Raw genomic sequence first — 57,671 nt, 5'->3', positions numbered from 1 at the left:
GAAGCCGATCGCGGCGGTATCGAAGCCGTCAGCCGCAACGATCAGAAAGCAGAGAACCAGAATCAGCCACTGATAAGGCGAGAAGCGCTGCTCGTCGATAAATTGCTGCACATCGAGCTGGCGCGTAAAACCGGTCATGAATGTCTCCTTGAGTTGCCGTGGGCGCTCGTCGCGCCCTCTTGTCTCGCTGCTCTCTCACCACGCCGATTCGATGCCGGCGCTGACCATCGCACACGGACGGCGGCTTCGTTCGGCACGCCGCCCACGCAAGCGGACTCCAAGAGGCCGTTGCGTTGCGCGCGGCGTCAAGCCGAGGGGCCGACTTAGGCCGACGCGTCCTCTTCACCGAAGATCCGCTGCGCGAGATGAAACGCCGAATTCGCAGCCGGCACGCCGCAATAGATCGCGGTCTGCAACAGCACTTCTTTGATTTCGTCGCGCGTCACGCCGTTGTTCTTCGCCGCACGCAAGTGCAGCGCAAGTTCCTCGCCGCGATTCAGCGCGACCATCATCGCGATCGTCAGCAGGCTGCGCGTGTGACGCGGCAGCCCTTCACGCGTCCAGATCTCGCCCCATGCGTAACGGGTAATCAAATTCTGGAATTCGTCGGTCAGTTCGGTGCGGCTCGCAAGCGAGCGATCGACGTGCGCATCGCCGAGCACGGCGCGGCGCACGGTCATGCCCGCTTCGTAACGTTGATCGTCATTCATGCCGAGGCTCGCTTCAGGCGGTCAAAAAATCGATCAGCGCGCGGCTGAAATCGTCCGCGCATTCGATATTGGAAATATGAGCGCAATCGAACTCGACATGCTTCGAGCCGGCAATCGCCGCAGCAAGCGCGCGCCCCTGGCCGGCCGGTGTCGACTGATCGTGCGCACCCGTTACAACGAGGGTCGGCACGGCGATGCGGGACACTTCATCACGCAAATCGGCTGCGTTCAATGCATCGCAATTCGCCGCGTAGCCGTTCTGATCCGTGTGAACGAACACATCGCGGATCACATCGATCAGACGCGGCTCGCGCGCGAAGAACGCGGGCGTAAACCAGCGTTGCAGCACGGCGTCGGCAAGCGCAGCCATTCCTTCGCCACGCGCCTTCGCCGCACGCGGCGCCCATACTTCAGGAGAACCGATTTTTGCAGCGGTATTGGCCAACACCACGCGCCCGATTCGCGCTGAATGCCGTGCGGCAAGCGCGGCGCCCGTGAGCCCGCCCATCGACACCCCGCAAAAATGCGCGCGTTCGACGCCGATATGATCGAGCAAACCGAGCACGTCACCCGTCAGCTGCTCGAGCGTGTATGAGCCGGCCGGCGCTTCCGAATGGCCGTGGCCGCGCGTATCGTAACGCAGCAGGTTGAAATGCTGCGCGAGCGCGCCTATCTGTGGCGCCCACATCGACAAATCCGCCCCGAGCGAATTCGAAAACACGAGCCACGGCGCGTCGGCGCGCGCGGCGCGGTCGATCCGGTAATGCAGCCGTATTCCATTGACTGACGCGAAAGGCATCGCAACCTCTCCTTAGTGACGGCCCGCGTAAAGCGCGAGCACGGCGTCGACGTAAGTACGCGCTTCGCCGACGTAATGAGCGGAATCGAGCAACCGCCGCAACGCGCTGGGCGCCAGATGCGCGGTAACCTCCGCGTCGGCGGCGAGCACGTCGTATAGCGTATGGCCGCTCTGCACGGCTTCGCGCGACGCACGCTCGACGAGATGATGCGCTTCGAGCCGGCCGATCTTGTCGCCGAGCGCGAGCATCACCGCTTCGCCGAGCACGAGGCCGCGCGTCGCATCGAGATTCGCGGCAAGCCGCGCGGCATCGATCTGCAAGCCGGCGGCGATCTGCGCGATTTGCGCAAGCGCGCCGCCCGCAAGCCGCGCGAGTTCGGGCAGCGCCTCCCACTCGGCCTGCCAGCCGCCAAGCGCGCGTTCGTGCTCTTGCACCATCGCGGCAAATACGGTTGCAACGAGCCCCGGCGCCCGCACGGCCGCCGTCAGCACCGCCGCGCAGCCGACCGGATTGCGCTTGTGCGGCATTGTCGACGAGCCGCCTTTGCCGGCCGCGGCCGGCTCGGCAAGCTCTCCGATTTCGGTCTGCATCGACAGCGAGATATCACGCGCAATCTTGCCGAGCGTACCGATCAGCATCCCGAAATATCCCGCGGCTTCGGCGATCCGGTCGCGTTGCGTATGCCACGGCACCGCCGGCAGCACGAGCCGCAAGTCGTCCGCGAGCGAGCGGGCGACGGCAGGCGACGCATCGCGCAAACTCGCGAGCGTGCCCGCCGCGCCGCCGAATTGCAATACGAGTGCCGTTCGGCGCAGCCCGTCGAGGCGCTCCCGGTGACGCAGCAGCGTATCGAGCCATTGCGCGAACTTCAGCCCGAGCGTGATCGGCAGCGCTTGTTGCAGCCATGTGCGGCCGATCATCGGCGTATCGCGATGCGCGGCGGCAAGCGATGCAAGCGTCGCGCATGCGTCGTCCAACAGCGGCTCGAGGGCATCGAACGAATCGCGTAATTGCAACACTGTCGCGGTATCGATGATGTCCTGGCTAGTCGCGCCCCAATGCACGTACTTTGCCGCTTCGGCATCGTGCGCCTTCACGCGCGCAGTCAGCTGCTTGACGAGCGGAATCGCCAGATTGCCGCCGAGCGCCGCATCGCGTGCGAGCGCCTGCTGGTCGAGCGCGCCGGCAACGCACGCGGCCTCGATCGGTTGCACGGCGCTCACCGGAATCACCTGATGCGCGGCGAGCGCACGAGCAAGCGCCGCCTCGACATCAAGCATCCGCTGCAATGTCGCACGCGGCGACCAGATCGCATTGAACGATTCGATGCCGCAAATCAGGGAACTCAGGCGGGCGCTGTCTTCAAGCATGAGGTCGATTGGAAAATCGGAAAAGCGAAATGCGCTTATTGTCCACCGAAGCGCCGGATGTTGCGCGCTCGTGCGCGCCGGCCGACGCGGGGTCGGCCTGCATGCAACGCCGCGCCCGCCTCTTCTGCCGCAAATAGCTGCAAACGGCGGCAGATGACGCACGCCTTCACGTCACGCAGCAGCGGTTTGCGCCGCTTTCGCGCCGCCCGTCGCATCAATCAGCGGCACGCCGGTCAGCCGCTGCAATTCGTCAAACGAAATATCCGCGAAGATCTCCCGCACCGCGAGCCCATCACGTGTCACATCGAGCACGGCGAGATCGGTATAGATGCGATCGACGCAGCGCACGCCCGTCACCGGATACGAGCATTGCGCGACGATCTTGCTGTCGCCCTGTTTCGTCAGATGCTCCATCATCACGAATACCTGCTTCGCACCGATAGCAAGATCCATCGCGCCGCCGACGGCGGGAATCGCATCCGGCGCTCCCGTATGCCAGTTCGCCAGATCGCCTTGCGCGGAGACCTGGAACGCGCCGAGCACGCAGTAATCGAGATGCCCGCCGCGCATCATCGCGAACGAATCCGCGTGATGGAAGTACGCGCCGCCCGTCAGCAAGGTCACGTGCTGCTTGCCGGCATTGATGAGTTCGTCGTCCTCGTCGCCGGGCGCGGGAGCGGGGCCCATTCCAAGCAGCCCGTTTTCGCTGTGCAGGAAAATTTCCTTGTCCGAATCGAGATGATTCGCGACAAGCGTCGGCACGCCGATTCCGAGATTCACGTAAGCACCTTCAGGAATGTCTTGCGCGACGCGCTTGGCCATTTCGTCGCGAGTCAATCGTTTCATCTTGTTCTCCTCGGGAATTCATGCGGCGTGGCCGGCATGCGCGGCCTGCGGCGCCTCGACGATCCGTTGCACGAAAATGCCAGGCGTCACGATATGCTCGGGATTGAGCGCGCCGAGCGGCACGACGGCAGACACCTGGACGATTGTCGTCTTCGCGGCCATCGCCATCACCGGGCCGAAGTTGCGCGCCGTCTTCCGATAGACGAGGTTGCCCCAGCGATCGCCTTGGAGCGCCTTGATGAGCGCGAAATCGGCATGAATCGGCGCTTCGAGCACGTAATGCTTGCCGTCGATCACGCGCGTCTCCTTGCCTTCGGCGAGCTTCGTGCCGTAACCGGTCGGCGTGAAAAAGCCGCCGATCCCCGCGCCCGCCGCCCGAATCCGCTCGGCGAGATTGCCTTGCGGCACCAGTTCCAGCTCGATCTCGCCCGCACGATACAGCGCGTCGAATACCTGCGAATCGGCTTGGCGCGGAAACGAGCAGATGATCTTGCGCACGCGCTTGGCCTTCAGCAGCGCGGCCAAGCCGGTTTCGCCGTTGCCGGCGTTGTTGTTGACGATCGTCAGGTCGCGCGCGCCCTGGGCGATCAGCGCGTCGATCAGCTCGGCAGGCATGCCGGCCGTGCCGAAGCCGCCGATCATGACCGTCGCGCCATCGTGAATATCGGCCACTGCCGCGTCGAGAGAATCGAAGATCTTGTTGACCATGTCTGTTCCTGATGCGAATCCGTGCGCGGCCCCGCGCGGCGGCGGCACGGCATGCGTTCACGGACGGCCACATACGCCGCCGCTTTTTGTTCGAATTATGAACTTAGATTCGATAAACGAACGATTGGCCAATCATAGGGACGCGTGCGCCAGCTTGTCAAGGCGCGTTGTCCCCAGCGGCACTTACGCCGCCGCATCGATCGAATACGTCTGCGCCTTGTCGTCGAACGGCAAGCCGACGTAGTTTTCCGCCAATGCGTGAGCGCCCGCGCGTGAATGCGTGACGTACTTCAGCTCGGCGCACTTCAAACGGGCTACGAACGGCGAATCGTCGGCGCACGGATGCAGCATGTTCGTCATCCAGTACGAGAAATGCTCGGCGCGCCATACCCGCTCCAGACACGTCGACGAATACGTTTCGAGCAGATCATCACGGCCGTCCCGGTAATGCGCGGCGAGCGCTTGTCCCAATACGCGAACGTCGGCAACCGCGAGATTCATTCCCTTCGCCCCCGTCGGCGGCACGATATGCGCGGCATCACCGGCAAGAAAGAGCCGGCCGTATTGCATCGTCTCGGAGACGAAGCTGCGCATCGGCGCCACGCTCTTCTGGATAATCCGGCCTTCGGTCGGCGTCCAGCCGCTGTCGTTCGCGAAACGCCGGCGCAGTTCGTCCCAAATACGCGCATCCGTCCATTCTTCGACGTTTTCATCGGGCCGGCATTGCAGATACAGCCGCGTCACGCTCGGCGAGCGCATCGAGAACAGCGCGAAGCCGCGCTCGTTATGCGCATAAACAAGTTCGTCGAGCGACGGCGGCGCATCGGCCAGGATGCCGAGCCACGCATACGGATAGACCCGGTCGAACGTGGCCAGCCGTTCGGTGGGAATCGTCTGCCGCGATATTCCATGAAAGCCGTCGCAGCCGGCGATATAGTCGCAATCGATCCGGCCCGCGCGGCCATCCGCGTCCGTGAACGTCACCGACGGGCGCCCGGTTGCGACATCGTGCAACGCGACGTCGTGCACGCCGAAATACAGGCGCTGACCGTGCTCGCATGCGGCCGCGATCAAATCGCGCACGACTTCGTGTTGACTGTAGACGGTGATCGCCCGGCCGGGCGTCAGCTCACCGAAGTCGATTCGGTGACGCACGCCGTCGAACAACAGTTCGATACCGCGATGAACGAGCCCTTCGCGCTGCATCCGCGCACCGAGCCCCGCTTCGTTCAGCGTATCGACTGTTCCCTGCTCAAGCACGCCGGCACGAATCCGGTTCTCGCAGTAATCGCGCGAACGCGTCTCGACCACGACCGATTCGACGCCGCGCAAACGCAGCAGATGGGAAAGCAGCAAACCCGCCGGTCCGGCGCCGACGATTGCGACTTGGGTACGCATATTTGTCTCCTTGCCGATCGGAGCGGGCTTTTAGCGCCTCCTCCGGTCGCATGCCTTGATTGATTGGGATTTGCGCTTGCAGCGCCTTATGCCGATCAGAGGAGTGGCCGCTTCGGCACTGTCCGCGCCGCCATATTTCGCACTCCGTCTCACGCCCAGCCCAACGTGCATTGGGTTAGCAGGGCCATTGTCCGCACTACCCCCACTATTCAGCAAGGCAATTCAACAGATAAGTTGTATACAAAATTCAGATAGTATTCCTCTCGATGCCCGACCTCGACCTGAACCTGATTCCATACTTGGTTGCACTCGACGAGACGCGCAATGCAAGCCGCGCGGGCGAACTGCTCGGCGTCGGGCAACCGCGCGTCAGCGCCGCGCTCGGCCGGCTGCGCGCGCATTTTGGCGATCCGCTGTTCGTGCGCACGGCGCGCGGCATGCAGCCGACACCCCGCGCACTCGCCCTGCTTCCCGCCGCTCGCGCCGCGCTCGAGAACATCGAGCGCGGTCTCGGCGCGCCGGTTCAGTTCGATCCGGCCACGAGTACGCGCACGTTTTCAATCGCGCTGTCGGATGTCGGCGAGATCGTGTTTCTGCCGCGTTTATTGCAGGCGTTTGCTCAGCACGCACCGCACGCGAACCTGCGCTCGGTGTCGCTGCCGCATCTCGAAGTCGGGCGCGCACTCGAAGAAGGTGACGTCGACCTTGCAGTCGGTTATTTTCCCGATCTGAGCGGCGGCAACGTGTTTCAGCAGCGGCTCTTCACGCATCGCTTCATCTGTCTGTTGCGGCGTGGCCACCCGCTCGCCACGCAACCGCTCACGCTCGAACGGTTTCTCGCGTGCGGCCACGCGGTCGTGCGTGCGGAGGGCCGCAGCCAGGAACTGCTCGAGCGGCACCTCGCGAAACATCGGCTGGTGCGGCGCGCGGTGCTCGAAACGCCTCACTTCATGAGCCTGCCGTTCATCCTGAGCCGCACTGATCTGATCGCCACCGTGCCGCATGCGATCGGCTACGCCTATGCGGCCGAACACGCGGCGATCGCGCTCGTCGAACCGCCGCTGCCGCTGCCTCGCTTCGACCTGAAGCAGCATTGGCATCGTAAATTCCACAACGATTCGTGCATTGCGTGGCTGCGCGGCGTCGTCGCCGGCCTCTTCAACGATGCACTGGATGAATGGCCCAAATGAGCGCGGCCGCGCGGCGGCGCACGCGCAAGGCCAAAGCATGAAACAATGGCCGATCTGGCCGAGAGATCGGCGATACATACACAGGGCACGACACATGGCTAAAGGAAAGACCGCGGACAAAGCCGCCACGCCGACTGCTCACCACGCAGCGGGCAACACAGCCGTTAAAACGGCAAGCAAACAGAAAATCCTCGGCGCGGACCACGCGCGCTCGAACGCGTCCCGGCCCAGCCGGGACGAAGCCGAAGCAGCCGTGCGCGTGCTGCTGCGCTGGGCCGGCGACGATCCCGAGCGCGAAGGATTGATCGACACGCCCGCGCGCGTCGTGCGCGCGTATGAGGAGTTCTTCTCCGGCTACGCGCTCGAACCCCGCGACATCCTCGCGCGCACCTTCAGCGAAGTCGACGGCTACGACGAAATGATCGTGCTGAAAGACATTCGCTTCGAAAGCTATTGCGAACATCATATGGTGCCGATCATCGGGCGCGCGCATGTCGCGTATCTGCCGAATCACCGCGTCGTCGGCATCTCGAAGCTCGCACGGCTCGTCGACGCGTTCGCGAAGCGTCTGCAAATTCAGGAAAAGATGACCGTTCAGATCGCCGACACGCTGTTCGACGTGCTGCAACCGAAAGGCGTGGGCGTGATTCTCGAGGCCGCGCATCAGTGCATCTCGACGCGCGGCATCCATAAGCCGGGCGTCGAGATGGTCACGTCGCGGATGCTCGGCACGTTCCGCACCGATCCGGCGACGCGGCGCGAATTCCTGTCGATCGTCTCGAATCCTTCCGCTGTCAATCTGACGAACACCTGAATGCAGTCGATGCAGTCGAATCCCCATCCACGCCCCGCACCCGTCGCGCTCGTGACGGGTGCCGCGCGTCGCGCGGGCCGCACGTTCGCGATGCGCTTCGCGCAGCGCGGCTATCGCGTCGCGGTGCATTACGACCGGTCGGCCGATTGCGCGCACGAAACCGTGCGCGAGATCGGCGCCGCGGACGGCGAAGCTGTCGCACTGCAAGCGGACCTCGCTCAACCGGACGCGATCGTCGCGCTCGTCGATGCCGTCTACAGGCGCTTCGATCGTCTCGACGTGCTCGTCAACAATGCGTCGGTGTTCTGGCAGGACCACTTGCCGAGCTTCGATCTCGCCGCGTTCGATCAGTCATGGGCGGTCAATTGCCGCGCACCGATTCTGCTCACGCGCGCGTATTACGAGCGAGCGAAAGCCGCCGGCGCGCAAGGCGTCGTGATCAACGTCGTCGATCAAAAAATCAAGGAAAATTTTCATCGCGACCACTTCAGCTACACGGTCGCGAAGACGGCGCTCGGCAATCTGACGCAGATGCTTGCGCTGTCGGCGAACCCGGTGCTGCGTGTGAATGCGGTATTTCCGGGGCTGATGCTGCCAAGCGGCGACCAAACGCCGGCCGACTTCGCGCATGCGAGCCGCGCATCGACGCCGCTTGCGCGCATCGCAGGCCCCGACGATGTCGCCGATGCGATCCTGTTGCTGACGGGCGTTGCGTACAACGGCGTCGATTTCGTCGTCGATGCTGGACAGAATCTGATTCGCGTCGATCAGGACGTGCTGTACAAGCACCGCTCGCCCGCCGGCCAGCGCTAGCTGCCTGCCGTTCGCCGTTCGCGGGCAAACAGGGGCCGCGAACGGCAAAGGCTCGCGTCAATCCTTCTCGGCCCGCTCCCCTTCGCGAATCTTCCCTTGCGCGACGCTGCTGCCGGGCGGCACGCTATGCGTCAGCCATACGTTGCCGCCGATCACCGAGCCGCGACCGATCGTCACGCGGCCAAGAATCGTCGCGCCCGCGTAGATCACCACGTCGTCCTCGACGACCGGATGGCGCGCATTGCCCTTGACCAGGGTACCGTCGCCATCGGCGGGAAAGCTTTTCGCGCCGAGCGTGACCGCCTGATAAAGCCGCACGCGCTCGCCGATGATCGCGGTTTCACCGATCACGACGCCCGTGCCGTGATCGATAAAGAAGCTCGAACCGATCTGTGCGCCAGGGTGGATGTCAATACCGGTCGCGGAATGCGCGATCTCGTTGATGAAGCGTGCCAGGAGCGGCACGCCGAGCCGATAGAGCGCGTGCGCGAACCGGTGATGCATCATCGCGCGCACCCCCGGATAGCAGAGCAGGATTTCAGTGATGTGCTGCGCAGCGGGATCTCCCGTATACGCGGCGTGAATATCGCTGACGAGCAGCGCGCGGATGGCGGGCAACTGCGTGCCGAACTCGCGTGCGATCTCGAACGCGCGCTCGACCAGAACGGCGGGCGGCGTTTGCGCGTGCTCCGGCAGGAACGGCAACGCCCGGCGGATCTGTTCGGCCAGCAAGCGCAACGTGCTCTCGAGCGTATGGCCGACGTAATAGTCGACGCTCTCGTCGGTCAAGTCGGGCGCACCATAATGCGTCGGAAAAAGCGACGCACGCAGCCCGACGACAATCTTGCTTATCGCGTCATACGACGGCAGTTCGCGAATGCCGCGCGGATGACGTGTGCGATGCAGGCTCTCGCGCGATTCGCGCAATTCGGCGACGATCTGTTCGAGGCCCCAGTTTCGGGCAAATTTCGACATAGGCAAAAGCGCATGGCCGCGCGCCGGCGCGCGGCCACCGATAAAAGTGGCGGGTGCCGCAAGATTATCGCGTTTTTGCCGCGTCAGCGGAATGCACGCCAACGTATGCCGGCCGCCTACCTCGTCGGGCTGCTTGCGTCGATCCATCGGACGGCCCAATCGCGCGCATGCGCGATCGCTGCGTCCTCATCGTTGAAATGGAGGTCGGACGGGAAGAAGCGATTCGCGACCAATTCGCCGTCGCTCGATCGGGAGATGACGACATAAGGCTGAAACGAGCCATCACCGGCACGCGCCGGCGTGCAATTCAACAGATAACCGCGATGCATGAATGCCGTAGTCGTAGAGTGCATAAGTCCGCCCACCTTCAGTCCCCTTACCTTCTTGTTCGCTACCCATCTGTTAAGGATGCTGCGGTGCCCAATCCGGGCGGAAGCCGGTGCGCCGAATGTCGCACACCGCTTTGTAGGAAAAGAATCATACTCTGTAGATAACGCGTCTTCTAGTTGAAATATTTATTAGGAAAACATAGCGCATGGCGCGGCTGCGGCGCTCGCACGTGCGCCTTTTCCTGTCGCATCCGGCAGCGGGTTTTGCCCGCCGCCGGACGCCGCGCCGCGGAAGGTGACTGCGATGAATTCGTTCGAACGCACCATGCCGGCGCCCGCCAACGCCGGGCACTCCAATGCACGCATGCATCCGCGCAGCATTGAGCAATTCAACGACGCGACACACGACAGCACCGTCGACGCCGACGGCAAGAACCGCGAAGCAGCCCGCATCGCGAACGGCGAGCCTATCTCGCCGGACCAGATCACGACGAGCAACGCGTCGCTCGTCAACGCGGTGCCGGAAACGCCCGACGGCTTCGCCGGTTTCGATAGCCGGCCTGGCGGCAATCATCCGCAGTTCGCATTGCGCACCGGCTATACGGTCATCGACAAAGGGTTCGACTCTGCCGCGCCGATCGACGCGATTGCCGACGAAGCACGCCCGCCGTTGCGCCGTCCGCTGCAACGGCCTGCGCGCATCGTCGAACTTGTGCCGACTCCGCGCTGACCTCGACGGCCGGGCGGGCAACCGCCCGCTGCATGGTTGCACCGCTGCATCCGGAGGCGGGCGGGCCGCGTTCGCCAACACCCCGGCATGGCATGCGGCATCGGCGCCTACGCGTCGATTGGTCGCGCCGGCCGGTGTCAGCTATCGTTTATTTTGTAAAAGAACGGCGGCGGACGCCATCCGCCAAACGGCCGATCTTTCCCTGAACACGCCACGGAGACATCATGTACAAACGCATCCTCGTCGCAGTCGACGGCAGCGAAACATCCCGCCATGCATTCGACGCGGCGCTCGCGCTCGCGAAGGAGAACGCGGCGGAATTGCAACCGTACTACGTCGTCGAAAACGCCACGATCTACTACAACGTCCCGGGCTACGATCCGGCACCGCTGCGCAATCAACTGATCGAGCAAGGCAACGCGCTCGCGCAGGAGCTCGCGCAGAGAATGCGGCAAGCCAACGTTACCGGAACCATGAAGATCGGCGAAGCCGAGACGTCGCTGGCCGATGTGCCGTCGCTGATCATCGAAGGCGCGAAAGCATTCGGCGCGGATCTGCTCGTGCTCGGCACGCATGGCCGCCGAGGCGTCAAGCGGCTCGTGCTGGGCAGCGTCGCCGAGCAGTGCGTCCGCCAGGCGGTGCTGCCCGTGCTGCTGATTCCGGCCGCCGCCCATCAGCCGGCCAACCCGTAAAAATGCGCGCCGCAGCAAACGCGCAGATTCGCCGCAACCGGAATTGCGCGATGTGGCCGAACCCAGCTCGCGCCCGCTGCGGCATTGATCCAACCCACTGAACTTCAAGGCCCGTTCGTCATGCTCACGCCCGTCCCCCGCTCCGCCGCCGCGCCGGCTCACGCATCCGGCATCCGAACGCCGCGCCGGTCCGCGCAGTGCTCGACGTGTGCGATGCGCCACCTCTGCATGCCGCAAGGGCTCACGGCCGAAGCGCTCGCGCATCTCGAGTCCGTGATATGCAGCGCGCGAGCCGTGCGCCGCAACGAAGCGCTATTCCGCGAAGGCGACGCTTTCGACAATCTGTACGCGGTGCGCTCCGGATCGCTGAAGACGGTCGCGACTCGATACGACGGGCGCGAACAGGTCACCGGCCTGCATCTTGCAGGCGAAGCGCTCGGCCTCGACGGCATCTGCGACGACGCGCATCCGCGCACCGCGATCGCGCTCGAAGACAGTTCGGTCTGCGTGATCCCTTACAGCGCGTTGAAGGCACTGTGCTCGAAAGCCAGCACGATGCAGTTGCGGATGCACAAACTGATGAGCGAGCAGATCGTTCGGGAAACGTCGCAGGCAATGGTGCTCGGCTCGCTGAACGCCGAAGAGCGCGTCGCGGCGTTCCTGCTCGACGTGTCGTCGCGCTACATGAAGCGCGGTTATTCGCCGACCGAATTCAATTTGCGAATGACGCGCGAGGACATCGGCAGCTATCTCGGGATGACGCTCGAAACAGTCAGCCGCACGTTATCGAAGTTCCATAAGCGCGGGCTCATTGAAATGCATGGGCGGATCGTCCGGATCGTCGATTTCGACGGCTTGCGGCGTTTGTGATCCATCGCGCCGCGCTGTCGCGTTTCTTTTACCGCAATCAATCGAGGAACAACGCGGCGCGCGCCTTGAGCGCCGCGCCGAACTCGTCGAGCCAGCCGATCGACAATCGCCAGCTCTGCCAGTAAAGCTCGATATCGACACTCTTGCCCGGCGACATATCGATCAGTTCGCCCGCGGCAATCTGGCGCTCGACCATCCGGTTCGGGCACATCCCCCAGCCCAGCCCGGCCTCGCATGCGCGCAGATAGCCGGCGACGTGCGGAATCCAATGCTGCGGCGGATCGAGATCCACGCGCGTCACGCGCCGAATGAAACGCGCCTGCAAGCTGTCCTTCGAATTGAACATCACGCACGGCGCGCGCCGCAGCGCATCACGATTCAGGCCGTCGTTGAAATAGCGCTCGAAAAACGCGGGCGAACATACCGGGTGATAGCGTATCCGGCCAAGGCGCGTCGAGCGGCAGCCTTGGATCGGCTCGGCAAGGGCCGTCACCGCCCCTTGTACGCTGCCGTCGCGAATCCGCTCGGCGGTGTGATCCTGATCGTCGATCACGAGGTCGAGCAACGTGTCGCTTTGCGTGCAAAACGGCCCGACCGCATCGATAAACCACGTGGCGACGCTGTCATCGTTGACGGCGACCCGCAGCGTCGGCCATGTGCCGGGTAGCGCATCGGGAGCCGCCGGCATATGCGATGACAGCTCCGCCTCAAGCATTCGCACGCGCTCGGTGTGACGGCAAAGCAGCGCGCCCGACGTCGTCGCGACACACGGCTGCCCGCGCTTGACGAGCACGCTGCCGACCCGCTCCTCCAGCAGCTTCACGCGCTGAGACACCGCCGACGGCGATATGTTGAGCGCCTTCGCCGCCCGCTCGAACGAGCCCTGGCGGATCACTTCGGCAAGCGCATCGAGCAATGCGTAGTCGAGCATTAATTTTCCTTAATCGACATTAGCCAATTTAGCTTTGCTTATGCAAAGGGTTATCGGAGACTAGCGTCTTTCGTTTCGTCAGTCCATCCAATCCGCCGCAACCACCATGAATTGGACCGCTTTTTCCCACGGCATGATGCTGTCCGCATCCCTCATCATCACGATCGGCCTGCAGAATGCCTTCGTCCTCAAGCAAGGCATCATGCGCTCGCATGTCGGCAAGATCGTGCTGATCTGCGCGCTGTCGGACATGCTGTTGATCAGCGCCGGGGTAGGCGGCGCGTCGGCGCTCGTCGAGCGTTATCCGGCCTTCGTTCATGCCGTGCTGTATGTGGGTCTCGCTTATCTCGCGTGGTTTGGTTTCGGTGCATTGCGCCGCGCGCTCAAGCCGACGCACACGGCCCTCGACGCAGCAGCCCCGGCCGCCGCGCAACCCGAGCAGCGCGCGTGGACGATCGTGCTGACGACGCTCGCGCTCACCTGGCTCAATCCGCACGTATATCTCGACACGTTCCTGCTGATCGGCACGGCCGGCGCACGCGAACCCGAGCACGCACGCAGTGCATTCGCGCTCGGCGCGATGGCGGCCAGCGCGATCTGGTTCGTCGGGCTCGGCTACGGCGCGCGGCTTCTTGCTCCATGGTTCAAGCGCGCATTCGCGTGGCGCGTGCTCGACGGTACGATCGGCGGCATGGTGTTATTCGTCGCGGCCGCCCAGTTGCACTGAGCCATCCGCCCGGCTCGGCCCGTTGCGCCGGTTTCATTACGCCTGGCCATTGTCCATTCGACATCCATTCACGAATATGGTGCATGACCGGCCATGCCAGGCGTCAAGTGCAAGCGCTAGCCGCGACGCCCAATGCGCGCTGGCCGCGCACGGCGGCAGCTTGCGGCCAAGCAAGCGCTCGCATCGCAGCAAACGTCATGCGATTTCGATCGACGGCACATGACCGTTACTCAATGCGCCGCGCCGGCAAGCCGGATCGCGAAAGGATTCGGGGAAATCTCAGATTGACCCGTGCATATCGGCATGCTTTATTTCCATATCCTCAACCTATTCGCGCACGGCCCATCAAAAGCTTGGCGGATAAAAAAGGAAGTCGCGAGAACCGCTCGTCACTGAAGAGCGGGATACGCAACGCGACGAAAAGCCGCGAAGAGCATCGCATCACTGGACCATCATGGAGAGAGACATCATGGCCTACCGCAACGCGCGGCGACTGTCGCGATGGATCGCCGGGCTCATTGCGGCCTGCACGCTGGCGAGCCTCTCTTTCGTCACCCGCGCCGCTGTTCCTGCCGGCCCCGGCGCGTGGAGCAGCCAGCAAACCTGGGCCGCCGATACCGTCAACGGCGGCAACCTGACAGGCTATTTCTACTGGCCGGCCACCCAGCCGACGACGCCCAATGGCAAGCGGGCGCTTGTGCTGGTATTGCACGGATGCCAGCAAACAGCGTCCGGCGACGTGATCGACGGCGCCAACGGGGCCGGTTTCAATTGGAAAACCATCGCCGATCAATACGGCGCAATCATCTTGGCGCCCAACGCAACCGGCAATGTTTATTACAACCATTGCTGGGACTATGCGAACACGTCGCCGAACCGCGCATCCGGGCACGTCGGCGTGCTGCTGGACCTGGTCCAGCGCTTCGTCGCCAATTCGCAATACGCGATCGATCCGAATCAAGTGTACGTGGCCGGGCTGTCGTCCGGCGGCGGCATGACCATGGTGCTCGGCTGCATCGCACCGGACATTTTTGCCGGCATCGGCATCAATGCCGGGCCGCCGCCAGGCACGACCACCGCGCAAATCAGCTATGTCCCGCCCGGCTATACCGCGGCCACCGCAGCCAACAACTGTAAGGCGTGGGCGGGCTCGAACGCCGGCCGGTTCTCGACCCAGATTGCCGGCGCCGTGTGGGGCACATCGGACTATACGGTAGCGCAAGGATATGGCCCGATCGACACGGCGGCATTGCGGCTCGTCTACGGCGGCACATTCACGCAAGGGGCGCAAGTATCGGTTCCCGGCGGCGGAGTCAACACACCGTATACCGACAGCAGCGGCCACGTGCGCACCCATGAGATCACGGTATCGGGCATGGCGCATGCATGGCCGGCGGGCGCCGGGGGCAACAATATCAACTATGTCGACGCCACGCACATCAACTATCCGGCGTTCGTGATGGACTATTGGGTCAAGAACAATTTGCGCACCGGCTCGGTAACGACACAGCCCGGTGGCGCGCCGACCGGCCTTGCTGTCACGGGGACGACCCAAACCACCGTTTCGCTGGCCTGGAATGCAGTCGCGAACGCCAGCGGCTACAACGTGTACCGCAACGGCGTGAAGGTTGGTTCGACCGCCTCGACGTCCTACACCGACACCGGCCTGAACGCCGCAACGACCTATTCGTACACCGTCACCGAAATCGATCCGCAAGCGGGCGAAAGCGCCCAATCGTCCGCCGTATCGGCCACGACGCAATCGAGCTTTGCCTGCACCGCCACCACGGGCAGCAACTACGCACACGTGCTCGCCGGGCGGGCGCACGATTCCGGCGGCATCGCCTACGCCAACGGCTCGAACCAGAGCATGGGCTTGGACAACGTCTTTTACACGACTACCCTCGCGCAAACGGCGGCCGGCTACTACATCGTCGGCAACTGCCCATGACCGTCGGCGGCTTTTCGACGCCGCGCCACGAAAATGGCGCGCATCGGCCACCGCTGCATGCGCGTTCGTCGAATGCGCGATGCGCATCGTGCGCCGAGCGGCTCGCGCGAGCTTCGCTTCATGCAGTCCCGGCGACGTTTGCGGCGATGGCGCGGCGCAAGTTTCACTTCGCCGTCATCGGCACGCCGGCGACCATGCGAGCGACGATCGCCCGGCTGCTCGATCCCACGCACTGTCAGCCCGGCGCGTAGAGCCGAGCGCGGCCAACCGCCGGATCGCGCCTGACCCGGCGCATCCCGAACGCGTTCACGCGAATCCGCGAAAAATGCCACGTTATCGCAGCGCGATTCGTCTGGTTCGGAGAATTAACGGCGAACCCTCGGCGCGCCGAGCGTCGATGCGCGGGCAAGATCGACGAACGCGGCCAAATAGTCGATCGACGCATCCGCGTCCCGCGTGCCCAGGAATATCTGCTTGGCAATGCCGTCCTTGCCGAGTTTGACCGGCACCACCGGCATCCGGTCCGAGTATTCGTCGGCGAGCCAGCGCGGCAGCGCCGCCACGCCGCGCCCGCTCGCCACCATCTGGAGCATGATGTCGGTCGTCTCGATCGCCTTGTGCCGCTTGGGAACGATGCCCGCCGGCATGAGGAACTGGGTGTAGATGTCCAACCGATCGGTTTCGACCGGATAGGTAATCAAGGTTTCGTCCGCGAGCTGGGCCGCCTTGACATAGTCCATGCTCGCGAGGCGGTGCTGATCCGCCACCACCAGCACCTGCTCGTAGTCGAACACCGGCTCGAAGCGCAGCCCGGGCTTGTTCAGCGGATCGGGCGTCACGAGCACGTCGATGTCGTAGCCGAACAGCGCGCCGATACCCCCGAACTGGAAACGTTGCTTGACGTCCACATCGACATCGGGCCAGCGCGCCAAATACGGCGACACCACTTTCAACAGCCACTGATAGCACGGATGGCACTCCATACCGATGCGCAGCGTGCCGCGTTCGCCGTTCGCATACTGCTTCATTCGCGCTTCCGCATGCTCGAACTGCGGCAGCAGCCGGTTCGCGAGCGCGAGCAGATACTGCCCCGCCTGCGTCAGCCGCAAGCTTCGCCCTTGCCGGTCCCAGATCGGCGTGCCGAGCTGCTGCTCGATTTTCTTGACGGTATGACTGAGTGCCGATTGCGTGAGATACAACGCGTTGGCCGCCGCCGTCAACGACCCTTGGCGCTCCACTTCACGAATGATGACCAGATGAAACCGCTCCAGCATGGCTAGGACTCACGAAAAATTCGCATGAAAAAATTTAATGGATGAATGAAATAATGCCATTTTATTTCATGCCTCGAAAACCCTATCATGGCCGCCGAATCCCTTCAATCCCACTGCAAACGGCGGCTCTCATGGTCACGACACATAATCTCGGCTTTCCTCGCATCGGGGCGACGCGCGAGCTGAAATTCGCGCTCGAAAACTACTGGAAAGGTCAGTCTTCGCGCGACCAGCTCAAGACGCTGGGCACGCAATTGCGCCAGCGCCATTGGGACAATCAACAGGGTCTCGATCTGGTTCCGGTCGGCGACTTCTCGTTCTACGACCACGTGCTCGACATGAGCTTCACGCTCGGCAACCTGCCGGAACGCGTGCAAGACTTTCGCGGCGACACGCTCGACAACTACTTCCGGGTAGCGCGCGGCCGCTCCGCGCCAACCGCGGAAGAACACGGCGCGTGCTGCGGCGGCGTCGCGGCCGGCGAGATGACCAAATGGTTCGATACGAACTACCACTACATCGTGCCGGAATTCACCGCGACGACCCGTTTTTCGCTGGACGCGTCGCGGCTCGTCTCGCAATTGACCGAGGCCCGCGCCGCCAACGTGAACGCCAAACCCGTGATCATCGGCCCTGTCACGTATCTTTGGCTCGGCAAGGCGAAGGACGATTCGGACCGCCTCGCGCTACTGCCGAAGCTGCTGCCTGTCTACGCCGCGCTGCTCGACCATTTTGTCGCCCAGGGCGTCGAGTGGGTGCAAATCGACGAACCGGCGCTCGTCACCGAACTCGATCCCGCGTGGCAACGAGCATTCGTCACCGCATACGAGGCGCTCGAAACGCGGCGCGTCAAGCTGCTGCTCGCGACTTATTTCGGCTCATTGCGCGAGAATCTCGCGCTCGCGTGCTCGTTGCCGGTCGAAGGTCTGCACATCGATGCGATCAACGCACGCGACGAAGTCGCCACGCTCGCTCGCCAACTGCCGGCGGACCGCGTGCTATCGGTCGGCGCGATCAACGGCCGGAACATCTGGAAGACCGATCTCGCCGCAACGCTCGACTGGCTCGAGCCGCTCGCGCAAGCGCTCGGCTCCCGGCTGTGGATCGCGCCGTCGTGCTCGCTGCTGCACGTGCCGGTGGATCTGTCGAGCGAACAGAAGCTCGATCCGGCGATCCGTTCATGGCTCGCGTTCGCGCTGCAAAAGCTCGACGAACTGAAGGTGCTCGCGTCGGCGCTGAATCACGGCCGCGCATCGGTCGCCAACGAACTCGCCGCGAATGCGGCCGCAATCGAAAGCCGCCGCACCTCGCCGCGCGTTCACAATCCGGCGGTCAAGGCCGCGGTCGAGCGCATCACCGCGGCGCTCGGCCGGCGGCAGAGTCCATATGGCGTCCGCGCACAGAAGCAGAACGAACGGCTGAAGCTGCCCGCGTTCCCCACCACCACGATCGGCTCGTTCCCGCAAACCGGAGAAATCCGCCACGCGCGCAGCCAGTTCAAGGCCGGCGCGCTTGACGAAGCCCGCTACAAGGCCGCGATGCGCGCGGAGATCGCGCGCAGCATCCGCGAGCAGGAAGCACTGGGCCTGGACGTACTGGTTCACGGCGAAGCCGAACGCAACGACATGGTCGAGTATTTCGGGGAGCAGCTCGAAGGTTACGCGTTCAGCCAGTTTGGCTGGGTACAGTCGTATGGCTCGCGCTGCGTGAAACCGCCTATCCTGTTCGGCGACATCAGCCGCCCAAGCGCGATGACCGTGGAGTGGATCGAGTATGCGCAGTCGCTGACCAGCAAACCGATGAAAGGCATGCTGACCGGCCCCGTGACGATCCTCAACTGGTCGTTCGTGCGCGACGATCAACCTCGTTCGGTGTCGTGCCTTCAGCTCGCGCTCGCGATCCGCAATGAAGTGCTCGACCTCGAGAAGGCCGGCATCCGCGTGATCCAAATCGACGAGGCGGCACTGCGCGAGGGCCTGCCGCTGCGGCGTTCGCAATGGAAGGAATATCTGGATTGGGCCATCGAATCGTTCCGCATTGCCGCCAACGGCGTAGGCGACGAAACCCAGATTCACACGCATATGTGCTACTCGGAGTTCAACGACATCATCGCGTCGATCGCAGACATGGACGCCGACGTGATCACGATCGAGACTTCGCGCTCGGATATGGAATTGCTCGACGCGTTCGACAACTTCAAATATCCGAACGAGATCGGACCGGGCGTCTACGATATTCACTCGCCGAATATCCCGACCCAGGAGCATATAGTCCAGCTTATGAAGAAAGCGGCCGAGCGAATTCCGGCGCAACGACTGTGGGTGAACCCGGACTGCGGGCTGAAGACGCGCCAGTGGACGGAAGTGATTCCGGCGCTGACGAACATGGTAGCCGCGGCCAAGACGCTGCGCAACCAGGTGCAGTAATCGTATTGCCCCGCCGAGCGCGCATCGCGCGTGGCAGGGCGCGGCATTGACGCCCCGGGCCGGTGCATTCCGGCCCGGGGCGATTCATTTCGTCAAAAGATTTTCTTCCGCCCCCAAGCCAGTGCGAACAACCCACGCGCCGCCAGCTATACAAAACAGCCAGCCTGGGAACCTGGCTTTGACGACCCTCTTCATTCAGACAATGCTTAAACGATCCGCCATCACAATTCACTTATTTACAGCACATTCCCGTCACGAAATTTAATCAGGTACGACATTACAAACCATCCGGAATTAATATTGATCGATAAACATTTAATGGATAAAATCTGTTGATAATAGATTGCGGATTTTGATTCTTTTGGAGCCGTCAAGCCAAGCCGGCTTCAGCGCCCCGCTCCGCCAATTCACTTATCTTGGCTATCTCGATAATAAATGACGAACCGGGCATGATTTGTTCTCCGCCGGCATCGCAAGCGTCAAGATTGATTTATGTGAGGGCAGCCACGGAATCGAAAAACATTCCGAAAATTCACTTCCAGGTGACGTTGACACCAACGGACAGTGCGAAGAGAATCGGACAAGCACGCTGATATGGCCAACTGCCCGCCATTCAGTCAGCGACGGCATGGTAGCCCCGAACCATCCGAAACATTTGCCGTTCGCAGCATCGCTGCCAAATCGTCCGCAATGCCGGTTTGAAGCCGCGCCCCAAATCAGAAAAAGCAATGTACGGCAGCACCAAAAGCCCAGTCCAAGCATCCAAGGAAGGCCAGACTATGCACAGGAACACCCATGCCGATTATGAGTTAGATTGCCACAGCAGGTCGGGTTCGATAGCTCTCCATTTATCGAAATTCGAATCCACCATTCTGGCTTGCTCCCCAGGTCTATTTCGCCCGGAGTCTTCCCCATATCTCCATACATTGCCGTTCCACTCGAGCAACCGAATAACCCGTCGCACCCCTTCAAGTCGATTACATTCATACCATCCACTGCGAATAGGTGCCACGTCAGCCGAAAACCATCGAGTCTTGTTCATTCCCAATCTTCCTCTTATTGGCAATAACGATTGCTGCCCTACATTCGGCGCAGCCACTTCATATAGCATCCTGCGCTTCTCGGCAAACTTATATAAAAACGACGTCCCCGTCACCTGCCAATACCAACAGGATATTAATTTTAAAAATTGGTTTCAGATCGATCGCCCTTTACTGGCAAGCCAAATTCCCGATAAATGATCCAGCCGGACATGAAAATTGGCCATTGGTATTACGATATCGCGTTGCAAATTGTCGTAACTTCGCTGGCTACAATGGATATTCGGAAAAATCGATACGCCCTGGTACCCAATCGTGCGTCTGGATAAAAATCAGCCGCCTGAATTCAGCCTTCCGCCATGAATCAGAACACTCCCCCAAACTCCAAAGAACGCTGTCTCCTCGCCGATCGGTCATCCCATCCCACTCAGCCCGCTACGCTATCCGAAAAACGGTTTTCCCCGTCCAAGCTGGCGGCCTTGACCGAAGTGGCGCTGGATTTTGGGTTGGATATGCGGGAGGTGCTAGCAGGCACCGGCCTTAGCGCCGAAGATGTCGCCAACCCATTCGTCCTTACGTCAAGGTTGCAATTCTTGACAGCCGCGCGCAATACGATCCGTCGATGCCCACGTTCGGACCTGGGTGTACAAGTTGGCAGGCTGCTCCACGCTTCAAGCTATGGAATGTTTGGGTATGCCGTACTGTGCTCGGAATCCATGGCTGATGCGCTTGACTCGGCAATCAAATTTCACCAGCTTGCAAATGGCGTGCTCGGCGTGAGCTGGAACCAGCAGGAGGATTTGGTATTTTGGAATTTTTCCGGTTGGAACGAAACGAAATTGCCTGAAATCGATGCAGATTTATATCATTTTCTCGTCGATATGCAATTTGCATTACATGTGACAGTGGTCAAGGATGTCATGGGATCATGGTGCGTACCGGTGCGTGCGGAATTTATGCGTGAGCAACCACCTCATGCAAAGCTGCTATCGGAAACGCTCGAATGTCCACTTCTGTTCGAACAGCCATGCAACAGAATCAGTTATCCGTCGGCATGGCTGCCACGCATTCCTCAGCTCGCTCATCCGGTCACGGCAGCACAGGTCTCGCGGCAATGCGCGCGCCTGTTGGACGAAATCCGTAATCAATCGGATATCACGCAGCGTGTCTATCAAATACTTACACGCACGCCGGGTAAATTCCCGGATATTGATGCTGTCGCCAGTGACTTATGTATGACCGCACGCACGTTGCGCCGCAAACTCGACGCGGCGGGAACGTCATATAACGAACTACTGACAAGCGTGCGAAGAGCGCTGGCCATTGATTATCTCAGTACAACCACGCTGAGCATCGAAGACATCGCATTCTTACTAGGATTCAGCGACGCAGTGAGCTTTCGGCATGCATTCAAGCGCTGGATGGGAACGACTCCGAATGATATCCGCCGTAATCGAGAGAAATGGATTAACAGCGCGGAAACCAGAATTAAACCGGAGTAATTTCGATTGATGGGAACGGTCAATTTTTTTGACCGTTCCCATCATTTTTACAACCTCTGCGGTGATCCATATTTAACCCGCCGAATCAATTTAATTCTTTGCAATCAATATATCGAAAATATCGTCTTATCAGCATTAGCGAAGAGTGATCATTAACCTGCGGGAATTAATATTCGCCGCATTCAAGGGAGTGCACAGTCATCCAGCGATTTGCAAGTCTTTGGAATTGTATTGCTTCATACTCGATTCGGGCTTGTGCTCGCTTGACTATCGCTACTACGATAGATTGAGACACTCCGTATAGCGGCACTTCGCCCATTCGAGCATAGGAGGTGAAGATAAGTGCACGCATGAAACAAGCCGTTCGATAGGCCAGAGAGGCTGGCTTTTCATTTTCGGTATACGGCTCTTGATGCTCATCGCCGCCGCGATGTTCGACTTGTGCGCGCGACATTGGCTGTCGATCGCAAATCGTCGATTCGCAGAGCGGCGCGAATCAGTATCGGCATTCGACCTACCAAACCACCTTATCATCCATCCACAATAGCGCCTACCGTAAAAATCACTGATTCTCAAAGCGCATGAATAGATCGAACTCACAAATCATTCACCACGCCATTTTTCATCAGTCGCCCACACGAGCCTATCTTGATATTTATTTTCATTTCACACAAAAATAAATTCATAAACCAACATTTGAAACTTTAAAAGCATAATCCAAGATGGATCTCTTAACGGCAATGCGCGTTTTTGTCAATGTGGCAGAATTAGGCAGCTTTGTACGTGCCGCGAAATGCATCGGCATTTCAACTGCCGTGGCAACACGCCATATCGTGGCACTTGAAAATCGACTCGAAACCCGTCTTATCTATCGAACCACCCGCAGCCTTTCTTTAACGGAGGCTGGCTCGAAATATCTGATTAGCGCGCGGCAACTACTGGAAGATCTCGAAAAAATCGAGGAAGAAATTTCCTCAGTCAGTCGAGGGCCGATTGGCACTTTGCGCATAGCATCGTCTCCCGGCTTTGCTCAACATTGCCTCACTCCGCTTCTTCCATCATTCATGACGACATTCCCCAATATTTCCCCTGACCTGACGACCACGGAAAGACAAGTGGATTTCATCAAGGAAGGATTTGATGTAGGAATATTAACGTCTCAGCAAATACGCCATCCCAGCACGGTAACCCGGTCGATAATTAATATCCGCATGATTGCCTGCGCATCGCAACAATACTTAAATACACATGGAACTCCACATCATCCAAACGAATTGGAAAAACATTCGGTCCTCGTACTATCCAACCTATATCTCAATGGAAACAAATATAAATTCACGTTTGAAAATGAAATTCACCAACCCAAGCTTTCGAGTCGAATTTTAACCAACAACGACGAGATTATCCGTCATCTTGCACTGCTGGGATTCGGCATCGCGATATTGCCGGAATACACGGTCAATCGAGATATCGAGCTGGGGAATTTGCAGGAAATATTATCGAACTACGAGTTACCCAAACTAGAAATGTATATCGCGTACCCCAATCGTCAGCACATGCCAATCAAGGTTCGCTCGTTTATCGATTATTTGCTCGCCAATTTCAATGAATGACCGCGACGAGTCCGGCAGAATTCCGCGGCAAGCCTCGCGGTTAGCGATGAAATACGATACAGAGGCCACCAGCGGCCATTATTACCAGCCCAACGCAAGCCAGGCTGCATCGGCAAATTATCTCGAATTGATTTCATCTGGAACAATGGGCAATCCGGGCGCCACGTCAACGCGCGGTCAAAACACTCCAGGCGTGGCTCGATACGCTCGGCATAGAACCACGTCTGATTGTCAGACCGATACTGTCGTCACGCTTCGAGGAACGCCAGCAAATCCGCATTGACCTGGTCCGCGTGCGTCACACAAATGCCGTGTGAGCCGCCCGGATACACTTTCAGCGTTGCTTGTTTGATGATCGTCGCGGATAAGCGCGCGGACGCGTCGATCGGCACAATCTGATCGTCATCACCGTGCAGGATCAGCGTCGGCACGTCGATCTTCGCCAAATCCTCGGTATAGTCGACTTCGGAAAACTCGCGCACGCACGCGTACTGTCCCAGTATCCCGCCCGTCATCCCCTGCGCCCAGAATGCGTCGATCGTACCTTGCGACACCTTGGCGCCCGGCCGATTGAAACCGAAGAACGGCAACGCGAGATCCCGGTAGAACTGCGAGCGATTATCCGCGACACCCTTACGAATGCCGTCGAACACATCCATCGGCAGGCCGCCCGGGTTCGCCTCGGTCTTCAGCATGATCGGCGGTACTGCGCCGATCAGCACAACCTTCGCAATGCGGTGCGAGCCATGACGGCCGACATAATGCGAAACTTCACCGCCGCCCGTCGAATGACCGACGAGCGTCACGTCGCGCAAATCCAGCGCATCAATTAGCGCGGCGAGATCGTCGGCATACGTATCCATGTCGTTGCCCGCTGCCGGCTGCGCGGAGCGGCCGTGTCCGCGACGGTCGTGCGCGATCACCCGATAGCCATGCTGTGCGAGAAACAGCATTTGAGCGTCCCACGCATCGGCGTTCAGCGGCCAGCCGTGCGAGAACACAACCGGGCGCCCCGAGCCCCAATCCTTGTAGAAGATCCGCGTACCGTCTTTCGTCGTGATCGTGTCCATCCAAAGGCTCCGTATCGATGAGTATGTGTAGGCAATCGGCACAACGCGCGCCGATCGGACTGCGGGTCATCTGTCGCGGCAGCAGGCTGCCTGGATCATACCGTTCGGGGCTTCTTGAGCGCAGACAATGGGCAACGAGCCGGATGTGAAGTGCGTCAACGATCCATGCATGGCGTGTCGACTGCCGCATGCGCCGTGTTTAGCGCGCCATCCTGCGCTGCGTCAGCTTACCTGCATTCGAGCTTTCCGTCCGGCCCCGCCACACCCGTCATGCATTCGGGCCGAGACGGGCGCCGTCACGCTCAACGCGATGCCGAGTAACGAGCAACGCCGTCGGTCATGACCGCAGTGTCCCCAGGGCGTTTGCCGCCCAGCGTGCAGTGCGGAACGGCACGCTGCTCGTGCTGCGCTCCGGCATTGCCTGAGTATTGCCTGAAATTCGCGCAATGAAATCCGCTCAAAACCGAGACTTGGTCTCTCCAATCAGGCACGAGCCGGTTCCAAGCCCCGCTTCGTGGCCGAAGCGCAAGGCGTCCCGCTGGCGCCCGCCCTCGCAAGCGCCAGCCGCAACCGCGCAACCCAATTGCCGCTTCCCGCCGAAGTCCCGATTCGCGGCCGGCAAGCGTGAACGGCCGCTGCCGAAGCCCGTCTGCCACGCCATCAAACATCGTAACGGCCGGCCGCGTCGCCAACCTCATCCAAAGCGGCCGGTTGTGTCATGTGTGAAACGCGAGTGTCTGCACGCGCATCAGAAGCGGTGGCGTAGCCCGAGATTGATGATGCCTTGGGTCCGCGTCCCGCCGTAACCATAGGAACCGATCGAAGCCTGCGCCACCTGCGTCTGTCCGTCGAGCGTGCGCTGTTCGCCGTTCGCACGCTGCCACGCGCCGACCGCATAAAGATCGGTGCGCTTCGACAGCACGTAATCGGCGCCGGCGGACACCTGATGGTAGGTTGCACTCGTATCGCCGCGGGCGCGCGTGTAGCTGTAGCCGACGCCGACGAGCAAGCTGGCCGTCGCCTGATAGTTGAAAAAGCCGCGCACGGTATCGTACTTCTGCGTGCTGCGGAACGCAGACATCGCATCGACCTTGTACAGCGCATTGCTGTAGTCGATACCGGCGGCGAATGGCGCGAAGTTGTAGCGCAACGCGCCGCGCGCGATGTCGATCGATTTCGCTGAGATATAGCCGCCGTTGACCAGCGACCCGTCGAACGTCCCGTCCGATGTGCCGTTCCAGCCGGTCCGGATACCGTTGGCGAGCGATGAACGATTCGCGGCATGGTAATAGCCGCCCGCGACATCGACCGGACCGTTGCTGTACGAAAGGCCCACCGACCAGGTTTGCCCGGCGCCGCTCTTGCCGGCCACGCCGCCGAGCGCATACATGCCGACGAACTGGAATCCGCCGATCACGGGCGACGTGTATTTCACTGCATTGTCGGTACGCGACGACGTGTCGTAATTGTCGACATCGCCGGGCGTCGAATAGACGCTGCCGAAGTAGAAATCGCCGGTTACCGGCCACACCACGTCGGCAAGGGAATCGTATTGACGGCCAAGCGTCAGCGTACCCCAACGTGCGCTTTCGAAACCGACGAACGCCTACCGGCCGAACATCCGGTTGCCTTGCCCAAGCGCGCCGGTGTTCGGGTTGAAACCGTTTTCCAGCGTGAAAATCGCTTTCAGTCCGCCACCGAGATCCTCCACGCCTTTTACCCCGAAGCGGTTGCCGAGCAGATTGCCGTTGCCCAGACCGACGAGATGCTTACCTTCCGCATTCGCATTCCAAACAAACGACAAGGATGTATCGAACAAACCATAAAGCGTGACTTCCGATGCGCGGGCCGCTTGGCTGATGGTGAAAAAAGTGCCCGACAGCATTAAGAACCGAAGTGAGTTGTTCAAGGTGCGCTCCCCAGTGTTGACAGTGGTTGTCTTATGCGTCGGACGGCTTCCGGTATCGTGCTTTACCGTCCCTGACGGGGCGGGAAAACTCCGAACGCGCTGCCGATTCTGGAAAGCATTCGCATCGCGGAGATGAGCGACAAATGACAAAAATGTCATTTCCGCGCCATCCCAAATGAGGTGGCAGCGATCTCGAATGCACGCTGAAGAACGGGTTCCGAAGCGAAATGGGGCGGAAGCGGCGATCCGATGCACCACACATGACGCGTCATGCGAGCAGCGAAGAAAAGCTACGGCGCACGCTATGTGCAGAATGGGAATCGAAACACAGTCGGCGGCCGGGAAGCGATCGACACGCAGTCGCGATCCGGGCCGCGTTCATGTAATACCAATCCACGAAGCTGAGCGACGACAACGCTCAGTTCGAACTGCCTATTACGGGCCAGTGAGTCCGGCCGGCAAAGCGATTGAAAGCCTCCCCTCACGAGCAAAGGAAAAAATGTCCAGGCACAGCCTTAACGCAACCCGCAATTTATTTACGGAAGAGTCAGGAAACCGGGCCAGCGCGATGTGCGATACCGAGAAAACTTTCTCAATGGGGACCGTACCGCGTTACGACCGTAACTTCGCTTGACTCAGGTGATTTTCGAGATTGAAATTTGTGGCGACGAGGCAATCAGCGAGCGTTGACATTTTGACTTGATCACAACACGGGGATTGTCATGGACGTTTCGATTCAGCAGTCTGCGAGCCATTGGGGTGCCGTGCCGGCTGAATTTGCCATTCCGCTGGTTGAGAGCGCGTTCGTCCTCCGGCATCACGAAGACGGGCTAAGGTTGCGTGAGCATTCCCGTCGCTGGATGCTCGAGCATCGGCTGGTGCCGGTCGATGTCGTGGGAACACAGGCCGATGGGCTGCGTTACACCGAATTAGTCGCAAGTTATTCAGTCGGTGCGCCCTTTGACGCATTGTGCGCGATCTCGGATCTCAGTATCTGGTTCTTCGTGTGGGACGATAAGCACGGCCGATACGCGTTTCATCACCAACACGGCCAATGGGCGGCCCTGCGCGACGCCCTATATCGTGTCGTTGACGCGCCAGCGGCCTACTCGCACGATGCCGAACCGCTCCTTAGCGGGCTTGCCGATTGCCTGCTGCGTTTTCACGCGCTGATGAGCGAGCACTGGAATACGAGCATCGCGGAACACTTGCGCGCTGTGATCCACGCCTACGATATCGAATATCGCGAGCGTATCAACAACTACGTGCCGCCGATTGACGACTATGTGAAGCTGCGTGCCGGCACCTTCGGCTACCGCGTCTGGCTTGATTGCCTCGAACTCGCGGCAGGACGCACATTGCCGGCCGATATTCGTCAGTGGGGCGAATACCGTCGCGCGGGCCTGGCCAGTCAAGAGTTTGCGGGCTGGTATAACGATCTGTGCTCGATCCGCAAGGAACTGGCCGCCGGTGAGCTACACAATCTCGGGATCACGATGATCAAGCATCGGGGACTGTCGGTAGGCGATGCAATTGATGAAGTTCGCGAGCGCGTCATCACACGCGTCGAGGATTTCCTGCTCGCCGAGCGTGCGGCGCTGGAACGAGTGGATCGCGCGAATCTGCCGTCCGAAATTGCAGACGCTGTCCGGCATTGCGTGTTCAACATGCGCAACTGGATCTCGAGCGTTTACTGGTTCCATCACGCATCCGAACGTTACAACGTGAACGCGTGGGCAGACAGGTCGCACCCGCCATACGTCGTCGACGCCTGAGCGGGAAGCAGTCTGTGATGCTTGCACGTCATGTGCAATGAAGCAGTATGGCGTAGCGCGGCAACTTAGAAGCGCGAACCAATGGCGGCGGAACGTTGGGTTATCCAAACTGCGTGGCCGGCAGCTCTGTCCGACCGACGATCGTCGCAGGCGGACGACGATACGCTCCCCCCGGCAACCGGAACGACCTCGACGGTCACGTGCGACAGATCCTTGAAGCGTTGCAGCAGGCCGTGATAGAAACGCGAATCCCGCGCCGTGTCGCCGGTGGAAACGGAAACGACCGCGCTCATATGCCCCGGTCCGAGGCGCCAGACGTGCAGATCGTTAACCCGATCGCCGCTGCCTTCGATGGCGGCGCGCACGCCGTCTGCCAGCCGGCGATCCGAATTCATGTCGAGCAGAATGCCGCCCGTGTCGCGCATCAGGCCGAACGACCAGTTCGCGATCACCAGCGCGCCGATGATACCTGCGAGCGGATCCATCCAGACCCAGCCAAACGCACGAGCGAGCAGCAGACCAATGATCGTCAGAACCGATACTGCCGCATCGGCAATCACGTGAATGTACGCTGAGCGGATATTGTGATCCCGCGCCGCCGCAGCAGACGCGCCGTGATCATGTTCATCGAACGCAAGTTCGTGCTCTCGGCCGTTCAGGCGCACGATGGCCCTGAACTGATGAGGCTCGGGGATAACCTCGAGCGACTCCAGGTAGCCGCCACGGCTTTGCATCGCAAATTCTTGCCGGGTGCCGTCCGGGCGGATCGTCGTCACCGATACGGCATTCGCATCGACGAACGCCGTATCGTTCGTGGCAGGCGCCACGCGGAACACGGGCGGCACGCCATCTTCGAACACCGATACGAGCAATACCCCCTGCTGATCGAAGATTTTGTGCACTTCCTCTTCGTGCCCGTGATCATCGTGACCGCCATGCGCATGCCCGTGATGATGGCCGTGGCTATGGCCATGGTGATCGCCGCTTAGCAACCAGACGCTCGCGATGTTGACGAGCAGGCCGGCAACCGCAATCGGAATCGCTTCACCGAAATGGATCGGAACGGGAGCAAACAAGCGTGCGACCGCCTCATACCCGATCACGAGCGCGATCATCGCGAGCACGATCGCGCTCGTGAAGCCTGCGAGGTCGCCGAGTTTGCCCGTGCCGAATACGAAACGCGGATCGCTCGCGTGTTTGCGTGCATAGGTATACGCAAGCGCGGCAATCAGCATCGCGCCGGCGTGAGTCGACATGTGCAGCCCGTCGGCGATGAGCGCCAGCGAACCGAAAATCGACCCGCCGACGATCTCGGCCACCATCATGACCGCGCACAGCCCGATGACCATCCACGTTTTGCGCTCGTTCTCCTCGTGCGCAGCTCCCAGAAAAATGTGGTCGTGCCCCGCACCGAATGCAGCGTCCTTGAATTCGCTCATCACAGCCCCCGATTACTTGAAATAGCTGTGAACGACTTCGATCAATTGCTCGGTCGCGCTGCCCTCGTCTTCGTGCCCCTCGGCGTCGACGAAATGGCTGCGGATGTGATCCTCGAGCACGACCGCGAGCAGCCCGTTCATCGCGCCGCGGCTACTCGTGATGCGCTGGAGGATTTCGTTACAGCCGCGCTCTTCTTCCAGCGCACGTTCGATCGCTTCGACCTGTCCCTTGATGCGGCGGACGCGATTCAGCAGCTTCTGCTTTTCCTTGACAGTGTGGCTCATGGCGGCTCCCTCATATAGTGGGGGGGAGTATAAACCACTCCTCGTCACTCGTTGCCGCGGTAGACAATACATCCCACGCCAACGTCACCGAATGACCTAAATCCTCGCATTGCGCAGCCTCAGCGCATTCGAGATGACCGACGCAGAACTCAGACTCATCGCAAGCGCGGCAATCATTGGCGAGAGCAATAGCCCGGTGACCGGATAAAGCACGCCGGCCGCCAGCGGAACGCCAAGCGCGTTGTAGACGAACGCGAAACCTAGGTTCTGTTTCATATTCGCGACAGTCGCTTCCGACAGCTCGCGAGCACGCGCGATACCTCGCAAATCGCCCTTCACGAGGGTGATCTGCGCGCTGTTCATCGCCACGTCGGTTCCCGTTCCCATGGCAACACCCACATCGGCCTTGGCCAGCGCCGGTGCGTCGTTGATACCGTCGCCAGCCATCGCTACGATGTGCCCGGCTTGCTGAAACTTCGTCACCAAATCGAGTTTGTCGGCCGGCTTGACCTCGCCATGAAATTCATCGACACCGAGTTTCCCGGCGACGGCCTTGGCCGTCGCCACGCCGTCGCCCGTTGCCATCACGACTCGAATGCCATTTTCCGTCAACGTCGCGAGCGCTTCCGGCGTCGTCGCCTTGATCGGGTCCGAGACCGCCAAGAGCCCGGCCAAACGTCGGTCCACCGCCATATACATGACGCTCGAACCCTGCTCCCTCATGCCATCCGCTTCCTTTGCGAGCAGCTCGACCGATACGGAATCAGTCTGCATCATCGCGGTGTTGCCCAATGCCAATGAGCGGCCGGCAATGACGCCTCGCACGCCGATGCCTGTTACGGACTCGAAATTCTCGACACGGTCGAGCTTCAATGTCTTCTCACGGGCAGCTGCCACAATGGCCGCGGCAAGTGGATGTTCGCTACCCTGGTCTAGACTGGCCGCCAGTCGAAGCACCTCGTCCGGTGTATAGCCGTCAGCGCCCAAAGCGCGTTCGAAGGCAGGACGGCCCTCGGTCAAGGTACCCGTCTTGTCGACAATTAGTACGTCGACCTTGCGCAGATTTTCGATCGCCGCGGCATCCCGGAAGAGAACGCCGCTCGATGCGCCTTTGCCACTGGCGACCATGATGGACATCGGCGTAGCCAAGCCAAGCGCGCAGGGGCACGCGATAATGAGCACCGCGACTGCATTGATGAGGCCAAATACCCAACTGGGCTCGGGCCCAACGAGGCCCCATGCCACGAACGTCAACAGCGCTATGCCGACGACGACCATAACGAATACGCCGGCCACTTTGTCAGCCATCCGCTGCATCGGTGCTCTGGAGCGCTGGGCCTGGGCAACCATCTGTACGATTTGTGACAGCACCGTCTGAGAGCCCACCTTTTCGGACCGGATGACGAGACTGCCAGTCGCATTCATCGTCGCACCGATGACATGGTCACCGACACGCTTCGTTACGGGAATGGGCTCCCCGGTAATCATGGATTCATCGAGCGAACTCGAGCCGTCGGTCACCACGCCATCCACAGGGACCTTCTCACCCGGCCGGACTCGAAGCAGATCTCCCACATGCACGTGGGACAATGGCACATCCTCCTCCGAGCCATCGCCATTGATGCGTCGCGCAGTCTTGGGAGCGAGGCCGAGGAGCGCCTTAATGGCAGCTGACGTTTGCGAGCGGGCCTTCAGTTCGAGCAGCTGCCCGAGCAGGGTGAGCGAAATAATAACGGCCGCGGCTTCGAAATAGACGCTCACACGGCCGTGTGCACTGTATGTCGAAGGAAACGCGCCCGGGAAAACGGTGGCGACGACGCTGTAAATGTAGGCAGCCCCCGTACCGAGCCCGATGAGCGTCCACATGTTCGGGCTGCGGTTCAGGAACGAACGGACACACCGCTCGAAAAACGGGAAGCCCGCCCATAGGATCACCGGCGTGGAAAGCACGAACTCGATCCAACTCTCGGTTGACGCCGGCAGCAGTTCGACGCGATGGCCGAACATCGCCAGCACAAAGACGACTGCGGTCAGCGGCAATGTCCACCAGAAGCGGCGCCGAAAATCCACCAGCTCGGGGTTTTCACCTTCGTCGATGCTGGGCAGGATCGGCTCCAGGGCCATGCCGCATATCGGACATTGACCGGGATGGTCCTGACGAATCTCCGGGTGCATCGGGCACGTATAGAGCGCGCCCTCCGGTATCGGCGCCGCCGGCTCAGGGGGTCGGGATTCAACGTACTTCTCCGGTGCCGACTTGAACTTCGTCACGCATGCGTTGCTGCAGAAGTAGTATGGTTTTCCGTCGTGCTCGGTATGAAAACGTGACGCATTTGTAACGTTCATCCCGCAAACCGGGTCGCGCAAGGCGCGGGCGGTATCGGCTGGCACGCGGTGCTCCCCATGCTGATGCGCGTGTCCGCCATGCCCGGTACGCGTGTCGCGCTTGCCCGCGCTGCCCACATCATCGGTGCTCGACGGCGCATGCCCTGAAATTCGTTGGTGATACGGCCTACCTTCGCTATCTCGATCGTTCATCTTGACGCTCCTCGATAATCTGCTCAGGCGCTTCCCCACTCCCCCCACGGAGCGGCCTGGCCCTTGAGCCCCGCCCTGAAACTTCCTCACAGTGACGAATCATCTTGGCCGGCACACCAGATGACTTCACGGCTTCTCCAATATTCGTGAACGGCTCCTCCGTCCAAACGCGCCATTGCGTCAGACGGAAACGAACAGGCTCTTCATCGGTTTTCTCCAGACCGGGGAAAACCCGTTTTCGAGCCAGATGGTATTGAATCGAACGTTGGTGCATCACTGGCCGCTCGCACACGACGGCCCTGCAGCAACAACCAGGCAGCCGGGATCACGAACATGGAAAGCAACGGCGCAGTAATCATGCCACCCACCATCGGGGCGGCAATACGCTGCATGACTTCGGAGCCGGCACCCTGCCCCATCATGATGGGAATGAGGCCGGCCAGCACGACCGCGACCGTCATTGCTTTCGGCCGCACACGCAACACAGCGCCTTCGCGAATCGCATCAAGCAGCAATGCTTCAGTGAGCGGCTCGCCCGCTTCCAGCCGCCGGTTCAATGCACCCTTCAGGTAAAGTAGCATCACGACGCCGAATTCGGCGGCCACGCCAGCCAGGGCAATGAAACCGACCGACGTTGCGACGGAGACCGCGTGCCCCAGCATCCAGATGAGCCAGAACCCGCCGACGAGTGCAAACGGCACGGTCGACATCAGCAACAATGCATCCGCTGCGGAATTGAACGTCAGGAACAGCAGCACGAAGATGACGGCGAGCGTAACGGGGATGACCATACGCAGCTTTGCCGCTGCCCGCTCCAGATACTCGAACTGTCCCGACCAGGCGATTGAATAGCCTGGCGGAAGTTTGACCTGCCGCGCAACGGCCTTCTGCATGGCCTGCACTGCGGACTGAAGATCCGTATTGCGGATATCCACGTACACATAGCCGGACAGCCGCGCATTCTCGCTACGAATCATCGGCGGACCGTCGGCGATCGTGATGTGCGCAACGTCGCCGAGTTGAATTTGCGCACCTCGGTCCGTGACGACGGGCAACTGCCGCAACTTTTCAAGCGAGTCCCGGACTTCGCGTGGATAACGGATATTGATCGGAAAGCGCTCGCGGCCGGCGATCACCTCGCCGACGTTTTCGCCACCGACAGCCGACGACACGACCGACTGGATGTCCGCGACCGACAAACCATATCGTGCGGCCGCGAGCCGATCGATGTCGACATCGATGTATCGGCCGCCGTTCAGTCGCTCCGCCAGCGCGGATGTCACGCCGGGCACGTTCTTCACGGCCGCTTCGACCTGCGTCGCAATGCTGTCGATTTGCGTCAGGTCGGGCCCTGAGATCTTGACCCCGACCGGCGTCTTGATACCCGTGGACAGCATGTCGAGCCGGTTCCGGATCGGCGGTACCCAGACGTTCGACAGGCCCGGCACCTTGACGGTCCGGTCCAACTCGTCGACGAGCTTCTCCGGCGTCATGCCAGGCCGCCACTGATCACGTGGTTTGAACTGTATCGTCGTCTCGAACATCTCCAGCGGCGCGGGGTCGGTCGCCGTATCGGCGCGTCCGGACTTGCCGAATACCGTTGCCACCTCGGGCACCGTCTTGATCAGCCGATCAGTCTGCTGCAACAGCTCCGATGCCTTTGCCGCCGACATTCCGGGCAGTGCAGTCGGCATGTACAGCAAGTCGCCCTCATCGAGCGGCGGCATGAACTCGCCTCCGAGCCGCGAGATCGGGATAATCGTCAGCGCCAATGCAGCGGCCGCCAGACCGATCGCGAACCATGGACGCCGCAGTGTTCCGTCAAGTAGTGGCTTGTACAGTTGAATCAACACGCGGTTGATGGGGTTCGCGTTTTCATGCGGAATGCGCCCACGGATCAGATAGCCCATCAGCACGGGCACAAGCGTCACGGACAATCCGGCGGCAGCGGCAATCGTGTACGTCTTCGTAAAGGCGAGCGGCGAAAACAGCTTGCCTTCCTGGCCTTCGAGCGAGAAGACAGGAACGAACGACAGCGTGATGATGAGCAGCGAGAAGAACAACGCCGGCCCGACTTCCGCTGCAGACGTCGCGATCAGCTTCCAACGATGCGCCATTGATATCCGCAATTCCGGATGCTCATGCTCATAGGCTTCCAAATGCTTGTGTGCATTTTCGATCATCACGATGGCCGCGTCGATCATCGCGCCGATCGCAATCGCGATGCCGCCCAGCGACATCAGGTTCGCATTCACGCCCTGGTAACGCATGACGATGAATGCAGCCAGCACGCCAAGCGGCAGCGACAAAATGGCGACGAACGCGCTGCGCAGATGGAACAGAAATACTGCACAGACGAGCGCAACGATGATGAATTCCTCGATGAGCTTGTCTTTCAGGTTGCCGACCGCGCGCTCGATAAGCTGCGAGCGGTCGTAAGTCGTGACAACCTCGATGCCGGCTGGCAACGAGTGCTTCAGATCCTCGAGCTTTGCCTTTACCGCGCCGATAGTGTTCAAAGCGTTCTTGCCCGAACGCATGACGATGACGCCACCAGCGACCTCCCCTTCGCCGTTCAGCTCGGCGATGCCGCGGCGCATCTCCGGACCGATCTGGATACGCGCAACGTCGCCCAACAGCACGGGCGTGCCAGTGTCGTTCGTGCGGAGCACGATATGGCGGAAGTCATCCAGCGAGCGCAGATAGCCGGACGAGCGCACCATATACTCGGATTCGGCGAGTTCGACGACCGAGCCGCCGGACGCCTGGTTCGCCTTGCCAAGCGCATCGGCAACCGTCGATTGCGTGATGCCATAGGCGCGCAACTTGTCGGGGTCCAATACGACCTGGTATTGGCGCACCATGCCGCCAATGCTGGCGACTTCGGAGACATCAGGCACCGACTTCAGCTCAAACTTGAGGAACCAGTCATTGAGTGCACGCAACTGCCCGAGGTCGTGCTTCCCGCTCCGGTCAACGAGTGCGTACTCGTATACCCAGCCGACACCCGTCGCGTCGGGTCCGAGCGAAACGGTCGCGCCCTGAGGCAGACGGCTTTGTACCTGATTCAGGTACTCCAGCACACGTGAGCGTGCCCAATACTGATCAGTCTTGTCGTCGAACAGCACGTAGACGAATGCATCGCCGAACGATGAGTACGCGCGAATGGTCTTCGCGCCCGGTACGCCGAGCAGCGTCGTTGTCAGCGGATACGTCACCTGGTCCTCGATGACCTGCGGAGCCTTGCCGGGATACGAAGCCTTGATGATGACCTGTGTATCCGAGAGGTCGGGCAATGCGTCGAGCGGCGTTTCCTTGAGCGAGTAAACGCCCCACGCAGCGATGAGCACGGTCGCGAGCAGCACCAGGAGCCTGTTGTGAATGGACCAGTGGATGACACGCGCAATCATTTGGCGCCTCCGAGCGGTTCAACCTTCGTCAATTGGTAGCCGTCGTCCGTTTGCTCGAAGACGAAATGCACGGTCTGCCCGGCCTTTACGTCAGGAAAGGCGTTTGCAGCCGGCTTGTTGAACGCCATCGTCATCGCCCCCCAGCCGAGCGCCGGCACGGGTTGGTGAGAAAACGTGATGTCCGTGGCCGTGACCTTTTCGACCTTGCCGGTGGTCTCATAAGATTGCACGGCGGTGGCCGGACCCGATGCGGGCATCGCTACATTCGAGCCGGCGTTTCCTTCAAGCCGTGGCAGAACGGACTTGAGGCTCGCCTCCGAATCGATGAGGAACTGTCCCGACGCGACGACGGTATCGCCTTCGTTCAATCCACTGAGCACTTCGGTTTCGTCGCCGGCATCATTGCCGATGGTTACCGAGGCAGGCTGCAGGCGACCGTCGCTGTTCTTAACGATGACGACCGATCGCTTGCCGGTGGTAATGACCGCTTCGGACGGCACGAGCAATCGAGAAACGTTCTTCCGGCCGGCGACGCGCACACGCATCAGCATGCCGGGCGTCAGTTTCAGCGATGCATTGTCGATTTCCAGGCGAGCCTGCAGCGTGCGGCTGCTCGTGCTGATGCCCGGCAGGATTTCGCGGATGTGCCCGGTGAAGTGTTGCGCCGGATCACCGGCAAACGTCGCGTCGACCGCCATTCCCGGCTGCACCGTCAGCGCAAGCGCCTCCGGAATCTCGACGATCAGCCAGAGCTTCGACAGGCCGGCAATCTTTGCCAACGTCTGCCCGGGTGCCACCATCGCGCCGTCCCGAACATTGAGTTCGCTAACGACGCCCGTCTCCGGTGACGATAGAACGACATGGGTTTGCGCTTTGCCGGTCCTGTCGAGGCTCGCGATCACGCCGTCCGGAATCGACAGTGCACGCATCCGCGCACGCGACGCATCGAGCAGGCTGCTATCCAGCCCGCCGCGCTTGAGCGCAAGATATTCCTCTTGCGGTGCCAGCCAGTCAGGCACGAACAGAGATGCGATCGGCGCGCCCTTGGCGATGCGCTGCATCGGCGCACTGGCGTACAGGTGATCGATGTAACCGGTCACACGCGATTGAACGACGTCCGAGCGGGATTCGTCGAACTGTGTGGTGCCGACCGCGTCGAATCCAGCCGCTGTCTCTTGCCGGCGAACGGTCGCATAGCGAATCCCGAGATTCTGCTGCAGGCCCGAGTCGATCTTGATGCCGGACGCACTGCCGCCTTCATCGGCGTAAACCGGTTCGAGTTGCATGTTCATGAAGGGAGACTTACCAGGCTTGTCGAAGTGCTGGCTCGGCACCATCGGGTCGTGCCAGTACAGCACCTTCCGGCCGGTCTTCGGGTCGATTTTGTCGCCCGAAGCGGCGTTGGCGGCAGACATCGCCGTCTCGTTCGTCGAGGCATGGCGCGTGCCGGCGAAATAGCCTGCGCCAAGCAACGCTGCGCCGGCGAATGCCGCAAAAATTGCGCGCATCAGTGGTTTCTTCGTCATGTTGCGCTCCTTCACTGGGCTACGGCCATCGTTGACGGAACCACTTGATATTCGAGCCGGGCCCAGGTTTGCGACACCTCGCGCTTCAGATCGAGCACTTGAAGCTGCGCTTCCAATTGCGCGCGGCGGGCAGCAAACGTGTCCGCAAGCGAGCCGGTGCCGGCCCGGTAGGCAGCGTCGGCGAGTTGCACGCGCTGGTCAGCGGCAGGCAGAAGCGACCGGCTCAGGTTGGCGATACGCTCGCGGCCGCTCGTCAGCGTAGCGGACTGCGTGCGGATATCGGTCTGGATCTGCCGAAGCGTGTCGTCGTACATCAACCGAGCCTTCGTCGCCAGTTCGGCTTTTTCGGCGACGTCTCGGTTCTGACGGTTCTTTCGGTTCAGCGGCAGCGGGATGGTCACGCCCACCGACACCATGTTCGAATACGCACCGCCGCGCTGCTGGTAAGCGACTTCCCACGTCCAGTTCGGACTGCGTTCGCTGTTCGCGACTGCAGTATCGGCTTCGGCCACCGCGATATCGTCGGCAGCCGCCACGAGTGTCGGCTGCGAAAGGCGCAATTCGTCGGGCGGCAACGACGACACGAACGATTCCGGCGCCGGCGGTTCACCGCTCACATCGGATACGGGTACCGCCGTCCAACGCGATAGCGCAATGAGTGCGGTTTGGTAGGTCTGCTGCGCTTTGAGTACCTGGTCTCGCGTCTGTGCCAGCATCGCTTGCGCCTGGACTACATCGGCCGCGCTGGCCTTCGCACCGCGGTAGGAGGCTTGGGTAGCCGCCAGTTCGTGCGTCATGTGAGCCAGCAATGCTTGCTGGAGCGCGACGGCTTGCTTTGCGTAGACGGCGTTGAGCCAGGCAGCCGCGGTTTGCTGGCGGACATTTGCGAGCTGCATCAGATAACCGGCCCGCTCGCGCCCGACCATTTCGCTGGCCAGCGCCGAACGAAGACGCCGCTTGTCGCCGGACACCCACTCCTGCTCGATGCCAATGCGCCGCATCGTCATGAAATCCTGACCGACCGTGAACCGCTGCGGCCCGTTCACCGGCAGGTTATCGATACCGGCTTTGAGCATCGGATCAGGAAGTTGGCCGGCCTTGACGGCCGCCTCCGAGCTGGCACGGATGGACGCTTGCGCGGCTTGCATCGATGCCGAATGGTCGCTGGCCGACTGCAGGGCCGCGTCGAGCGTGAAAGGAGCTTGCTGCGCATGCCCGACGCCCGCGACAAGCAGCGCGGCAACAAGGATGGGCACGCGCCGAAGAGCACGCCGACCGCGCGGCGTGCCAAAAATAAATGGCATGGTCTAACCCCAACGGCGAAATCCCATAGGGATTCCACGTCCTGGCATAGGACGAACCTCACCGCATGCGCGGTGAACCTGTCAGCGTGGGATTAGATGAGACGCGGAGGTCGCCACAGCCCATTGGGGTCGCGAACCGGAAGTGAATCGACGTAGTGGAAGACGACCGAGCAGACCAACGCCGCAGGACGGCTGACGTCGGCACATGCCGTTGGATGATAGAGGCTGCCGAACTGGCACTCGGCGGTGGCCTTGCAGAACACGCCCTTCGCAGCGGCTTTTCCCGGCGACGACGAGTTCATCGAATCGCAGCCGCGCATATCGGCGGACATACTCGAATCCGAGTCCATGGACATGGATTGCTGCATCGGACATTCGCCGGTCAGCCCGCTCGCTGCCAACCCACTGATGGGCAGCATCGCGCAAAGCAACAACAGGAGGATAGTCCGGAGCAATTTCATAGGCCGCATTATAGTCCTGCGATACCGCCGATTGCAGCGCAATTGCAATGATGTTTAGGCCCCGAAACATACGCTCGATACGAGCGCCACGACGAGTTCATGCTGAATTTGAGTACAGCGCTTGCGTGCCTGGCCAAGAGACAAGTTACGCCATTCAGCGACTGCATCAAACTTGGCCTGGATTGCGCGAGCGGTCTGTCTGCTCGTGTCGAGCACGAGCCAGCCAGGTTGAATGCGCGGCCGTTCGGAACACGCCGCGCCAGGTTTTGAACAGCGACGCGTGCATCAATGTTGAGCGGCCCACTTCGGCTCAACCAGCCGGTGGAGTTCCTTGTTGCGTGCGATCGTCGCTTCGCTAGGCGGATAGTCGAGCTTGCTCGTCGGCAACAAACCATCGTGATAAGCCTGGATCAGCTCTTGCCGAACCTGCTCCCGAGTCTTGCCTGACGATACGGTATTTGCGCTTTGTGCCTGCAACGCCGCGGGCGAAGTCACACTGGCGCCAGCGACGGCGCTGCTGTCTAGTGCGACAACGGGATAGGCGTGACCGCCATCGGCAAATGCAGACGTGGAGGCGAAAGCGGAAATAACGACGGCAGCAATGATTTCAAGTTTCATGTTTTCTCTCCATTGTGAAGTACGCAGCCGCACCTACGGCTCCATTGAGATCTATTCTGAAGAGGTAGCCCTGATCGGACCGTGACATGAAGATGATTTTTTGATCATGCTGCTTTTATTTTCAGTCGTACCCTGCGGCACCACGCGCGGTTACCTAAAAAAGCCCGGCCTAATCAGCCGGGCTGACAAAGACAAGATCCATTACGAATCGCTCTCCCATGAGTGACTCGGCGACGTGCACGAACGGAATGCATCGGACGAATCACGTCGTTCCCGGCAACGGACTCGAAACGAGCACGGCAGCAACCGTCAGAACGCCCAGTAGAATCAGGGATTCGACGTGGAGTACAGCACCGAAGCGCCGAAGCGGCTTAGTAAATTCTGATTTCGTCGGTATCCTGAGCGTCGACAGCAGCGTCGGCATCTCGAAGAAGCGGTTATGTCCGCCGAGCGCGGCCGCAACCAGCACGAGCACAAGTTTCAACAAAAGAATCTGGCCGTATGCCGATCCCCCTAGATTCACCGGCGTATCGATCCATCTCCATCCGTTGTATGCCCCGGTGCTGAACAAAATCATCAATGCATAAGTCGACGCGTCTGAGAGCGATTGCACGAACGACGCACTGGTCTGCCGCTCGCTTGCAGGCGCATCAAGCAGGCTCGGCATCACGACGTAGGTCGTCACCAGAACGAGCCCCACCCACGTACTAATGGCCAGCAGATGCAACCAGTCCACCCACACCGGCAGGCTGAAGGGCCCCGTATCGACCGGATGACCGCTGTTGCTGCGCGCCAACGCAACGCAGGCCAATGCAACCCATATCCCCAACGCGAAGCGCTTCTCGCTGCCCTGGCGCAGGAATACCAATACGACAACGCAAAGCATGAAAATCGCCCCGGCCAGCCACGCATGTCCAAAGCCGGTTCCTACGAGCATGGACCACACGGCAGGCCCAGCCTCGAGCAGCGTCGAATCACTCATCAACGCACAATGTGCCCAGAACGACAGCATGCTCGCCAGCAGAGAAAGAATGGACGCCATCCGAATTGTCATGGCGAGCCGGCGGCCAACGCCGGCTCGCCACGTGGAGTCTCCCCGCACAAGCCAACGGCTGCTGAGTAACCCGCCCACGATCACCGCGAAGCCAACATTCTGAATCGCCACCGCGATCAGACGCAGGATGCCCAGGAACCCGTCGTTCATTACTTCACCTTGAACGTGTAGACACCCTTGGTCTTGTGCGCGTCCGCAGTCATGACAGCCCACTGAACCGTATACGCGCCGGATGCGAGCTTCGGTACGGCAAGCGTCATGACGCGCGGATTGGTCGCATCGATCTTCGCTTTTTCCTTCGTCACCGGTGCACCGGTCGCATCGGCGATTTTCACCGAACTGAAGGTCGACTCGAGGTCTTCATTGAAAGTCAGGCGCAATGCGTCTGGCGTAGCGTCGACGGTGCTGCCCGGCGCCGGCGTTGCGCTTTCCAGTTTGCCGTGTGCGAACGCGGCGAGGGGCGCGGATGCAACAGCACCAGCGATAGCGAGGCCGGCGAAATGTCTGAGAGTCGAAGTCTTCATATTGTTGCTTATCTCGAAGAATGAAACGGGGACTGCGGCATGCGCACCCCCGTCATTTGTCATCACTGTTTCTGCAGCTTGACGACGGTCAAGGCGCCGTTGACTTCCTCGGCAACGAAATCGATCTTGTCGCCGACCTTCACCTGCGACAGCATCGCCGGATCCTTGGCCTTGAACACCATCGTCATCGCTCCCATACCGAGGTTTTCGAGCGGACCATGCTTGATGGCCAGCTTGCCTGCAGCCGTGTCGATCTTCTTGATTTCGCCGTGCGACATGCTGCCCGGTGCGTCGGCGCTTTGCTTTGCGTCGCCGCTCATGTTCATGTTGCTCATATCGCCTGCTGCATACGTCGACGCAGAGAACGCCAGCGCGCAGCCCATTGCTATTGAAAACAGTGCTTTCTTCATCGTGCTATCTCCAGAGTTGAGGTGATGAAACCAACGCTTGGGGGGTGGCCCCGGCCTTGTTGTGTCAATCAGCTGTCCGGCAATTCGCCGGTGTATTCGTATGCAACGGTGCCTTTGGGATGCTTGAACCAGCCGGGATCGCGATAGTCGTTCCGCCCGAGCCCGCGCCGAACCTTGACGACCGTGAACATGCCGCCCATCTCCAGCGGCCCGAATGGACCCGTACCCGTCATCATCGGCAGCGTGTTGTCGGGCAGCGGCATTTCCATCTCGCCCATTGCGCCACCGGTGCTGCCCATTGCCATGTAGTCGGGCACCAGCTTGTTGATGCGCTTGGCCAAGTCTTTCTGCGGCACGCCGATCATGGTCGGCACGCTGTGCCCCATCGCATTCATCGTGTGATGCGATTTGTGGCAATGAAACGCCCAATCTCCCGGCCGGTCCGCGGTAAATTCGATCGCACGCATCTGGCCGACCGCAACGTCGACCGTCACCTCCGGCCAACGGGCCGCTGGCGGAATCCAGCCGCCATCCGTACCCGCCACCTCGAAGTGGTAACCATGCAAGTGAATCGGGTGGTTCGTCATCGTCAGATTGCCAAACCGGATTCGCACGCGATCGCCGGCCCGAACCGGCAACGGATCGATACCAGGGAACACGCGCGAGTTGAAGGTCCACATGTTGAAGTCGGTCATCTCGTTGACGCGTGGCGTGAAGCTGCCCGGCTCGATATCGTAGGCAGACAGCAGAAACACGAAATCGCGGTCGACCGGCATGACGCTACGGTCTTTCGGGTGCACGATGAACATGCCCATCATGCCCATCGCCATCTGCACCATCTCGTCGGCGTGCGGGTGATACATGAAGGTGCCGTGCTTCTCGAGCTGGAACTCGTACACGAACGTCTTGCCGGGCGGGATATGCGGCTGCGTCAAGCCACCGACACCGTCCATCCCGCTCGGCAGCAGCATCCCGTGCCAATGGATCGTCGTGTGCTCGGGCAACTTGTTGGTAACGAAGATGCGGACCTTGTCGCCTTCGACAGCCTCGATCGTCGGGCCCGGCGACTGGCCGTTGTAGCCCCACAGATTTGCTTTCATCCCGGGGGCCATTTCACGCACCACGGGCTCGGCTGTCAGATGAAACTCCTTCCAGCCATTCTTCATCCGCCACGGCAACGTCCAGCCGTTCAACGTCGCGACCGGTGTGTATGGGCGGCCATTGGGCGGCACGAGCGGCGGCTGCATCGTCGCCTTCGCCATGGTTGGCGCTTCCGGCAACGAAGCCGCGCCGGCCTTGCTGACCATCGCGGCGCCGAGGATTGCGGCCCCCGAGCCGCTGAGGAATTGTCGACGGGACACCATGTTATTTACCTTCCGAATGCATTTCGTGCGCCGGTTGTGCCGTGGATGCCGGCGCCGGTTGCGCCATCGTTGCCATGGACGGTTTCGCCGACGATTGCGCGTCCGTCGGCGTTGGCGCGGCCGGCGCAGCGCCGGCTTGCGGCAGGCGTCCGCCCAGCGCTTGCTGGAGATCCGTTTCCGCGAGCCAGTAATCTTTCAACGCGTCGATATAGCTGTTCACCGCACCGACTTGCTCGCGCGAGTCGGCGAGTAGTTCGAAAACACTGACGAGCATGCCGTTGTAGCGAAGCAGTAGTTCGTCAGAGATCGTCTTGCGGATCGGCACGACCTCGTCGCGATAGTGCTTCGCGACGTCGTAACTGCTGGCGTAAGCGGAATACGACTCGCGCACCTCCGATCGCGCATCGATCGCCGTTTGGGCAAGCCGGTTCGCAGACTGCATGTAGATGGCCTGCGCGCGGGCGACCTTGGCGCTGCCGAAATCGAAAATGGGGATTTCGATACTGATTTCGTAGCCGTGCTCGTGGCCCTTGTCGGTCTCGTAGTTGTTCTGATAGCCGATATCGAGTGCGTTAATGAACCGCGTTGCGTTGCTCAGGCCCAGAGACGAGGCAACCCCCTGCGTGCGCAGCTTCGCCGCCTGGATGTCGAGCCGGTTCTGCATCGCGAACTGCTCGAGATCCTTCAGTTCCGGCCGTTCCTTCGGCAGATCCGGCAAGCGATCAGGCAACGTGTACTGCGTGCCGGTACCCCATACGCCCATCGTGCGTGTGAGTTTCTCCCTAGCCGATACCGCTAGCTGCCGGGCCTTGGCGGCCTGCGCGATCGAATCGGCGTAGAACGCCTGCTCCCGCGCATAATCGAGCTTGCTGAAGTTCCCCGCCTGCCGCATGCGCGAAGCCAATTCGGCCCCTGCGTCAGCGGAGTCCCTCACCTGGTTCGCGTAGTGGGCGGCCTGCTCGGCAGCCACTGCGTTAATGTAGGCGCGCCGCGCCTCGGCTGCGAGCTTCAGCATCGCGTCGGCAGTCTCGAGTTTCGTTTGCTCGAAGCGTCGGCCCTCGATATGTGCGGCAAACGGCAAGGTCAGGATGCTCAGTACGTTCGCCGAAAACGCACGGCCGATGCTCAGATCGCCATTGCCCGCTCGCGTGCGGCTGAACGTGAAGCCCGGGTTCGGCAGCCGCCCCGCCTGCACCAGATCGGCTTCCGAAAGCCCCAATTCCGCATACGATGCCTGCAATCCTCGATTGTTCAGCAGAGCGATCTGGACGGCGTCGTCCATCGAGAGCGGCTTGGCAAGCAATTGCTGCGTCCGCTTGGCCACTGCGTCCCGATCGGTATCGGTTTTGACGATGACCGCGTCCTTGCCGAGGCGCTCCGTGGTGATCGACGACACCGCACCAAACCCGCCGTCCTTCGAGAAGGTGGTACAGCCGGCCAGAAGCGCCATGAAGGCAACACCCGCGCTCATGCGCGTTGAAACGAATCGTTTCATCATTTGGCGGGCTTTCCATGTTGCGAACGATTCGACTTGCGATCGCCGGCTGACTCGTTCATCTCGCCGCCGTGCATGATGCCGCCGCCGGCTGGCTTACCCTGGACCGCTTGATTGAGTTGCGGCCAAGTCAGGTTGTCGGCATCGTTGTATCGGCGATAGCCGTCGAAGGCCGGCGCAGCCGAAATCGCCGGGACGGATGCCGCTGCATCCGTCGGATCGGGAATCGTTTTTGTGGCGTGCACGAGCGTCGGCAATGAAGCCGCCGCGCCCAGCAGCGCCGCAGAAATCAGTCGCATAGATTTTCTCGTCGTAAATCATCTGACGGGTCCACACAGGAGCGTCAGTACGAATGGCACATCCCGCGCGCTACTTGCGGGGAAGCATCAGACGAGGGCGTAGCGAGGAGGTCGCTCGATGCCGTCGGTCAGGAAAGACACGACACCGGCACCAGGCGCAATGGATACGACGACGCGTGTTGCGTCCGAGGATATGACGACGGCCGGCACCGCCGGTAACCCGGTGCCGAAGCAGCAGGCCGCACATGTCGAACATGAATGTGCGTGATGGCTGCCGCCGTGGTGACGAGCGTGATGGTCGTCGGCCGCGAGCGCCGTTGCGGGCATGTCGTGATGATGCTCGGACATGCGTTGTTCGGCATGAACGATTGGCGTTTCGCCGGCTTTGGCAAGCACGCTGGCGCATTTCATCGAGGCAGCCGCGAACGACTGAACCGGCAGGCTCAGCGCCAACAGCACGACGATGAAGAAATTGCGCCAATATGACATGGGGGCGGAGCTTAGCACGGGCAGTTCGCTACGATAACTTCGATAACGTATCCGGGTGTGGCCACCAGCGGGATAGCCGGGATCTAGCTTATCGGCCGATATGTGACGAAGGCGTGGTCGAAAAATGATCATTTTTTCATCCAGCGATGACGGCCGTGCTCGCCGGCCGCAGCCATCGCGGATTCATGAAAAAATTGTCATCCAGCCGTCATTTTTCACGCCCTTTCCCACCCGTATGCTGGGCGCAGCGCGTGCCCTGCCGAGCCCGTCGATAGGCCTATTGCACTTCCATGCGGATACTCATAGTCGAAGATGAACCCAAAATGGCGTCATACCTCCGAAAGGGGCTGACGGAAGCGAGCTATACCGTCGATGTCGCCGAGAACGGCAAAACCGGATTGTTCCTCGCGCTACATGAAAATTTTGACCTCGTCGTGCTCGACGTCATGCTCCCGGAACTGGACGGGTTCGAGGTACTCAAGCGCCTGCGAGCGGAAAAGCAGATGCCGGTGCTGCTGCTTACCGCCCGCGACGCGATCGAGGACAAAGTAACCGGGCTTGAACTCGGCGCCGACGACTATCTGCTCAAACCGTTTGCCTACGCGGAATTTCTCGCGCGTATCCGGTCGTTGCTCCGGCGCGCACCGAGGAGCGTGCGGGACATTCTGCTCATTGCGGACATGGAGATCGACCTGCTCAAGCGGCGGGTGCGCCGCGGCGACAATCGCATCGAGCTGACCGCACAGGAATTCGCGTTGCTGCAGCTTCTAGCTGAACGGGAAGGCGAGGTTTTGACGCGTACTTTCATCACATCGCAGATTTGGGACATGAACTTCGACAGCGATACGAACGTCGTCGACGCCGCGATCAAGCGCTTGCGTGCCAAAGTCGATAATTCATATGACAAAAAGCTGATCCACACCATCCGAGGCATGGGATACGTGCTCGAGGACCGCTCATGACGGAAAAGGCGGCGCCTTACTCGCTGCTCACACGGTTGACGCTCGCCTTTGCCGCCGTCGCCGGCATGGCGTTTGCGCTGACTGGTGCTTATCTTTATCGGTCCCTGTCGACTGAATTGCAGCGGCGTGACGATATCGAGATCAGCGGCAAGCTGAGTCAGTTTTTGCAGTTGGCTCACGCCAGCGGTTCGACACAGCGCGTTCGCGCAACTCCCGCAATGTTCCATGAGGCGCTTCTCTCGCACCCCGGCGTCTACCTCGGTATCTACGACGCGCAGAACAATCCGCTAATCGAGCACACGGCCGCGCCAGGCGCGACGTTGAAATCGATCGCCACCGGCGGCCATCCGCCTCGTGTTCCATATACGTGCGAGCCGGAGGGCATCGGGCTGTCGCGCTGCATTTTCGCGCGTGACAGATTGCCCTCCGGCGACGACATACAGGTCTCACTTGTGCGAACCGCGACTGACCGGCAGTCGCTTATGGAAAACTATTGCGTCGACATCTGGCTTGCGGTCGCAGCCGGCGCGGCATTGCTCGGCGGCTTGGGTTATGCGATCGCCCGCCGAGGCCTTCGCCCGGTGGAAAGCCTGGGCCGCCAGACCTCGACGATTGAGGCGCACAATTTGAGCGAGCGGCTCGACATACGCGGTGGCCCGCTCGAGCTGCGCGAACTCGCGTCGTCGGTCAATCGCATGCTGGATCGGCTCGAGCGCGCGTTCGTGCGCCTCTCGCAATTCTCTTCCGACCTCGCTCACGATATGCGCACCCCCCTCGCCAACGTGATCAGCTCGTCGCAGATCACATTGTCGCGGCCGAGAACGCGTGACGAATACGAGACGTTGATCGGCTCGAACATCGAGGAATGCGAGCGCCTGCAACGGATGATCGAAAGCATGCTGTTCCTCGCACGTGCCGACAACGCGCGGCAACCCCTCAAGCTGTCAGCTCTCGAATCCGGTGACGAACTGATGCGGCTGGCCTCTTACTTCCAGAGCGTCGCTGACGAGAAGCGCATCGATATCGTGGTCCAGGGCAGCGCCCGCGTATCGGCCGATGCGACGTTGTTTCGCCGGGCGCTCGGCAATCTCGTGTCAAACGCCATCGACCACGCGCTGGCCGGATCGACGGTCGTGCTGGCTTCGAGTTGCTCGGGAGGACATGCCGTCATCGAGGTAACCAATCACGGACAGCCGATCTCGCCCGAGCACATCGACCGAATTTTCGAGCGCTTTTATCGAGTCGACACCGCACGGCACGGGTCGTCCAGGAACGCGGGCCTCGGGCTCGCCATCGTGAAATCCATCATGGAGCTGCACCACGGAAGCATCGACGCGACAAGCGGCGACGCCGGTACGACTTTCACCCTGCGCTTTCCGGATTCCACCGGCATGTGAGCCTTTGACGCAAACGCGCTCAAGGAGATCGACGATGGCGCTCCCCATCCCAGCGCGGCGCCATGCGGAGCCGGCTCGGAACAATTCTCCGGTTTGAGCCGGACAGGCCACTCACGCGAAATTGATTCAACCTTGGCCATAAATCTTTCCGTGGCCGCAGACCGGCGGCATCGGGACTAGCTCGGTGCCGGCTGCTTCATAGTTTTTACCTATCAATTACTCGAATCCCTCTTCGAGAAAAGCTCGCATTCGTCGAGCACCCGCATCTGCCTAACAAGCGACTTCCCTCCTCCCATCCCCCAAAAATCATGTTGACTTTATATCTTTCGATATATATCTTTAGATACATCTAAAAACACATTGGAGTCCTGAGATGCGCCATGCTCATCTGTTCTCGCGCCGTATGGACGGCATGCACGATGTATCCGGCCACGGGCGATACGCCCATGAACATCATCATCGTGAACGATTCGGCCGCGACCCGTTCAGCCACGAATGGCTTGGTCACGGACCGTTCGCGATGTTTCATCACATGCGGCACATGATCGGCGGTCGCCGGCGCGGCGGCGGCGGCCGGCACGGCTTCGGGCCGTTCGGCGAAGGTTTCGGCAGCGGCTTCGGCGGCGGCCCGAACGGCTTCGGCAACGACGACGCATTGCCACGCGGCCGCCAGTTCAGCGCGGACGACCTGCAACTGCTGCTGCTCGCGCTGCTCGCCGATCAGCCCAGCCACGGTTATGAACTGATCAAGGCGCTCGACACCCGCTCGGGCGGCTTTTACGTGCCCAGCCCCGGCATGGTGTACCCCGCGCTTACGTATCTGGAGGAACTCGGCTACGTAACGGTGCAAGCGGAAGGCAATCGCAAGCGCTACGCGCTTGCCGATACCGGCCGTGCGCATTTGAACGCGCAGCGCGAACGTGTCGAGATGCTGTTTGCGAAGCTCGAGCACCTCGGCCGCAAGATGGAATTCATGCGCCGCGCATTCGCTGGCGACGCACCGGCCGACGACGATACGCGCGGCTGGCTTCAGGAATTCGTTGACGCGCGGATGGCGCTAAAACATGCGCTGCTGCGCAAGAGCGGCGCGAGCGCCGACGAGCAACGCCGCATCGCGGCGATCTTGCGGCGCGCCACCGCTGAAATCGAAGGCCGGACAACGGACTGAGCGCCCGCATCGGCTTTTCAAGGAGAACCGCTTCATGACCCAACCGATGACCGAGCGCATGGTCGCACGCGTGCGCCACCCACTGAAATTTCGCTTGCTGCAAGTCAAGCACGTCAGTGCCGTCACGCCGCATCTGATGCGCGTCACGCTCACGGGCGATGAATTGCACGACTTCGAATCCGCGTCGTTCGACGATCACGTGAAGGTATTTTTTCCGCCTCCCGGCGAAGACGCGCCCGCGCGCCCCGAACTCGGCCCGAACGGCATCGTGTTCCCCGAAGACCGGCCGCGCCCCGTTGCACGCGATTTCACACCGCGCCGCTACGATCGCGACGCGCGCGAACTCGATCTCGATTTCGTGCTGCATCATCCGGGTCCGGCATCGCAATGGGCGGCGCACGCACAGGTCGGGCAAATGCTCGGCATCGGCGGCCCGCGCGGCTCATTCGTTATCCCGAAGGATTTCGACTGGCATCTGCTGATCGGCGACGACACCGCGTTGCCCGCGATCGCCCGGCGGCTCGAAGAATTGCCGGCCGGCGCGCGCGTCACGGTGGTGCTGGAAGTTGCTGATCCGTCTGCGCAGATCGACTTTGCCACCCGCACGAATCTGTATCGGGTTTGGCTCCATCGGAACGATGCGGCGCAAACCACAAACGGTGCGAGTCAACTGGTCAGCGCGCTGCGCGATTTGCCGCTGCCGGCAGGCGACGGCTATGTATGGGCTGCCGGCGAAGCGTCCGAGATGCGCGCCGTGCGCGAGCATCTGTGCGGCGCGCGCGGCATCGCGAAATCACGGATTCGAGCAGCCGCGTATTGGAAGCGCGGCGCGAGCGCGGTTCACGAATCGCTCGACGACTAAGCCCGTGGCCCGCGATAGCCGGCGTCCCCCATCGCGCCGGCAAGCCGCAGGCGCATTGCGATCGGCGGCTGTTGCCGCCGTTGCATCCGCACGTGCAATGTTCTATATCTATTTTGACGGCCTGCGTTTGCGCCGGCGAAGGTGTCACGGCGCACGCCGGCGTGGTTCGTCATGAACGCCGAAGCAAGCGTTCGCGCGTTGTGCATCGTTGCCCGATACACCATGCCCCATCCATCCAACTCCGCCGGTATTGGGAAGAAGCTCAGGATTGCCGGCTATTGCAGTCTTGCCACAATCGCGATCGGGCTATTCGTCGCGATGTGCGCGATCCTGAAAGACGGTGTGCCCGATCGCGAAGCCGCGCATCGGCGGCAGAATGAAAGCGTCGAATTGCATGGCGGCACGAACGCCGAACACGCCGCCGCAAACGATGCCGCCGAAGCGAAAACGCCCGGTTGATTCGTCACTTCGTGAGCGCCGATCAGCCTGAATAATCAGTCGATGCGAATCGACTTGCCGTGCAGCCGTGCGAATGTGGCGGCATGCACCGCCTCGCCGATCCGATCAAGCAGCGCCGTCAACGGACGGCCGTACAAATGAACGGCCAGCGCACCGGCCGTTCCGACCAACACGCCGCCCGCGATGTCGAACGGCCAGTGCACGCCGACATAAACACGCCCCCATCCGACCACCACCGCGATGAGCGCGAGCACGATGCCCGCCGTGCGCGTCCCCGCCGCGACGATAAGGCCCGCCGCAATGCTCGCAACGAAGGTCATGTGATCGCTTGGAAATGAGCTGTCCGGCGCGTGCGGCACGAGTTGCGTGCCGATACCGAGTGCGAACGGCCGCGCAGAGTACCAGAAATAGCCGATCACCTGCGCGAACGCGAGCGCCGCGCACGCGCCAAGACCGGCTTCGATTGCCTGCCGTCGAGTTGGGCGCGCGCCCATGATCCAGGTCAGCAGCAGCAGAATCGGCACCGCGTACACGAGCCAGTCAGCGGCAAACACCCCAAAATGGGCAACGGCTGAATTGGGCGTCAAACCCGCGTTGAGCGCGGAAAAAATGGCGAGATTAAGATTTTGCATGGGACGAAAACAGTGGCGGAATCGCACGGCATCGAGTAGTGAAGTTCGTCCAATGCTAAAAAGCACATGCTTAAGAACAACTTAATACCCGAAGCGCCACAAAACCAAAGGAAAGTCGAAGATTCTAACAACGCGCGGGTTCGAGAACACAAGTTCGATGAAAGTTCAATCGCGCGGCCTTTCTTGGTAAGCCAGCCCACCTTTCCTTTCCCCGTAATCACTCACCACTCCTTCCCCGAAAAAGCTCACCTTTCTCTTTTATTCCAAATATTTCGAACGCCTGACAACCAATCTTCCCGCCTGATATTCGCGCCAAACCGCCACTGCACAATTGTCAAAATTTGTCATTTCGTTTTACTAATTTTCGCAATAATCTTTTCCAAGTGCGGCACCGCACAAGTACCGCGGCCGCGCTTAGCATAGCGAGTGCTCTTGCTTGCCAACGAAACGACCACGAAAGGAGTACCCATGAAATCCAGCGACGTTCGATCGAAAGCTTTTGCGATGCCTCTTACAAGCCCGGCATTCCCAATGGGTCCGTACCGTTTCGTCAATCGGGAATTTCTGATCATCACCTATCGCACCGACATCGATCGCCTGCGCGAAATCGTTCCGGAGCCGCTGAAAGTCACCGAGCCTCTCGTCCATTACGAATTCATCCGGATGCCCGATTCGACGGGTTTCGGCGATTACACCGAGAGCGGACAGGTGATTCCCGTCGAATTCAATGGTCAGCCGGGCAGCTACACGCTCGCCATGTACCTGAACGACCATCCGCCGATTGCGGGAGGCCGCGAATTGTGGGGCTTCCCGAAAAAACTCGCACAGCCGACGCTCGAGACCCACATCGATACGCTGCTCGGCACGCTCGACTATGGCCCCGTGCGCGTCGCGACGGGCACGATGGGCTACAAGCACAAGGAACTCGATATCGCCGAGCAAGCCAAGCGCCTCGGTGGAGCGAATTTCCTGCTCAAGATCATTCCACACGTCGACGGCTCGCCGCGCGTGTGCGAACTCGTCCGCTATTACCTGCAGGACATCACGATGAAAGGCGCATGGACCGGCCCCGCTGCGCTGTCGCTCTCGCAGCACGCGCTTGCGCCCGTTGCCGATCTGCCGGTGCTCGAAGTCGTCGAGGCGCGCCATCTGATCGCCGATTTGACACTCGGCTTGGGCGAAGTCGTCTACGATTACCTCGCGCAGTGACGCGCGTCATTTTTTCTTCCACCCCATTCTCCATAGGAATTCGATCATGAGCAATCTGAACGGCAAAACCGCGGTCGTGACGGGCGCCGCAAGCGGCATCGGCAAGGAAATCGCGCTGGAACTCGCTCGCGCAGGCGCGGCCGTTGCGATCGCTGACCTGAACCAGGACGGTGCCAATGCGGTCGCCGCGGAAATCGAGCAAGCGGGCGGCAAGGCAATTGGCGTCGCAATGGACGTGACGAATGAGGACGCGGTCAACACCGGCATCGACAAGGTCGCCCAGACGTTCGGCTCGGTCGACATTCTCGTGTCGAATGCGGGTATCCAGATCGTCAATCCGATCGAGAACTATCCGTTTGCCGATTGGAAGAAGATGCAGGCGATCCACGTCGACGGCGCGTTCCTGACCACGAAGGCCGCGCTCAAGCATATGTACAAGGACGATCGCGGCGGCGTCGTCATCTATATGGGCTCGGTGCATTCGCACGAGGCGTCGCCCCTCAAGTCGGCCTACGTAACCGCCAAACACGGCCTGCTCGGTCTTGCGCGCGTGCTCGCGAAGGAAGGCGCGAAGCACAACGTGCGCTCGCATGTCGTGTGCCCCGGCTTCGTGCGCACGCCGCTCGTCGACAAGCAGATTCCCGAACAAGCGAAAGAGCTTGGCATCAGCGAAGACGAAGTGGTGAAGAAAGTGATGCTCGGCCAAACGGTCGACGGCGTGTTCACCACCGTCGAGGATGTCGCAAAGACGGTGCTGTTCCTGTCGGCATTCCCGAGCGCCGCACTCACCGGCCAATCGTTCATCGTCAGCCACGGCTGGTTCATGCAATGAAACCGCGCGCCCGGACCGAGAAGCAGGCGGTCGACCCGGAAATCCTGCACAACGAAGCAAGTGCACCACACGTGCCGGCCCGCGATCTGCCGTATGAAACGATCGCACTCGTGCTGCAAGGCGGCGGCGCGCTCGGCTCGTATCAAGCCGGCGTGTTCGAAGGGCTTCATGATGCGAGGATTCCGCTCAACTGGATCGCCGGCATCTCGATCGGTGCGCTCAATACCGCGTTGATCGCCGGCAATCCGCCCGAGCGGCGCGTCGAGCGGCTGCGGGAGTTTTGGGAGACGATCTGCCAGCCCGCCTTCTTCCCGTCGCTGCCGGCCGCGTTCGAGCACGCGCTGTTCAACAGCCACGAGCATCTACGCTCGATGCTGACCGCAACGCAAACCGCCAGCGCGTTCCTGCAAGGACAGCGCGGCTTTTTCGTGCCGCGTTTTCCGCCGCTGTTGCCGAACATGACGCAGCCGCCCGAGAAGGTCAGCTATTACGATACGTCTGCGCTGCGTGCGACGCTGCTCAAGCTGTGCGACTTCGACCGGATCAATTCCGGCGAAATCCGGGTATCGGTCGGTGCGGTCAATGTCGGCACCGGCAACTTCGCGTATTTCGACAACACGAAAACGACGTTGCGGCCCGAGCACTTCATGGCGTCCGGCGCGCTGCCACCCGGCTTTCCGCCCGTCGAAATCGACGGCGAGTTCTATTGGGACGGCGGCGTGGTGTCGAACACGCCGCTCATGGAGGTGCTGCGCGCAACGCCGCGCCGCAACACGCTCGTCTTCCAGGTCGATCTGTGGAGCGCGCACGGACCGTTGCCGGAATCGCTGAACGATGTTGCCGAACGCACCAAAGACGTCCAGTACTCGAGCCGCACGCGCTTCGTGACCGACATGCTGCAACGCGAGCAACGGTTCCGCAACGTGCTGCGCCGGGTACTCGAGCAAGTGCCCGAAGACGTGCGCAAGCAGGATCCATGGTGCCAAAAAGCCGAAGAGCTGTCGTGCAGCCGCAGCTACAACGTGCAGCACTTGATCTACCAACAGAAATCCTACGAGCACCAGTACAAAGACGTGCAATTCGGCTTGTCGACGATGCGCGATCACTGGAATGCCGGGCTCACTGATATTCGCAAGACGCTCTCCGTGAGCGACGGCCTCGACCTGCCCAACAACGACGCGGGCTTCGTTACGCACGATATCCACCGAATCCGGTAACGCTCTTTCAACGTTGCTGCCAATCCGCGGCCGGTTTACATCGGCCGCGCTTTTTTTCTTTCCGTCGACAACCATGCCACTTCTGCTCATTCCACTCGTGCTCGCCGCACTGATGTGGGGCGCCGTTCTCGCCTTCGATGCGATGGCCACTTGGCTGGGCAGCACGACCGCGATAGGCTTGGCCGCCGCTGCCGCCGTATTGCTTGTGGCTGCGATCGCCTTTTGGGTCAGGCGTTACCGTGAAATCGCACCGAACGCGCACAACGACGGCTGGACGCATGTGGTGCAACGCACCTGGGGCTACTTGCGCGTATCGACGACGAAAGGATTACTGTGGCTCTCGCAAAATGGCGTGAACGGCCGTTATACGCTGAGCGACCTCGGCGCTTGCCGCGTTGAGATACGCGACGAGCGTTGGTATCTGATCGTCGCCGTGCGCGACGCAGAGCACGCCGAATGGACGCTGCCGATGCGGAGCAAGCGCGATGCACTGCGTTGGGCGCGCGTGCTCACGCTTGCGAAACAGCAGCGGCTGTAGTGAGGGGCCCGCATTAAAGCCGGCGGCGATCCACCCCGTTCCCAATCCCGAAAATTCTCACCTTTGGCCGGCGTCGAAATATCACGCGCGCTTCAAGATGAAGCGCCTGTTAGAAGGCGCCCAGCGGGGTCGTCCGTCGATGCGCCATCCACCCTTGCGCGCGTACACCAGGATTTCGTTCAAACGTAGTGCCATCCCTTGTAATCCCGCGCCGTCCTGTCGGAGCGCTCTCTCATCTTTAGATTGGCGCCCCATACCGCGCTTTGGATTTCCTTGGGTGTAAATCCAAAGTATTTTTTGAAGTCTCTCGTCAAGGTGGACACGCTATAAAAACCATACTGGTAAGCGATATCTGAGAGCCGCCGCTTCGGCTCGCCTTGCATCGAAAGTATCAAATATATCTTCCGCAGTCTGGCCACCTTGATATATTCATTGACGCCGAGATTATTCTCGGCAAACAGCCGATACAAACTCGCTCTCGATAATCCGACCTCTTTGCAAATCGACTCGACACTCAGCGCGGGCGATGCCAGATTCGCGGCGATGTACTTCTTGATGCGGCCGAACATTTCGACCTTCAACTCGGATTGGGCCTGGTGCAGATTATCCTTCGTCGGCATCAACATCGCGGTCAGCATACCCAAGGTTGCCTGGGCGACATTCGGAACTTCCGCTGCGGAAATGTCCTGTAGCTTCGTCACCAGTGAGTGGAGATACTGACTCGTCAGTGCGGCCAGCGTGCCGCTGACGACCGTGCCGTGGCGCTCGGACAAATCGAATGGAATCAGTTTGCGCGGCACCATAAGCACAACGAAGCTCCCCGCATGTACCTCCACCTGGTAAGGCTTCGTCAAGTCGGCGATGGCGATCTGATGAGGCAGCACGTGTTCGACACTGTCGAACTTGCTCGCACGCCATGCATTTTCCTTGCTCGTTCTGAAAAAATAATGATCAAACCCGTCTTCGCGAATCCGCTTGTCACAGCGAATTGCGTCATAACTCACCGGATCGTCCTGATACTTCGTGGTGTACGTTACATTACCAATCATCAATTGATTGACATGAATGCCGTGAAAATGACTGTCAATCGTGGAATCGTTTGAAATGCCGCGATTTCCGGGTACCACCTGGGCCAATACGTTCTGATCGCGCCATGCATCGAGTTTATCTGAGGATGAATAAGGAGATGTCGAAAACTCAAAAAAAACCGGGTCAGACATATTGCCTCCAATTCTTATAGATATCGATATGTAGAGTGGGGAAATACCAATGCGCATCCCTGCCGATCGAATCGGCGTATAGCCAATGCGGCAAAGCGGTGAGTTTTGAGTTCGGTGCCGTGAATGCCGGCGAGATCGCGCGATGCCGATCTATGGTTCGAACAGCGCCATCGGCACATGATGGCGCATCTGCCAATCACTCATCGGGACACAATGGATCGTGCTGAGTACGACTACGGCATACCGAACTGGCCACGCGCCCCGCTCATTGCATGCGGACGCCCGAATGCGCGGCCGGCAGGAAAGTCATGCGCCCGGCCGTGCGCGAATGCGGTTGTAAATCCAATACGCTTGATCGACATCGTTTCCCTCGTGGATGAACATCGGCCTGCTTCTCAATGCGTCTCGTCTTCCTGGCGCACGCCAGCGCGACGTCGGCGTCACTCCTTCCGACATCGCACCCCGACTGCATCTGGGTCATCGAGATTTTTCGGCGTGCTGAGCCGCACGCTTCTAGACATATGGGCCGTACCGTCAACGCAGGCGTCTGCGTCGCGGCTGCATTTATATCGGCCGCTCCCCGCAATCCGATACGGGGTACGCACCCCGCGTGTTCGCCCGCACCCAAGGCAGGGTGCGGTTCCGCCCTTCGACTGGCATTGCCGAGGGCATGCTTGATGCAATCGCCGATGCATCGGGCATTGCCTCGCATACGGATACGAACCCTCCCGAAGAGACCGCATGCGAATGTTTGTTCATCAAGAGTTCCGCGCGAATTTGCTCGGCTAACGCGTGGGGCAACACCATGTCGTGACCTGTCCAACGATCAAGAAAATCGGACAACATCTTCAGTATGGAATGACCCGTCGCCATATCGTCTCCTGCATTCATGCGACTCCCCACCGGCCCCGATTACGAGAGATCGGCTCGCACATGACGACTCGGGCACAGATAGCCCTCACCATCACATGGTCGATTCAACGAATGAACATCATGATGAACAGGACCCGTCGGACAAGATCAAATTATATTTATTCAAAGATAAATAATCAAATATTTTTTTCATTTTTTCCTATTATGGAATTTCGCTTCCATAATACGCAGAAGACTACTGAGACTTTTATTTCTAGGCCATGTCAGTATCTGCAATATGAAGGCCGCCTCTAGCGGAACGGAAATTTCCATTACCAATTGAAGCAAATCAATTTATAAAAAATTACATTTCAAACATTACATTTCCAATGAATTTTCATTCTGATTATTTTACAAGCCGAATTTCGTGAAATTCCAATTGATGCGATATCGTTTTTGCAACTTTTTGTAAACGCGCGCCTCTGGTCCTGATCGAAGCCGCGTCAGGAAATGAAGCTAACTTGAATCGATATCCCAGCGGCATCGTTAGCTGTACCACCCGCCGCCCAACGCGCGAATCAGATTGACCGTCGAGACGGCCTGCGCGCCTGTCAACTGATTGGCCTGCAACTGCGACTCCAGCA

At 60.5% G+C, this 57,671-nt stretch carries 50 protein-coding genes and 1 pseudogene (1 of these 51 running past the window's edge); 21 read left to right on the top strand and 30 right to left on the bottom strand.

Going from position 1 to position 57,671, the window contains the following annotated elements; genetic code table 11:
• The 7 genes from BSIN_RS08055 to pobA all read right to left on the bottom strand — a co-directional run.
• Positions 1-138: the beginning of an aromatic acid/H+ symport family MFS transporter gene (locus BSIN_RS08055; protein WP_089340103.1), read on the bottom strand. The gene continues 1,218 nt to the left of window position 1, outside the view; 138 of the gene's 1,356 nt are visible here — the first part of the coding sequence; its start codon is at positions 136-138; its stop codon lies off the left edge, out of view.
• A gap of 185 nt (positions 139-323) precedes the next feature.
• Entirely contained in the window at positions 324-710 is a 387-nt protein-coding gene (gene pcaC, locus BSIN_RS08050) for a 4-carboxymuconolactone decarboxylase (RefSeq protein WP_089340102.1), read from the bottom strand.
• Between the two features lie 13 nt (positions 711-723).
• A complete protein-coding gene (gene pcaD, locus BSIN_RS08045; protein ID WP_089340101.1) occupies positions 724-1,509 on the bottom strand; it encodes a 3-oxoadipate enol-lactonase in 786 nt (261 codons plus the stop codon).
• A gap of 12 nt (positions 1,510-1,521) precedes the next feature.
• The gene (locus BSIN_RS08040) at positions 1,522-2,880 is read right to left on the bottom strand and encodes a 3-carboxy-cis,cis-muconate cycloisomerase (protein ID WP_089340100.1); all 1,359 of its coding nucleotides are present in this window, start codon (positions 2,878-2,880) and stop codon (positions 1,522-1,524) included.
• 171 nt (positions 2,881-3,051) lie between these two features.
• Positions 3,052-3,726, bottom strand: a complete 675-nt coding sequence (locus BSIN_RS08035) for a CoA transferase subunit B (protein WP_059519475.1) — start codon at positions 3,724-3,726, stop codon at positions 3,052-3,054.
• 18 nt (positions 3,727-3,744) lie between these two features.
• Positions 3,745-4,434, bottom strand: a complete 690-nt coding sequence (locus BSIN_RS08030; protein ID WP_089340099.1) for a 3-oxoacid CoA-transferase subunit A — start codon at positions 4,432-4,434, stop codon at positions 3,745-3,747.
• Between the two features lie 183 nt (positions 4,435-4,617).
• Entirely contained in the window at positions 4,618-5,832 is a 1,215-nt protein-coding gene (gene pobA / locus BSIN_RS08025) for a 4-hydroxybenzoate 3-monooxygenase (protein WP_069235424.1), read from the bottom strand.
• Positions 5,833-6,098: 266 nt separating this feature from the next.
• Between pobA and BSIN_RS08020 the strand changes: the two genes are divergently transcribed.
• From BSIN_RS08020 to BSIN_RS08010, 3 genes are all read left to right on the top strand, one after another.
• A complete protein-coding gene (locus BSIN_RS08020) occupies positions 6,099-7,022 on the top strand; it encodes a LysR family transcriptional regulator (protein ID WP_059519469.1) in 924 nt (307 codons plus the stop codon).
• A 94-nt stretch (positions 7,023-7,116) separates the two neighbouring features.
• On the top strand, positions 7,117-7,836 hold the full coding sequence (gene folE / locus BSIN_RS08015; RefSeq protein ID WP_059519467.1) for a GTP cyclohydrolase I FolE: 720 nt from the start codon (positions 7,117-7,119) through the stop codon (positions 7,834-7,836).
• Between the two features lie 9 nt (positions 7,837-7,845).
• Positions 7,846-8,649 (top strand): SDR family oxidoreductase, encoded by an 804-nt coding sequence (locus BSIN_RS08010; protein ID WP_089340116.1) that lies wholly within the window; start codon positions 7,846-7,848, stop codon positions 8,647-8,649.
• Positions 8,650-8,706: 57 nt separating this feature from the next.
• Here BSIN_RS08010 and epsC read toward each other — a convergent pair whose 3' ends face one another.
• Complete coding sequence (gene epsC, locus BSIN_RS08005; RefSeq protein ID WP_059519530.1) at positions 8,707-9,624, bottom strand: serine O-acetyltransferase EpsC; 918 nt, start codon at positions 9,622-9,624, stop codon at positions 8,707-8,709.
• A gap of 116 nt (positions 9,625-9,740) precedes the next feature.
• The gene (locus tag BSIN_RS08000; RefSeq protein ID WP_089340098.1) at positions 9,741-9,977 is read right to left on the bottom strand and encodes a hypothetical protein; all 237 of its coding nucleotides are present in this window, start codon (positions 9,975-9,977) and stop codon (positions 9,741-9,743) included.
• A gap of 271 nt (positions 9,978-10,248) precedes the next feature.
• Between BSIN_RS08000 and BSIN_RS07995 the strand changes: the two genes are divergently transcribed.
• The 3 genes from BSIN_RS07995 to fnr all read left to right on the top strand — a co-directional run bounded on the left by BSIN_RS07995 (position 10,249) and on the right by fnr (position 12,245).
• Complete coding sequence (locus BSIN_RS07995) at positions 10,249-10,683, top strand: DUF3005 domain-containing protein (protein ID WP_369828154.1); 435 nt, start codon at positions 10,249-10,251, stop codon at positions 10,681-10,683.
• A 224-nt stretch (positions 10,684-10,907) separates the two neighbouring features.
• Positions 10,908-11,375 carry a universal stress protein gene (locus BSIN_RS07990; protein ID WP_089340096.1) on the top strand — a complete coding sequence of 156 codons (468 nt, stop codon included), beginning with the start codon at positions 10,908-10,910 and terminating at the stop codon, positions 11,373-11,375.
• 120 nt (positions 11,376-11,495) lie between these two features.
• Positions 11,496-12,245, top strand: a complete 750-nt coding sequence (fnr, locus tag BSIN_RS07985) for a fumarate/nitrate reduction transcriptional regulator Fnr (RefSeq protein ID WP_059519459.1) — start codon at positions 11,496-11,498, stop codon at positions 12,243-12,245.
• Positions 12,246-12,282: 37 nt separating this feature from the next.
• Here fnr and BSIN_RS07980 read toward each other — a convergent pair whose 3' ends face one another.
• Complete coding sequence (locus BSIN_RS07980) at positions 12,283-13,176, bottom strand: LysR family transcriptional regulator ArgP (RefSeq protein WP_069235420.1); 894 nt, start codon at positions 13,174-13,176, stop codon at positions 12,283-12,285.
• 106 nt (positions 13,177-13,282) lie between these two features.
• Here BSIN_RS07980 and BSIN_RS07975 point away from each other — a divergent pair, with 106 nt between their 5' ends.
• Both BSIN_RS07975 and BSIN_RS07970 read left to right on the top strand, forming a co-directional pair.
• Positions 13,283-13,903 carry a LysE/ArgO family amino acid transporter gene (locus BSIN_RS07975; protein WP_089340095.1) on the top strand — a complete coding sequence of 207 codons (621 nt, stop codon included), beginning with the start codon at positions 13,283-13,285 and terminating at the stop codon, positions 13,901-13,903.
• 469 nt (positions 13,904-14,372) lie between these two features.
• Positions 14,373-15,854: an extracellular catalytic domain type 1 short-chain-length polyhydroxyalkanoate depolymerase gene (locus tag BSIN_RS07970; RefSeq protein WP_089340094.1), complete on the top strand. Its 1,482-nt coding sequence runs from the start codon at positions 14,373-14,375 to the stop codon at positions 15,852-15,854.
• A 365-nt stretch (positions 15,855-16,219) separates the two neighbouring features.
• Here the strand turns inward: BSIN_RS07970 and BSIN_RS07960 are convergent, their stop codons facing one another.
• Entirely contained in the window at positions 16,220-17,128 is a 909-nt protein-coding gene (locus BSIN_RS07960) for a LysR substrate-binding domain-containing protein (protein WP_059519450.1), read from the bottom strand.
• Between the two features lie 131 nt (positions 17,129-17,259).
• On the opposite strand from BSIN_RS07960, the gene metE reads away from it, so the two are divergent.
• The 3 genes from metE (at position 17,260) to BSIN_RS07945 (ending at position 23,709) form a co-directional block, all read left to right on the top strand.
• Positions 17,260-19,554 (top strand): 5-methyltetrahydropteroyltriglutamate--homocysteine S-methyltransferase, encoded by a 2,295-nt coding sequence (metE, locus tag BSIN_RS07955; RefSeq protein ID WP_089340092.1) that lies wholly within the window; start codon positions 17,260-17,262, stop codon positions 19,552-19,554.
• Between the two features lie 1,399 nt (positions 19,555-20,953).
• On the top strand, positions 20,954-22,096 hold the full coding sequence (locus BSIN_RS07950) for an AraC family transcriptional regulator (protein ID WP_089340091.1): 1,143 nt from the start codon (positions 20,954-20,956) through the stop codon (positions 22,094-22,096).
• A gap of 722 nt (positions 22,097-22,818) precedes the next feature.
• A complete protein-coding gene (locus BSIN_RS07945; RefSeq protein WP_089340090.1) occupies positions 22,819-23,709 on the top strand; it encodes a LysR family transcriptional regulator in 891 nt (296 codons plus the stop codon).
• 248 nt (positions 23,710-23,957) lie between these two features.
• On the opposite strand, the gene BSIN_RS07940 is transcribed toward BSIN_RS07945, so the two are convergent.
• Together BSIN_RS07940 and BSIN_RS07935 are read right to left on the bottom strand one after the other, a co-directional pair.
• Positions 23,958-24,779, bottom strand: coding sequence for an alpha/beta fold hydrolase (locus BSIN_RS07940; protein ID WP_089340089.1), 822 nt, complete (start codon positions 24,777-24,779; stop codon positions 23,958-23,960).
• A gap of 748 nt (positions 24,780-25,527) precedes the next feature.
• Positions 25,528-26,664: pseudogene (locus BSIN_RS07935) on the bottom strand (porin).
• A gap of 746 nt (positions 26,665-27,410) precedes the next feature.
• Here BSIN_RS07935 and BSIN_RS07930 point away from each other — a divergent pair.
• Positions 27,411-28,463: a terpene synthase family protein gene (locus BSIN_RS07930; RefSeq protein ID WP_218192403.1), complete on the top strand. Its 1,053-nt coding sequence runs from the start codon at positions 27,411-27,413 to the stop codon at positions 28,461-28,463.
• Between the two features lie 65 nt (positions 28,464-28,528).
• Here BSIN_RS07930 and dmeF read toward each other — a convergent pair whose 3' ends face one another.
• From dmeF to BSIN_RS07855, 15 genes are all read right to left on the bottom strand, one after another.
• On the bottom strand, positions 28,529-29,902 hold the full coding sequence (gene dmeF, locus BSIN_RS07925; protein WP_089340088.1) for a CDF family Co(II)/Ni(II) efflux transporter DmeF: 1,374 nt from the start codon (positions 29,900-29,902) through the stop codon (positions 28,529-28,531).
• 12 nt (positions 29,903-29,914) lie between these two features.
• The gene (locus BSIN_RS07920; RefSeq protein WP_059573241.1) at positions 29,915-30,187 is read right to left on the bottom strand and encodes a metal/formaldehyde-sensitive transcriptional repressor; all 273 of its coding nucleotides are present in this window, start codon (positions 30,185-30,187) and stop codon (positions 29,915-29,917) included.
• A gap of 96 nt (positions 30,188-30,283) precedes the next feature.
• Positions 30,284-32,725: a heavy metal translocating P-type ATPase gene (locus BSIN_RS07915; protein WP_089340087.1), complete on the bottom strand. Its 2,442-nt coding sequence runs from the start codon at positions 32,723-32,725 to the stop codon at positions 30,284-30,286.
• A gap of 203 nt (positions 32,726-32,928) precedes the next feature.
• A complete protein-coding gene (locus BSIN_RS07910) occupies positions 32,929-36,135 on the bottom strand; it encodes an efflux RND transporter permease subunit (protein ID WP_089340086.1) in 3,207 nt (1,068 codons plus the stop codon).
• Entirely contained in the window at positions 36,132-37,661 is a 1,530-nt protein-coding gene (locus tag BSIN_RS07905; protein ID WP_089340114.1) for an efflux RND transporter periplasmic adaptor subunit, read from the bottom strand. Before BSIN_RS07905 ends, BSIN_RS07910 begins: the two co-directional genes overlap by 4 nt.
• Positions 37,662-37,672: 11 nt before the next feature.
• Positions 37,673-38,965 carry a TolC family protein gene (locus BSIN_RS07900; RefSeq protein WP_089340085.1) on the bottom strand — a complete coding sequence of 431 codons (1,293 nt, stop codon included), beginning with the start codon at positions 38,963-38,965 and terminating at the stop codon, positions 37,673-37,675.
• 92 nt (positions 38,966-39,057) lie between these two features.
• Positions 39,058-39,426 carry a hypothetical protein gene (locus BSIN_RS07895; protein ID WP_059573238.1) on the bottom strand — a complete coding sequence of 123 codons (369 nt, stop codon included), beginning with the start codon at positions 39,424-39,426 and terminating at the stop codon, positions 39,058-39,060.
• A 285-nt stretch (positions 39,427-39,711) separates the two neighbouring features.
• On the bottom strand, positions 39,712-40,044 hold the full coding sequence (locus BSIN_RS07890; protein WP_089340084.1) for a DUF4148 domain-containing protein: 333 nt from the start codon (positions 40,042-40,044) through the stop codon (positions 39,712-39,714).
• A 262-nt stretch (positions 40,045-40,306) separates the two neighbouring features.
• Entirely contained in the window at positions 40,307-41,248 is a 942-nt protein-coding gene (locus tag BSIN_RS07885; RefSeq protein ID WP_089340083.1) for a CopD family protein, read from the bottom strand.
• Complete coding sequence (gene copC / locus BSIN_RS07880) at positions 41,248-41,622, bottom strand: copper homeostasis periplasmic binding protein CopC (RefSeq protein ID WP_059573236.1); 375 nt, start codon at positions 41,620-41,622, stop codon at positions 41,248-41,250. Before copC ends, BSIN_RS07885 begins: the two co-directional genes overlap by 1 nt.
• 62 nt (positions 41,623-41,684) lie before the next feature.
• Positions 41,685-42,032 carry a copper-binding protein gene (locus tag BSIN_RS07875; protein WP_089340082.1) on the bottom strand — a complete coding sequence of 116 codons (348 nt, stop codon included), beginning with the start codon at positions 42,030-42,032 and terminating at the stop codon, positions 41,685-41,687.
• Positions 42,033-42,100: 68 nt separating this feature from the next.
• Positions 42,101-43,396, bottom strand: coding sequence for a copper oxidase (locus BSIN_RS07870; RefSeq protein WP_089340081.1), 1,296 nt, complete (start codon positions 43,394-43,396; stop codon positions 42,101-42,103).
• Between the two features lies 1 nt (position 43,397).
• Positions 43,398-44,894, bottom strand: a complete 1,497-nt coding sequence (locus tag BSIN_RS07865; RefSeq protein ID WP_089340080.1) for a TolC family protein — start codon at positions 44,892-44,894, stop codon at positions 43,398-43,400.
• Positions 44,891-45,190, bottom strand: a complete 300-nt coding sequence (locus BSIN_RS07860) for a hypothetical protein (protein ID WP_089340079.1) — start codon at positions 45,188-45,190, stop codon at positions 44,891-44,893. Before BSIN_RS07860 ends, BSIN_RS07865 begins: the two co-directional genes overlap by 4 nt.
• Before the next feature lie 87 nt (positions 45,191-45,277).
• The gene (locus BSIN_RS07855) at positions 45,278-45,811 is read right to left on the bottom strand and encodes a hypothetical protein (RefSeq protein WP_256583693.1); all 534 of its coding nucleotides are present in this window, start codon (positions 45,809-45,811) and stop codon (positions 45,278-45,280) included.
• Between the two features lie 158 nt (positions 45,812-45,969).
• Here BSIN_RS07855 and BSIN_RS07850 point away from each other — a divergent pair, with 158 nt between their 5' ends.
• The 5 genes from BSIN_RS07850 to BSIN_RS07825 all read left to right on the top strand — a co-directional run bounded on the left by BSIN_RS07850 (position 45,970) and on the right by BSIN_RS07825 (position 50,527).
• Positions 45,970-46,641, top strand: coding sequence for a heavy metal response regulator transcription factor (locus BSIN_RS07850; RefSeq protein ID WP_069235406.1), 672 nt, complete (start codon positions 45,970-45,972; stop codon positions 46,639-46,641).
• Complete coding sequence (locus BSIN_RS07845) at positions 46,638-48,038, top strand: heavy metal sensor histidine kinase (RefSeq protein WP_089340077.1); 1,401 nt, start codon at positions 46,638-46,640, stop codon at positions 48,036-48,038. The genes BSIN_RS07850 and BSIN_RS07845 overlap by 4 nt, the downstream gene beginning before the upstream one ends.
• A gap of 520 nt (positions 48,039-48,558) precedes the next feature.
• Positions 48,559-49,206 carry a PadR family transcriptional regulator gene (locus tag BSIN_RS07840; RefSeq protein WP_369828157.1) on the top strand — a complete coding sequence of 216 codons (648 nt, stop codon included), beginning with the start codon at positions 48,559-48,561 and terminating at the stop codon, positions 49,204-49,206.
• 34 nt (positions 49,207-49,240) lie between these two features.
• Positions 49,241-50,068, top strand: a complete 828-nt coding sequence (locus BSIN_RS07835) for a siderophore-interacting protein (protein ID WP_089340075.1) — start codon at positions 49,241-49,243, stop codon at positions 50,066-50,068.
• Positions 50,069-50,290: 222 nt separating this feature from the next.
• Complete coding sequence (locus BSIN_RS07825) at positions 50,291-50,527, top strand: hypothetical protein (protein WP_089340074.1); 237 nt, start codon at positions 50,291-50,293, stop codon at positions 50,525-50,527.
• Between the two features lie 35 nt (positions 50,528-50,562).
• Here the strand turns inward: BSIN_RS07825 and BSIN_RS07820 are convergent, their stop codons facing one another.
• Positions 50,563-51,159, bottom strand: coding sequence for an undecaprenyl-diphosphatase (locus tag BSIN_RS07820; RefSeq protein ID WP_089340073.1), 597 nt, complete (start codon positions 51,157-51,159; stop codon positions 50,563-50,565).
• Positions 51,160-51,627: 468 nt separating this feature from the next.
• On the opposite strand from BSIN_RS07820, the gene BSIN_RS07815 reads away from it, so the two are divergent.
• From BSIN_RS07815 to BSIN_RS07800, 4 genes are all read left to right on the top strand, one after another.
• Positions 51,628-52,368: an acetoacetate decarboxylase gene (locus BSIN_RS07815; RefSeq protein ID WP_089340072.1), complete on the top strand. Its 741-nt coding sequence runs from the start codon at positions 51,628-51,630 to the stop codon at positions 52,366-52,368.
• A gap of 46 nt (positions 52,369-52,414) precedes the next feature.
• Positions 52,415-53,200 carry a 3-hydroxybutyrate dehydrogenase gene (locus BSIN_RS07810; protein WP_089340071.1) on the top strand — a complete coding sequence of 262 codons (786 nt, stop codon included), beginning with the start codon at positions 52,415-52,417 and terminating at the stop codon, positions 53,198-53,200.
• Complete coding sequence (locus BSIN_RS07805) at positions 53,197-54,417, top strand: patatin-like phospholipase family protein (RefSeq protein WP_089340070.1); 1,221 nt, start codon at positions 53,197-53,199, stop codon at positions 54,415-54,417. Before BSIN_RS07810 ends, BSIN_RS07805 begins: the two co-directional genes overlap by 4 nt.
• A 73-nt stretch (positions 54,418-54,490) precedes the next feature.
• Positions 54,491-54,955 carry a hypothetical protein gene (locus tag BSIN_RS07800; protein ID WP_089340113.1) on the top strand — a complete coding sequence of 155 codons (465 nt, stop codon included), beginning with the start codon at positions 54,491-54,493 and terminating at the stop codon, positions 54,953-54,955.
• 179 nt (positions 54,956-55,134) lie between these two features.
• On the opposite strand, the gene BSIN_RS07795 is transcribed toward BSIN_RS07800, so the two are convergent.
• On the bottom strand, positions 55,135-56,175 hold the full coding sequence (locus BSIN_RS07795; RefSeq protein ID WP_159935898.1) for an AraC family transcriptional regulator: 1,041 nt from the start codon (positions 56,173-56,175) through the stop codon (positions 55,135-55,137).
• Positions 56,176-57,671 lie beyond the last annotated feature (1,496 nt).

The organism is Burkholderia singularis, from assembly GCF_900176645.1.
Lineage (GTDB): Bacteria > Pseudomonadota > Gammaproteobacteria > Burkholderiales > Burkholderiaceae > Burkholderia > Burkholderia singularis.
The sequence above is the reverse complement of the archived record's forward strand: the minus strand, read 5'-3'. Positions and strand labels throughout refer to the sequence as shown.

Bases quoted from the DNA above. Each gene is read 5' to 3' on its own strand.
- pcaC (WP_089340102.1), bottom strand. From the start codon at position 710: ATGAATGACGATCAACGTTACGAAGCGGGCATGACCGTGCGCCGCGCC.
- pcaD (WP_089340101.1), bottom strand. From the start codon at position 1,509: ATGCCTTTCGCGTCAGTCAATGGAATACGGCTGCATTACCGGATCGAC.
- BSIN_RS08040 (WP_089340100.1), bottom strand. From the start codon at position 2,880: ATGCTTGAAGACAGCGCCCGCCTGAGTTCCCTGATTTGCGGCATCGAA.
- BSIN_RS08035 (WP_059519475.1), bottom strand. From the start codon at position 3,726: ATGAAACGATTGACTCGCGACGAAATGGCCAAGCGCGTCGCGCAAGAC.
- BSIN_RS08030 (WP_089340099.1), bottom strand. From the start codon at position 4,434: ATGGTCAACAAGATCTTCGATTCTCTCGACGCGGCAGTGGCCGATATT.
- pobA (WP_069235424.1), bottom strand. From the start codon at position 5,832: ATGCGTACCCAAGTCGCAATCGTCGGCGCCGGACCGGCGGGTTTGCTG.
- BSIN_RS08020 (WP_059519469.1), top strand. From the start codon at position 6,099: ATGCCCGACCTCGACCTGAACCTGATTCCATACTTGGTTGCACTCGAC.
- folE (WP_059519467.1), top strand. From the start codon at position 7,117: ATGGCTAAAGGAAAGACCGCGGACAAAGCCGCCACGCCGACTGCTCAC.
- BSIN_RS08010 (WP_089340116.1), top strand. From the start codon at position 7,846: ATGCAGTCGAATCCCCATCCACGCCCCGCACCCGTCGCGCTCGTGACG.
- epsC (WP_059519530.1), bottom strand. From the start codon at position 9,624: ATGTCGAAATTTGCCCGAAACTGGGGCCTCGAACAGATCGTCGCCGAA.
- BSIN_RS08000 (WP_089340098.1), bottom strand. From the start codon at position 9,977: ATGCACTCTACGACTACGGCATTCATGCATCGCGGTTATCTGTTGAAT.
- BSIN_RS07990 (WP_089340096.1), top strand. From the start codon at position 10,908: ATGTACAAACGCATCCTCGTCGCAGTCGACGGCAGCGAAACATCCCGC.
- fnr (WP_059519459.1), top strand. From the start codon at position 11,496: ATGCTCACGCCCGTCCCCCGCTCCGCCGCCGCGCCGGCTCACGCATCC.
- BSIN_RS07980 (WP_069235420.1), bottom strand. From the start codon at position 13,176: ATGCTCGACTACGCATTGCTCGATGCGCTTGCCGAAGTGATCCGCCAG.
- BSIN_RS07975 (WP_089340095.1), top strand. From the start codon at position 13,283: ATGAATTGGACCGCTTTTTCCCACGGCATGATGCTGTCCGCATCCCTC.
- BSIN_RS07970 (WP_089340094.1), top strand. From the start codon at position 14,373: ATGGCCTACCGCAACGCGCGGCGACTGTCGCGATGGATCGCCGGGCTC.
- BSIN_RS07960 (WP_059519450.1), bottom strand. From the start codon at position 17,128: ATGCTGGAGCGGTTTCATCTGGTCATCATTCGTGAAGTGGAGCGCCAA.
- metE (WP_089340092.1), top strand. From the start codon at position 17,260: ATGGTCACGACACATAATCTCGGCTTTCCTCGCATCGGGGCGACGCGC.
- BSIN_RS07950 (WP_089340091.1), top strand. From the start codon at position 20,954: ATGAATCAGAACACTCCCCCAAACTCCAAAGAACGCTGTCTCCTCGCC.
- BSIN_RS07945 (WP_089340090.1), top strand. From the start codon at position 22,819: ATGGATCTCTTAACGGCAATGCGCGTTTTTGTCAATGTGGCAGAATTA.
- BSIN_RS07940 (WP_089340089.1), bottom strand. From the start codon at position 24,779: ATGGACACGATCACGACGAAAGACGGTACGCGGATCTTCTACAAGGAT.
- BSIN_RS07930 (WP_218192403.1), top strand. From the start codon at position 27,411: ATGGACGTTTCGATTCAGCAGTCTGCGAGCCATTGGGGTGCCGTGCCG.
- dmeF (WP_089340088.1), bottom strand. From the start codon at position 29,902: ATGAGCGAATTCAAGGACGCTGCATTCGGTGCGGGGCACGACCACATT.
- BSIN_RS07920 (WP_059573241.1), bottom strand. From the start codon at position 30,187: ATGAGCCACACTGTCAAGGAAAAGCAGAAGCTGCTGAATCGCGTCCGC.
- BSIN_RS07915 (WP_089340087.1), bottom strand. From the start codon at position 32,725: ATGAACGATCGAGATAGCGAAGGTAGGCCGTATCACCAACGAATTTCA.
- BSIN_RS07910 (WP_089340086.1), bottom strand. From the start codon at position 36,135: ATGATTGCGCGTGTCATCCACTGGTCCATTCACAACAGGCTCCTGGTG.
- BSIN_RS07905 (WP_089340114.1), bottom strand. From the start codon at position 37,661: ATGACGAAGAAACCACTGATGCGCGCAATTTTTGCGGCATTCGCCGGC.
- BSIN_RS07900 (WP_089340085.1), bottom strand. From the start codon at position 38,965: ATGCCATTTATTTTTGGCACGCCGCGCGGTCGGCGTGCTCTTCGGCGC.
- BSIN_RS07895 (WP_059573238.1), bottom strand. From the start codon at position 39,426: ATGAAATTGCTCCGGACTATCCTCCTGTTGTTGCTTTGCGCGATGCTG.
- BSIN_RS07890 (WP_089340084.1), bottom strand. From the start codon at position 40,044: ATGAAACTTGAAATCATTGCTGCCGTCGTTATTTCCGCTTTCGCCTCC.
- BSIN_RS07885 (WP_089340083.1), bottom strand. From the start codon at position 41,248: ATGAACGACGGGTTCCTGGGCATCCTGCGTCTGATCGCGGTGGCGATT.
- copC (WP_059573236.1), bottom strand. From the start codon at position 41,622: ATGAAGACTTCGACTCTCAGACATTTCGCCGGCCTCGCTATCGCTGGT.
- BSIN_RS07875 (WP_089340082.1), bottom strand. From the start codon at position 42,032: ATGAAGAAAGCACTGTTTTCAATAGCAATGGGCTGCGCGCTGGCGTTC.
- BSIN_RS07870 (WP_089340081.1), bottom strand. From the start codon at position 43,396: ATGGTGTCCCGTCGACAATTCCTCAGCGGCTCGGGGGCCGCAATCCTC.
- BSIN_RS07865 (WP_089340080.1), bottom strand. From the start codon at position 44,894: ATGATGAAACGATTCGTTTCAACGCGCATGAGCGCGGGTGTTGCCTTC.
- BSIN_RS07860 (WP_089340079.1), bottom strand. From the start codon at position 45,190: ATGCGACTGATTTCTGCGGCGCTGCTGGGCGCGGCGGCTTCATTGCCG.
- BSIN_RS07855 (WP_256583693.1), bottom strand. From the start codon at position 45,811: ATGATCATTTTTCGACCACGCCTTCGTCACATATCGGCCGATAAGCTA.
- BSIN_RS07850 (WP_069235406.1), top strand. From the start codon at position 45,970: ATGCGGATACTCATAGTCGAAGATGAACCCAAAATGGCGTCATACCTC.
- BSIN_RS07845 (WP_089340077.1), top strand. From the start codon at position 46,638: ATGACGGAAAAGGCGGCGCCTTACTCGCTGCTCACACGGTTGACGCTC.
- BSIN_RS07840 (WP_369828157.1), top strand. From the start codon at position 48,559: ATGTTTCATCACATGCGGCACATGATCGGCGGTCGCCGGCGCGGCGGC.
- BSIN_RS07835 (WP_089340075.1), top strand. From the start codon at position 49,241: ATGACCCAACCGATGACCGAGCGCATGGTCGCACGCGTGCGCCACCCA.
- BSIN_RS07825 (WP_089340074.1), top strand. From the start codon at position 50,291: ATGCCCCATCCATCCAACTCCGCCGGTATTGGGAAGAAGCTCAGGATT.
- BSIN_RS07820 (WP_089340073.1), bottom strand. From the start codon at position 51,159: ATGCAAAATCTTAATCTCGCCATTTTTTCCGCGCTCAACGCGGGTTTG.
- BSIN_RS07815 (WP_089340072.1), top strand. From the start codon at position 51,628: ATGAAATCCAGCGACGTTCGATCGAAAGCTTTTGCGATGCCTCTTACA.
- BSIN_RS07810 (WP_089340071.1), top strand. From the start codon at position 52,415: ATGAGCAATCTGAACGGCAAAACCGCGGTCGTGACGGGCGCCGCAAGC.
- BSIN_RS07805 (WP_089340070.1), top strand. From the start codon at position 53,197: ATGAAACCGCGCGCCCGGACCGAGAAGCAGGCGGTCGACCCGGAAATC.
- BSIN_RS07800 (WP_089340113.1), top strand. From the start codon at position 54,491: ATGCCACTTCTGCTCATTCCACTCGTGCTCGCCGCACTGATGTGGGGC.
- BSIN_RS07795 (WP_159935898.1), bottom strand. From the start codon at position 56,175: ATGTCTGACCCGGTTTTTTTTGAGTTTTCGACATCTCCTTATTCATCC.